This window comes from [Enterobacter] lignolyticus SCF1, assembly GCF_000164865.1.
Lineage (GTDB): Bacteria > Pseudomonadota > Gammaproteobacteria > Enterobacterales > Enterobacteriaceae > Enterobacter_B > Enterobacter_B lignolyticus.
This window is the reverse complement of the sequence record NC_014618.1, coordinates 2,286,402-2,342,956: the sequence shown is the minus strand read 5'-3', so window position 1 is coordinate 2,342,956 and position 56,555 is coordinate 2,286,402. Positions and strand designations below refer to the sequence as shown.

57 protein-coding genes and 3 tRNA genes (2 of these 60 cut by a window edge) are annotated in these 56,555 nt (G+C 56.8%); 39 read left to right on the top strand and 21 right to left on the bottom strand.

The window, feature by feature from the left end; all coding sequences use genetic code 11:
* Positions 1-197, bottom strand: the 5' end (the start) of a protein-coding gene (gene fumA / locus ENTCL_RS11050) for a class I fumarate hydratase FumA (RefSeq protein WP_013366203.1). The gene continues 1,450 nt to the left of window position 1, outside the view; 197 of the gene's 1,647 nt are visible here — the first part of the coding sequence; it begins with the start codon at positions 195-197; its stop codon lies off the left edge, out of view.
* A gap of 199 nt (positions 198-396) precedes the next feature.
* Here fumA and manA point away from each other — a divergent pair, with 199 nt between their 5' ends.
* Positions 397-1,572, top strand: coding sequence for a mannose-6-phosphate isomerase (gene manA / locus ENTCL_RS11045; protein WP_013366202.1), 1,176 nt, complete (start codon positions 397-399; stop codon positions 1,570-1,572).
* Between the two features lie 113 nt (positions 1,573-1,685).
* The gene (locus ENTCL_RS11040; protein WP_013366201.1) at positions 1,686-3,200 is read left to right on the top strand and encodes a YdgA family protein; all 1,515 of its coding nucleotides are present in this window, start codon (positions 1,686-1,688) and stop codon (positions 3,198-3,200) included.
* 27 nt (positions 3,201-3,227) lie between these two features.
* Here ENTCL_RS11040 and ENTCL_RS11035 read toward each other — a convergent pair whose 3' ends face one another.
* Entirely contained in the window at positions 3,228-4,256 is a 1,029-nt protein-coding gene (locus tag ENTCL_RS11035; RefSeq protein ID WP_013366200.1) for a Mal regulon transcriptional regulator MalI, read from the bottom strand.
* Positions 4,257-4,429: 173 nt separating this feature from the next.
* On the opposite strand from ENTCL_RS11035, the gene malX reads away from it, so the two are divergent.
* The 3 genes from malX (at position 4,430) to add (ending at position 8,364) form a co-directional block, all read left to right on the top strand.
* Positions 4,430-6,022, top strand: coding sequence for a maltose/glucose-specific PTS transporter subunit IIBC (malX, locus tag ENTCL_RS11030; RefSeq protein ID WP_013366199.1), 1,593 nt, complete (start codon positions 4,430-4,432; stop codon positions 6,020-6,022).
* A 69-nt stretch (positions 6,023-6,091) separates the two neighbouring features.
* Positions 6,092-7,264, top strand: coding sequence for a MalY/PatB family protein (locus ENTCL_RS11025; RefSeq protein ID WP_013366198.1), 1,173 nt, complete (start codon positions 6,092-6,094; stop codon positions 7,262-7,264).
* A gap of 98 nt (positions 7,265-7,362) precedes the next feature.
* Entirely contained in the window at positions 7,363-8,364 is a 1,002-nt protein-coding gene (add, locus tag ENTCL_RS11020; protein ID WP_013366197.1) for an adenosine deaminase, read from the top strand.
* 32 nt (positions 8,365-8,396) lie between these two features.
* On the opposite strand, the gene ENTCL_RS11015 is transcribed toward add, so the two are convergent.
* Positions 8,397-9,440, bottom strand: coding sequence for an oxidoreductase (locus ENTCL_RS11015; protein WP_013366196.1), 1,044 nt, complete (start codon positions 9,438-9,440; stop codon positions 8,397-8,399).
* A gap of 189 nt (positions 9,441-9,629) precedes the next feature.
* Between ENTCL_RS11015 and blr the strand changes: the two genes are divergently transcribed.
* The 12 genes from blr (at position 9,630) to gstA (ending at position 20,017) form a co-directional block, all read left to right on the top strand.
* On the top strand, positions 9,630-9,779 hold the full coding sequence (blr, locus tag ENTCL_RS22950) for a division septum protein Blr (protein WP_071841398.1): 150 nt from the start codon (positions 9,630-9,632) through the stop codon (positions 9,777-9,779).
* A gap of 375 nt (positions 9,780-10,154) precedes the next feature.
* A complete protein-coding gene (gene ydgT / locus ENTCL_RS11010) occupies positions 10,155-10,370 on the top strand; it encodes a transcription modulator YdgT (protein WP_013366195.1) in 216 nt (71 codons plus the stop codon).
* A gap of 81 nt (positions 10,371-10,451) precedes the next feature.
* A complete protein-coding gene (locus tag ENTCL_RS11005; protein ID WP_013366194.1) occupies positions 10,452-10,892 on the top strand; it encodes a DUF2569 domain-containing protein in 441 nt (146 codons plus the stop codon).
* Positions 10,893-10,971: 79 nt separating this feature from the next.
* Positions 10,972-11,553 (top strand): electron transport complex subunit RsxA, encoded by a 582-nt coding sequence (gene rsxA, locus ENTCL_RS11000; RefSeq protein WP_013366193.1) that lies wholly within the window; start codon positions 10,972-10,974, stop codon positions 11,551-11,553.
* Positions 11,553-12,128 carry an electron transport complex subunit RsxB gene (gene rsxB, locus ENTCL_RS10995; RefSeq protein ID WP_013366192.1) on the top strand — a complete coding sequence of 192 codons (576 nt, stop codon included), beginning with the start codon at positions 11,553-11,555 and terminating at the stop codon, positions 12,126-12,128. The genes rsxA and rsxB overlap by 1 nt, the downstream gene beginning before the upstream one ends.
* On the top strand, positions 12,121-14,160 hold the full coding sequence (gene rsxC, locus ENTCL_RS10990) for an electron transport complex subunit RsxC (protein WP_013366191.1): 2,040 nt from the start codon (positions 12,121-12,123) through the stop codon (positions 14,158-14,160). The genes rsxB and rsxC overlap by 8 nt, the downstream gene beginning before the upstream one ends.
* The gene (gene rsxD / locus ENTCL_RS10985) at positions 14,161-15,213 is read left to right on the top strand and encodes an electron transport complex subunit RsxD (protein WP_013366190.1); all 1,053 of its coding nucleotides are present in this window, start codon (positions 14,161-14,163) and stop codon (positions 15,211-15,213) included.
* 8 nt (positions 15,214-15,221) lie between these two features.
* Positions 15,222-15,842: an electron transport complex subunit RsxG gene (gene rsxG, locus ENTCL_RS10980; RefSeq protein WP_013366189.1), complete on the top strand. Its 621-nt coding sequence runs from the start codon at positions 15,222-15,224 to the stop codon at positions 15,840-15,842.
* 3 nt (positions 15,843-15,845) lie between these two features.
* A complete protein-coding gene (locus ENTCL_RS10975) occupies positions 15,846-16,547 on the top strand; it encodes an electron transport complex subunit E (protein WP_013366188.1) in 702 nt (233 codons plus the stop codon).
* The gene (gene nth / locus ENTCL_RS10970) at positions 16,544-17,179 is read left to right on the top strand and encodes an endonuclease III (protein WP_013366187.1); all 636 of its coding nucleotides are present in this window, start codon (positions 16,544-16,546) and stop codon (positions 17,177-17,179) included. Before ENTCL_RS10975 ends, nth begins: the two co-directional genes overlap by 4 nt.
* 585 nt (positions 17,180-17,764) lie before the next feature.
* Positions 17,765-19,270, top strand: coding sequence for a dipeptide/tripeptide permease DtpA (gene dtpA, locus ENTCL_RS10965; RefSeq protein WP_013366186.1), 1,506 nt, complete (start codon positions 17,765-17,767; stop codon positions 19,268-19,270).
* Positions 19,271-19,411: 141 nt separating this feature from the next.
* Positions 19,412-20,017: a glutathione transferase GstA gene (gstA, locus tag ENTCL_RS10960; protein WP_013366185.1), complete on the top strand. Its 606-nt coding sequence runs from the start codon at positions 19,412-19,414 to the stop codon at positions 20,015-20,017.
* 39 nt (positions 20,018-20,056) lie between these two features.
* Here the strand turns inward: gstA and pdxY are convergent, their stop codons facing one another.
* From pdxY to anmK, 5 genes are all read right to left on the bottom strand, one after another.
* The gene (gene pdxY / locus ENTCL_RS10955) at positions 20,057-20,917 is read right to left on the bottom strand and encodes a pyridoxal kinase PdxY (RefSeq protein WP_013366184.1); all 861 of its coding nucleotides are present in this window, start codon (positions 20,915-20,917) and stop codon (positions 20,057-20,059) included.
* A 60-nt stretch (positions 20,918-20,977) separates the two neighbouring features.
* Positions 20,978-22,252 carry a tyrosine--tRNA ligase gene (tyrS, locus tag ENTCL_RS10950; protein ID WP_013366183.1) on the bottom strand — a complete coding sequence of 425 codons (1,275 nt, stop codon included), beginning with the start codon at positions 22,250-22,252 and terminating at the stop codon, positions 20,978-20,980.
* A gap of 126 nt (positions 22,253-22,378) precedes the next feature.
* Positions 22,379-23,035 carry a pyridoxamine 5'-phosphate oxidase gene (pdxH, locus tag ENTCL_RS10945; protein WP_044612115.1) on the bottom strand — a complete coding sequence of 219 codons (657 nt, stop codon included), beginning with the start codon at positions 23,033-23,035 and terminating at the stop codon, positions 22,379-22,381.
* Between the two features lie 57 nt (positions 23,036-23,092).
* Entirely contained in the window at positions 23,093-23,422 is a 330-nt protein-coding gene (gene mliC / locus ENTCL_RS10940; RefSeq protein WP_013366181.1) for a C-type lysozyme inhibitor, read from the bottom strand.
* 83 nt (positions 23,423-23,505) lie between these two features.
* The gene (gene anmK, locus ENTCL_RS10935) at positions 23,506-24,633 is read right to left on the bottom strand and encodes an anhydro-N-acetylmuramic acid kinase (protein WP_013366180.1); all 1,128 of its coding nucleotides are present in this window, start codon (positions 24,631-24,633) and stop codon (positions 23,506-23,508) included.
* A 280-nt stretch (positions 24,634-24,913) separates the two neighbouring features.
* On the opposite strand from anmK, the gene slyB reads away from it, so the two are divergent.
* The 3 genes from slyB to ENTCL_RS10920 all read left to right on the top strand — a co-directional run bounded on the left by slyB (position 24,914) and on the right by ENTCL_RS10920 (position 28,777).
* Complete coding sequence (gene slyB / locus ENTCL_RS10930; RefSeq protein WP_013366179.1) at positions 24,914-25,381, top strand: outer membrane lipoprotein SlyB; 468 nt, start codon at positions 24,914-24,916, stop codon at positions 25,379-25,381.
* A 243-nt stretch (positions 25,382-25,624) separates the two neighbouring features.
* Positions 25,625-26,998, top strand: a complete 1,374-nt coding sequence (locus tag ENTCL_RS10925; RefSeq protein ID WP_013366178.1) for a sensor domain-containing diguanylate cyclase — start codon at positions 25,625-25,627, stop codon at positions 26,996-26,998.
* A gap of 348 nt (positions 26,999-27,346) precedes the next feature.
* Entirely contained in the window at positions 27,347-28,777 is a 1,431-nt protein-coding gene (locus ENTCL_RS10920) for a nucleobase:cation symporter-2 family protein (RefSeq protein WP_013366177.1), read from the top strand.
* Positions 28,778-28,860: 83 nt separating this feature from the next.
* On the opposite strand, the gene slyA is transcribed toward ENTCL_RS10920, so the two are convergent.
* Positions 28,861-29,301 carry a transcriptional regulator SlyA gene (slyA, locus tag ENTCL_RS10915; RefSeq protein WP_044611947.1) on the bottom strand — a complete coding sequence of 147 codons (441 nt, stop codon included), beginning with the start codon at positions 29,299-29,301 and terminating at the stop codon, positions 28,861-28,863.
* A 181-nt stretch (positions 29,302-29,482) separates the two neighbouring features.
* Between slyA and ENTCL_RS10910 the strand changes: the two genes are divergently transcribed.
* From ENTCL_RS10910 to ENTCL_RS10900, 3 genes are read left to right on the top strand one after another with little or no spacing between them, the layout of a single operon-like run.
* Entirely contained in the window at positions 29,483-29,719 is a 237-nt protein-coding gene (locus tag ENTCL_RS10910; RefSeq protein ID WP_013366175.1) for a DUF1656 domain-containing protein, read from the top strand.
* Between the two features lie 10 nt (positions 29,720-29,729).
* Positions 29,730-30,584 carry an efflux RND transporter periplasmic adaptor subunit gene (locus tag ENTCL_RS10905; protein WP_013366174.1) on the top strand — a complete coding sequence of 285 codons (855 nt, stop codon included), beginning with the start codon at positions 29,730-29,732 and terminating at the stop codon, positions 30,582-30,584.
* Positions 30,584-32,608 carry an FUSC family protein gene (locus tag ENTCL_RS10900; protein WP_013366173.1) on the top strand — a complete coding sequence of 675 codons (2,025 nt, stop codon included), beginning with the start codon at positions 30,584-30,586 and terminating at the stop codon, positions 32,606-32,608. The genes ENTCL_RS10905 and ENTCL_RS10900 overlap by 1 nt, the downstream gene beginning before the upstream one ends.
* 27 nt (positions 32,609-32,635) lie before the next feature.
* On the opposite strand, the gene ENTCL_RS10895 is transcribed toward ENTCL_RS10900, so the two are convergent.
* Both ENTCL_RS10895 and ENTCL_RS10890 read right to left on the bottom strand, forming a co-directional pair.
* Positions 32,636-33,532 carry an aldo/keto reductase gene (locus tag ENTCL_RS10895; protein ID WP_013366172.1) on the bottom strand — a complete coding sequence of 299 codons (897 nt, stop codon included), beginning with the start codon at positions 33,530-33,532 and terminating at the stop codon, positions 32,636-32,638.
* A 48-nt stretch (positions 33,533-33,580) separates the two neighbouring features.
* On the bottom strand, positions 33,581-33,820 hold the full coding sequence (locus tag ENTCL_RS10890; protein WP_013366171.1) for a DUF1289 domain-containing protein: 240 nt from the start codon (positions 33,818-33,820) through the stop codon (positions 33,581-33,583).
* A 108-nt stretch (positions 33,821-33,928) separates the two neighbouring features.
* Here ENTCL_RS10890 and ENTCL_RS10885 point away from each other — a divergent pair, with 108 nt between their 5' ends.
* The 4 genes from ENTCL_RS10885 to rnt all read left to right on the top strand — a co-directional run bounded on the left by ENTCL_RS10885 (position 33,929) and on the right by rnt (position 36,942).
* On the top strand, positions 33,929-34,528 hold the full coding sequence (locus ENTCL_RS10885; RefSeq protein ID WP_013366170.1) for a TetR/AcrR family transcriptional regulator: 600 nt from the start codon (positions 33,929-33,931) through the stop codon (positions 34,526-34,528).
* Between the two features lie 53 nt (positions 34,529-34,581).
* Positions 34,582-35,679 (top strand): alkene reductase, encoded by a 1,098-nt coding sequence (gene nemA / locus ENTCL_RS10880; RefSeq protein WP_013366169.1) that lies wholly within the window; start codon positions 34,582-34,584, stop codon positions 35,677-35,679.
* A 92-nt stretch (positions 35,680-35,771) separates the two neighbouring features.
* On the top strand, positions 35,772-36,179 hold the full coding sequence (gene gloA / locus ENTCL_RS10875; protein ID WP_013366168.1) for a lactoylglutathione lyase: 408 nt from the start codon (positions 35,772-35,774) through the stop codon (positions 36,177-36,179).
* 109 nt (positions 36,180-36,288) lie between these two features.
* Positions 36,289-36,942, top strand: coding sequence for a ribonuclease T (gene rnt, locus ENTCL_RS10870; protein WP_013366167.1), 654 nt, complete (start codon positions 36,289-36,291; stop codon positions 36,940-36,942).
* A 43-nt stretch (positions 36,943-36,985) separates the two neighbouring features.
* On the opposite strand, the gene ENTCL_RS10865 is transcribed toward rnt, so the two are convergent.
* Entirely contained in the window at positions 36,986-37,333 is a 348-nt protein-coding gene (locus ENTCL_RS10865) for a Grx4 family monothiol glutaredoxin (RefSeq protein WP_013366166.1), read from the bottom strand.
* Positions 37,334-37,675: 342 nt separating this feature from the next.
* Between ENTCL_RS10865 and ENTCL_RS10860 the strand changes: the two genes are divergently transcribed.
* Entirely contained in the window at positions 37,676-38,479 is an 804-nt protein-coding gene (locus tag ENTCL_RS10860) for a C40 family peptidase (protein WP_013366165.1), read from the top strand.
* Between the two features lie 137 nt (positions 38,480-38,616).
* Positions 38,617-39,198, top strand: a complete 582-nt coding sequence (sodB, locus tag ENTCL_RS10855) for a superoxide dismutase [Fe] (protein ID WP_013366164.1) — start codon at positions 38,617-38,619, stop codon at positions 39,196-39,198.
* A gap of 43 nt (positions 39,199-39,241) precedes the next feature.
* Here sodB and ENTCL_RS10850 read toward each other — a convergent pair whose 3' ends face one another.
* Entirely contained in the window at positions 39,242-40,408 is a 1,167-nt protein-coding gene (locus ENTCL_RS10850; RefSeq protein WP_013366163.1) for an MFS transporter, read from the bottom strand.
* 202 nt (positions 40,409-40,610) lie between these two features.
* Entirely contained in the window at positions 40,611-40,700 is a 90-nt protein-coding gene (gene cydH, locus ENTCL_RS23675) for a cytochrome bd-I accessory subunit CydH (RefSeq protein ID WP_125451972.1), read from the bottom strand.
* A gap of 294 nt (positions 40,701-40,994) precedes the next feature.
* Between cydH and purR the strand changes: the two genes are divergently transcribed.
* Positions 40,995-42,020, top strand: coding sequence for an HTH-type transcriptional repressor PurR (purR, locus tag ENTCL_RS10845; protein WP_013366162.1), 1,026 nt, complete (start codon positions 40,995-40,997; stop codon positions 42,018-42,020).
* Between the two features lie 16 nt (positions 42,021-42,036).
* Here purR and punR read toward each other — a convergent pair whose 3' ends face one another.
* The gene (gene punR / locus ENTCL_RS10840; protein ID WP_013366161.1) at positions 42,037-42,948 is read right to left on the bottom strand and encodes a DNA-binding transcriptional activator PunR; all 912 of its coding nucleotides are present in this window, start codon (positions 42,946-42,948) and stop codon (positions 42,037-42,039) included.
* Positions 42,949-43,067: 119 nt separating this feature from the next.
* On the opposite strand from punR, the gene punC reads away from it, so the two are divergent.
* Together punC and cfa are read left to right on the top strand one after the other, a co-directional pair.
* Positions 43,068-44,261, top strand: a complete 1,194-nt coding sequence (gene punC / locus ENTCL_RS10835) for a purine nucleoside transporter PunC (protein ID WP_044611946.1) — start codon at positions 43,068-43,070, stop codon at positions 44,259-44,261.
* A gap of 309 nt (positions 44,262-44,570) precedes the next feature.
* Positions 44,571-45,719 carry a cyclopropane fatty acyl phospholipid synthase gene (gene cfa / locus ENTCL_RS10830; RefSeq protein ID WP_013366159.1) on the top strand — a complete coding sequence of 383 codons (1,149 nt, stop codon included), beginning with the start codon at positions 44,571-44,573 and terminating at the stop codon, positions 45,717-45,719.
* 48 nt (positions 45,720-45,767) lie between these two features.
* On the opposite strand, the gene ENTCL_RS10825 is transcribed toward cfa, so the two are convergent.
* Positions 45,768-46,412 carry a riboflavin synthase gene (locus tag ENTCL_RS10825; RefSeq protein ID WP_013366158.1) on the bottom strand — a complete coding sequence of 215 codons (645 nt, stop codon included), beginning with the start codon at positions 46,410-46,412 and terminating at the stop codon, positions 45,768-45,770.
* 234 nt (positions 46,413-46,646) lie between these two features.
* Here ENTCL_RS10825 and mdtK point away from each other — a divergent pair, with 234 nt between their 5' ends.
* Positions 46,647-48,020: an MdtK family multidrug efflux MATE transporter gene (mdtK, locus tag ENTCL_RS10820; RefSeq protein WP_013366157.1), complete on the top strand. Its 1,374-nt coding sequence runs from the start codon at positions 46,647-46,649 to the stop codon at positions 48,018-48,020.
* Positions 48,021-48,068: 48 nt separating this feature from the next.
* On the opposite strand, the gene ENTCL_RS10815 is transcribed toward mdtK, so the two are convergent.
* Entirely contained in the window at positions 48,069-48,677 is a 609-nt protein-coding gene (locus ENTCL_RS10815) for a sugar O-acetyltransferase (RefSeq protein ID WP_013366156.1), read from the bottom strand.
* A 348-nt stretch (positions 48,678-49,025) separates the two neighbouring features.
* Here ENTCL_RS10815 and ENTCL_RS10810 point away from each other — a divergent pair.
* From ENTCL_RS10810 to ENTCL_RS10795, 4 genes are all read left to right on the top strand, one after another.
* A tRNA-Val gene (locus ENTCL_RS10810) sits at positions 49,026-49,102 on the top strand.
* A 2-nt stretch (positions 49,103-49,104) separates the two neighbouring features.
* Positions 49,105-49,181: transfer RNA gene (locus ENTCL_RS10805), tRNA-Val, on the top strand.
* A gap of 4 nt (positions 49,182-49,185) precedes the next feature.
* A tRNA-Val gene (locus ENTCL_RS10800) sits at positions 49,186-49,262 on the top strand.
* Between the two features lie 322 nt (positions 49,263-49,584).
* A complete protein-coding gene (locus tag ENTCL_RS10795) occupies positions 49,585-50,928 on the top strand; it encodes a cation:dicarboxylate symporter family transporter (protein ID WP_013366154.1) in 1,344 nt (447 codons plus the stop codon).
* 77 nt (positions 50,929-51,005) lie between these two features.
* On the opposite strand, the gene fabV is transcribed toward ENTCL_RS10795, so the two are convergent.
* Complete coding sequence (gene fabV, locus ENTCL_RS10790; RefSeq protein WP_013366153.1) at positions 51,006-52,199, bottom strand: enoyl-ACP reductase FabV; 1,194 nt, start codon at positions 52,197-52,199, stop codon at positions 51,006-51,008.
* Between the two features lie 603 nt (positions 52,200-52,802).
* Between fabV and ENTCL_RS10785 the strand changes: the two genes are divergently transcribed.
* A complete protein-coding gene (locus ENTCL_RS10785) occupies positions 52,803-54,515 on the top strand; it encodes a putative bifunctional diguanylate cyclase/phosphodiesterase (RefSeq protein ID WP_013366152.1) in 1,713 nt (570 codons plus the stop codon).
* Between the two features lie 167 nt (positions 54,516-54,682).
* Positions 54,683-55,243: a thioredoxin fold domain-containing protein gene (locus tag ENTCL_RS10780; RefSeq protein WP_013366151.1), complete on the top strand. Its 561-nt coding sequence runs from the start codon at positions 54,683-54,685 to the stop codon at positions 55,241-55,243.
* Here the strand turns inward: ENTCL_RS10780 and ENTCL_RS10775 are convergent.
* The 3 genes in view from ENTCL_RS10775 to ENTCL_RS10765 are tightly spaced (at most 48 nt apart) and all read right to left on the bottom strand, a layout consistent with a single transcriptional unit that may run on beyond the window.
* On the bottom strand, positions 55,224-55,853 hold the full coding sequence (locus ENTCL_RS10775) for a helix-turn-helix transcriptional regulator (protein ID WP_013366150.1): 630 nt from the start codon (positions 55,851-55,853) through the stop codon (positions 55,224-55,226). The two genes, ENTCL_RS10780 and ENTCL_RS10775, sit on opposite strands and share 20 nt — an antisense overlap.
* A 48-nt stretch (positions 55,854-55,901) precedes the next feature.
* Positions 55,902-56,420 carry a fimbrial protein gene (locus ENTCL_RS10770; RefSeq protein WP_013366149.1) on the bottom strand — a complete coding sequence of 173 codons (519 nt, stop codon included), beginning with the start codon at positions 56,418-56,420 and terminating at the stop codon, positions 55,902-55,904.
* A 13-nt stretch (positions 56,421-56,433) separates the two neighbouring features.
* Positions 56,434-56,555, bottom strand: partial view of a fimbrial protein gene (locus ENTCL_RS10765; protein ID WP_013366148.1) — the 3' portion only. It continues 814 nt past the right edge of the window; only the last 122 of its 936 coding nucleotides appear in the window; its start codon lies off the right edge, out of view — the gene reads right to left on this strand; it ends in the stop codon at positions 56,434-56,436.

The window sequence follows — 56,555 nt, the reverse complement described above, 5'->3', positions numbered from 1 at the left end:
TGCGCCGGACGCAGCATAAACGAGGCATCATGGAACGCGTGCTTCGCCAGCAGCGTCAGCGCCTGTGGGTCAACTTTGAGGATTTCCTGGCCTTCGAATTCGGCGACGGAGACGTGGTCTTTACTGAGGAGATAGTATTCAGTGTCATCCTTTTTCAGCGGAAAAGGATCCTGATAAACAAAAGGTTTGTTCGACATTGTTCTCTCACTTACGGCGTAGGCTGATTTTTAGTCAGGCACATTTTCCATGTGCCCTCTGAAAAGCGAGTTGCCCTATCCTACACAATTTTTTAACAAAAACTGAGACAAGGACGACTTTTTACATTCGCAGGTTACTTCTGCCCGCTTTATTGGTTTAATAACGAAAGATAAATTCCCATGATTACAGGGCTTGATAATGCAAAAACTCATCAACTCAGTGCAAAACTATGCCTGGGGCAGCAAAACTGCGTTAACCGACCTCTATGGTATCGCAAATCCGGACCACCTGCCGATGGCGGAGCTCTGGATGGGCGCCCACCCGAAAAGCAGCTCAAAAGTCACCGACGCCAGCGGTCAGGTACGCTCGCTGCGCGATGCGATCGATGCCGATATGGCGTCGCTGCTGGGCGACGCCGTCGCCGCGCGTTTCGGCGAACTGCCGTTCCTGTTTAAAGTGCTGTGCGCCGACCAGCCGCTGTCTATTCAGGTCCACCCGAACAAGAAAGCCTCCGAAGCGGGTTTTGCCAAAGAGAACGCCGCCGGTATCCCGCTGGATGCCGCTGAACGTAACTACAAAGATCCGAACCATAAGCCGGAGCTGGTTTTTGCCCTGACGCCGTTCCTCGCAATGAACGCTTTCCGCGAGTTTTCCGAGATTGCCGCCCTGCTGCAACCTGTTGCTGGCGCTCACGCCGCCATCGCCCATTTTCTGCAAACCCCCAATGCCCAGACGCTAAGCGACCTGTTCGCCAGCCTGCTCAACATGCAGGGCGAAGAGAAATCGCGCGCGCTTGATATTCTGCGCGCCGCGCTGGACAGCCAGCAGGGCGAACCCTGGGACACCATCCGCTTTATCGCCCGCTTCTACCCGGACGACAGCGGCCTGTTTTCCCCACTGCTGCTGAACGTGGTGAAGCTGAACCCGGGTGAGGCGATGTTCCTGTTTGCCGAAACGCCGCACGCCTATCTGAACGGCGTGGCGCTGGAGGTGATGGCGAACTCCGATAACGTGCTGCGTGCGGGGCTGACGCCGAAATATATCGATATTCCGGAGCTGGTGGCGAACGTCAAATTCACCGCCAAACCGGCGGCAGAACTGCTGACAACGCCGGTGGTTCACGGCGCCGAGCTGGATTTCCCTATCCCGGTGGACGATTTTGCCTTCTCGCTGCACGAACTCAGCGCCGCAGGCAGCGAGCTTGCCCAGCAGAGCGCGGCTATCGTGTTCTGCGTTGAGGGCGAGGCCGTGCTGCGTAAAAACGGTCAGTCGCTGGCGCTGAAACCCGGTGAATCCGCGTTTGTGGCGGCGAACGAATCCCCGGTGAGCCTCAGCGGCACCGGCCGCGTGGCGCGGGTATTCAACAAGCTTTAAGCGCGGAACGCTTAAGTTACTGAACTTTTGGGTGAGTCTTGCTAAGCTTGAACTCAGCCTAACGACACGACAGGCGGACACTTCCGCCTGTTTTTATTTTATGGACAAAACCTATGAAAAAATCGCTGGTCGCCGCAGGAATTATTATTGCTCTGGGAGTGGTGTGGACAGGGGGATCCTGGTACACCGGTAAACAGCTGGAAACCCGTATTGCCGATATGGTCGCGCAGGCCAATGCGCAGCTCGCCCGCACCGCGCCGGAAGCCGGCCTGACGCTTGCGTATCAGGACTACCAGCGCGGCGTCTTCAGCAGCCATCTGCAGCTGGTGGTAAAACCGGCCGATGGCGCTAAAAACAGCTGGTTGAAGGCGGGACAAACCGTGGTGCTGGATGAGAAAGTCTCCCACGGCCCCTTCCCGCTGGCGTCGCTGAAATCCTTTAACCTCGCCCCGGCGATGGCCACCGTTAACACGGTGCTGGTGAATAATGAGGCCAGCAAACCGCTGTTTGACCTTGCCAAAGGCCAGTCGCCGTTTGAGATAAGCACCCGCATCAGCTACAACGGCGATACGCGCTCAGGCATCACGCTTAAGCCGTTAAACTTTGAAGACGGCACCGACAAAGTGACCTTCAGCGGCGGGCAGTTCGAAGTCGATGCCGATCAGCAGGGCAACGTGTTCTCTGTCTCCGGCGAGGCGCAAAGCGGCCAGATCAACGCCGTCAATGAGTACAACCAGAAGGTACAGCTGACCTTCAGCAACCTCAAAACCGAAGGTTCAAGCCAGCTTACCCACTTCGAAGAACGCATCGGCAACCAGAAAATCACCCTCGATAAACTGGCGATCGGCGTGGAAGGTAAAGAGCTGGCGGTACTCGACGGCACCGCGCTCGAAGGGAAAACCGAGCTGGCGAAAGACGGTAAAAGCGTCAATAGCCAGCTGAACTACACCCTCAATAGCCTGAAGCTGCAGGGACAGGATATAGGCAGCGGTAAGCTCTCTCTGAAGGTCGATCAGATTGACGGTCAGGCCTGGCACCAGTTCAGCCAGCAGTACAATGGCCGGGTGCAGGCGCTGATGGGCCAGCCGGACATTATGCAAAACCCGGAGCTGTACCAGCAGAAAGTCGCTGAAGCGCTGTTCGATACCCTGCCGATCCTGCTCAAAGGCGAGCCGGTTATCACCGTGGCCCCGCTCAGCTGGAAGAACAGCAAAGGCGAAGCCACCTTCAACCTGTCGCTGCTGTTAAGGGATCCGGCCAACGCCACCGGCGAGCCGAAAACGCTGGCGCAGAGCGTGGATCGCACCGTGAAATCGCTGGACGGCAAGCTGACTATCCCGATGGACATGGCGACAGAGCTGATGACCCAGGTGGCACGTCTGGAAGGCTACCAGCAGAGCGATGCCGAGAAGCTGGCGAGCCAGCAGATTCAGGGACTGGCGGCGATGGGACAGATGTTCCGCATCACCACCCTGGAAAATAACGCCATTTCCAGCAGCCTGCAGTACGCCGATGGTCAGGTGACGCTGAACGGCCAGAAAATGTCGCTCGACGATTTTGTCGGCATGTTCGGCGCACCGGATTTAGGCATTCCGGCGCCGCAGGATGCCGCGCCGGCGCAGCCATAACCGCAACATCCCCGGCTCCGGCCGGGGCTATTTCGTGCTGACCAGCCGCGGCGGCATTATCTGGTTCTTCACCACGTTCTTTCCGCTGTCGATGCGCTCCAGCATTCGCGCCGCCACGCTTTGCCCCATCTCCCGCGCGGGGGTGATCGCCCAGCTCATCGGCGCATCCTCCAGCGCGCTTTCCGGCACTTCGGCAAACGCCGCCAGCGCGACGCGCTGCTCATAATAGCTTTCAAGACTTTCATCCCCGCTCTGCCAGCCCGAACGCAGCATACCGAGCCAGGCGCCCATCGCCACCACGTTGTTGTAGCACACCACCGCGGTGATCGTCGGGTTATGGCGCAGCAGATGGGAGAACGCCTCGGCGGCCTGACGCTGGCTGGTTTCGCATTCCACCACCCATTCGCTGTGAAACGGCAGGCCGTATTTAAGCAGCGTCGCGCAGTAGCCGCCGACGCGTTCCGCGCGGGTGAGCGACGTGCTCTGGCCGCCGAGCCAGGCGATGCGCTGGTGCCCGCGGCGAATAAGATGTTCGGTCAGCATTTGCGCCGCCTGCATATTGTCCGGGCGGATCAGGTCGACATCCTCGAGATAGCTGGCCCGGGAGGCGAAAACCAGCGGCACCCCGCTATCTTCAGCCTTATCGCGCAGCTCAGACGCCCGATCAACCGCCCCGGCGATCACCACGCCGTCAACGCCCTGTGACACCAGCGTATCGAAGCGCTGCAGCATATGTTCGCCCTTGCGCCCGCCCTGGGTGAGAAACACCATTTTGCCCTGTGACTCCAGCGACTCAATCACTCCGGCCGCCAGCTCGGCGTAAAACGGCGAGCTTAAATCACCGACGATAAGCCCGATGACCCCGGTCTGGGCGCCGCGCAGCGAGGCGGCCTGACGGTTACGCACAAATCCCAGCGCTTCAATGGCCTGATTCACCCGCTCGCCGGTTGCCATGGAGATCCGCCCTTTGCCGCTGAGCACCAGCGACACCGTGGCCACGGAAACTCCGGCCGCATGGGCGACGTCATTGATGGTGACCTTTTTTGCGATAGCCATTAACCGCACTTGCTCCTTTGCAGTAGATAAAACGTTTTATCAATGTGTTGTCTTTATAAACGTTATTATCACTTGGTTATGTGATTTTACTCGCACTAAAATTTGATAAAACGTTTTATCTTTCCGCAGCGCTCCAGAAAACAACAATCTCAATCAGTACAAGGAGTCGTTTTATGACGACGAAAGCAGCACCAAAAATTACACTGTGGGAGTTTTTCCAGCAGCTGGGCAAAACGTTCATGCTGCCTGTGGCACTGCTCTCCTTTTGCGGGATCATGTTAGGGATCGGCAGCTCGCTGAGCAGCCATGACGTCACCACCCTGCTGCCGTGGCTTGATACGCCGCTGCTGCAGGCCATTTTTATCTGGATGAGCAAAGTCGGCTCCTTCGCCTTTAGCTTCCTGCCGGTTATGTTCTGTATCGCCATCCCGCTGGGACTGGCGCGTGAAAACAAGGGCGTCGCCGCCTTCGCCGGTTTTGTCGGCTATGCGGTAATGAACCTCGCGGTCAACTTCTGGCTGACGGCGAAAGGTATTCTGCCGACCACCGACGCCGCGATTCTGAAAGCCAACAACATCCAGAATATCCTGGGGATTCAGTCGATCGACACCGGGATCCTCGGCGCCGTTATCGCCGGTATCGTGGTATGGATGCTGCATGAACGCTTCCACACGATCCGCCTGCCGGATGCGCTGGCGTTTTTCGGCGGCACCCGTTTTGTGCCGATCGTCACCACCGTGGTGATGGGGCTTGTCGGCCTGGCAATCCCGCTGGTGTGGCCGTTCTTCGCCAAAGGCATCAACGCGCTGGGGTACGCTATCAACAGCGCTGGCGACTTTGGTCCGATGATTTTCGGCACCGGCGAACGTTTACTGCTGCCGTTCGGCCTGCATCACATACTGGTCGCCCTGATCCGCTTTACCGAAGCGGGCGGCACCATGGACGTCTGCGGCCACAGCGTCAGCGGCGCGCTGACCATCTTCCAGGCGCAGCTCAGCTGCCCGGATACGCACGGCTTCTCGGAAAGCGCGACCCGCTTCCTGTCGCAGGGCAAAATGCCGGCCTTCCTCGGCGGCCTGCCTGGCGCTGCGCTGGCGATGTACCACTGCGCCCGTCCGGAAAACCGCCACAAGATTAAAGGGCTGCTGATTTCCGGCGTTATCGCCTGCGTCGTGGGCGGAACGACCGAACCGCTGGAGTTCCTGTTCCTGTTCGTCGCCCCGGTGCTGTACCTCATTCACGCCCTGCTGACCGGCCTTGGCTTTACCATCATGGCGGTCCTTGGCGTCACCATCGGCAACACCGACGGCAACGTTATCGACTTCGTGGTCTTCGGGATCCTGCACGGCCTGTCCACCAAGTGGTATCTGGTGCCGGTCGTGGCGGCGGTCTGGTTCGCGGCGTACTACGCCATCTTCCGCTTCGCCATCACCCGCTTTAACATCAAAACGCCGGGACGCGATATTGAAACCGCCTCCGGCGCTGAAAAAGCGGCTGCGGGCGCCACCGGCAAATCCGGCTATAACGTACCGGCTATTCTGGCCGCGCTGGGCGGAGCGGAGAACATCACCACGCTTGATAACTGCATCACCCGTCTGCGCCTGTCGGTCAACGACATGAGCAAGGTCGACGTTAACGCGCTGAAAGCCAACCGCGCCATCGGGGTGGTACAGCTGAACCAGCACAACCTGCAGGTGGTCATTGGCCCACAGGTTCAGTCGGTTAAAGACGAAATGGCCTCGCTGATGAACACCGTTCAGGCATAATGCCCGCATTCCCCCTTCGCCCTGAAGGGGGAAAATGGATCTCCCCCGTTTCCTGATAAGGACGCTGCCATGTTTGACTTCTCGACGGTCGTCGACCGCCACGGCACCTGGTGTACGCAATGGGATTACGTTGCGGACCGTTTTGGCGCGCCGGATCTGCTGCCCTTCACCATCTCCGATATGGATTTTGCCACCGCGCCGTGCGTGCTCGACGCGCTCACCCGGCGGCTCGCCCACGGTGTGTTCGGCTACAGCCGCTGGAAGAACGATGAATTCCTCGGCGCTATCCGTCACTGGTTCAGCCGACGCTTTAACAGCGTGATTGACGCCGAGAGCGTGGTGTACGGCCCCTCGGTTATCTACATGGTTTCAGAGATGATTCGCCAGTGGTCTTCGCCCGGCGACGGCGTGGTCGTGCATACGCCAGCCTATGACGCTTTCTTCAACGCTATTGAGGGCAATCAGCGGCGGGTCGCCGCCGTGCCGCTGCATCAGACGCCGGAAGGATGGATGTGCGACATGGACGCGCTGGAACGCGTGCTGTCCGATGCGCAAAACACCGTTCTGCTGCTGTGCAGCCCGCATAACCCGACCGGAAAAGTGTGGACCCGCGATGAGCTCAGCACCATGGCGGCGCTGTGTGAAAAGCACGGCGTGAGGGTCATCAGCGATGAAATCCATATGGATATGGTCTGGGGCGCTCACCGGCATACGCCGTGGTGCGAGGTCGCGCGCGGCGACTGGGCGCTGTTCACCTCCGGCTCGAAGAGCTTCAATATTCCGGCGCTGACCGGCGCCTGGGGGCTGATTGGCGCTGCCGATGCGCGCAGCGACTACCTTCACGCGCTGAAAGGCCGCGACGGTCTGTCGTCGCCGTCGGTCCCCGCGCTGGTCGCCCATATCGCCGCCTACCAGCAGGGAGAGCCCTGGCTGGACGCCCTGCGCGACTATCTGCAAGAGAATATGCACTACATCGCCACGGCGCTGAACCACGCGTTTCCTGAGCTGCGCTGGCAGCCGCCGCAGTCGACCTACCTTGCCTGGATAGATCTTCGCCCGCTAAATATTGACGACCGCCTGCTGCAAAAAGTGCTGATTGAGCAGCAAAAAGTCGCCATCATGCCGGGATATACCTATGGCGAAGAGGGCAACGGTTTTGTTCGCCTCAACGCCGGTTGCCCGCGCAGCAAGCTGGAGCGCGGCGTGCAGGGGCTGATCAACGCCATTCACGCTCTGCGCTGACGATAATTGCGCAACGCCTATTTGCGTTGCGCAATAGCTTTTTACCCCGTTTTATTTTTATAATAGGCCGCACTTTAACAATAATTCAGAGTGCGACCATGATTGATACCAACCTGCCTTTAACTGACATTCACCGCCACCTTGATGGCAATATCCGCGCACAAACGATCCTGGATCTTGGCCGCCAGCATAACATCGCGTTACCCGCCTCGTCGCTGGACGCCCTGCTGCCGCATGTTCAGGTCACCAGCAGCGAACCGGATCTGGTCAGCTTCCTCAGCAAACTGGACTGGGGCGTGAAGGTGCTCGCCACGCTCGACGCCTGCCGTCGCGTCGCCCGCGAAAACATCGAGGATGCCGCGCGCAACGGCCTGCACTACGTCGAACTGCGCTTTTCACCGGGCTATATGGCGATGACGCACCACCTGCCGGTCGCGGGCGTGGTTGAAGCCGTCATTGCCGGGGTTCGTGAAGGCTGCCGTGAATTCGGCGTTGAAGCGCGTCTTATCGGCATTATGAGCCGCACCTTCGGCGAAGCGGCATGCACCCAGGAGCTGGAGGCGCTGCTCGCGCACCGCGACAGCATCACCGCGCTGGACCTCGCGGGTGACGAGCTCGGTTTCCCCGGCGGCCTGTTCCTGAACCACTTTAACCGCGCGCGCGACGCTGGCTGGCATATCACGGTCCATGCCGGTGAAGCGGCGGGTCCGGAAAGCATCTGGCAGGCCATCCGCGAGCTCGGCGCCGAACGCATCGGCCACGGCGTGAAAGCGGTTGAAGATCGCGCGCTGATGGACTTCCTGGCCGAACAGCGTATCGGTATCGAGTCCTGCCTGACCTCCAACATTCAGACCAGCACCGTCGCCTCACTGGCGCAGCATCCGCTGAAGACCTTCCTTGAGCACGGCGTGCTGGCTAGCATCAACACCGACGATCCGGCCGTTCAGGGCATCGATATTATTCACGAGTACACCGTTGCGGCCCCTGCCGCAGGGCTTTCCCGCGAGCAGATCCGCCAGGCGCAGATCAATGGTCTGGAGATTGCCTTCCTGACGCCGCAGGAGAAGCAGGTGCTGATTGCCCGGGTCCAGCAAGGGTAATAACGAGAAAGCCGCTCAGTGAGCGGCTTTCTTTAGCGGGTGAGACACTGCGTGGCGCGAAGCTTCGCCGATTCGAGGCCCAGCTCAATCAGCTCCATTATCTGAATCGCCTGGCTGGCGGGCACCGGGTTCTCCGCGTGGCCGTTTAGCGCATCACGGATCCCCGCATAATAGGCAGGATAATTTCCCGGCACCGTAAGCCACGTCTCTTCCACGCGGTCTTCCCCCTCTACGCGGGTCACCACCCCGTCACGCATGTCGTAGCCCCAGTCCTCCAGCGGCGGGCGCTCCCCGCTTTTCAGCCGGTCCTCCTGCGGATCGAGACCATATTTTACGTAGCTCGCCCGGGAGCCGTGCACGATGTAGCGCGCGCTCTCCGCGGCAGCCAGCAGCGTGGCGTGCAGCACGACGCGACGCAGCGGGTAGGCCAGCACCGCATGAAAATAATCCGTCGACTGCGCCCCGGGCCGCAGTTGCGCCAGATCCACCGTCAGGCTGACCGGCAGGCCGAACAGCGACACCGCCTGATCGAGCAGATGCGGTCCCAAATCGTACCAGATACCGCTGCCCGGGCCGCCCTGCTCGCGCCAGCGGTTGCGCACCTGCGGACGGTAGCGGTCAAAATGTGATTCGAAATACGTGATTTCGCCCAGCGCACCTTCCGCGATCAGCGCCTTGATGGTCAGAAAGTCGCTGTCCCAGCGGCGGTTATGAAACACCGACAGCAGCCGCCCGACGCCGTGCGCCAGGCTGTCGAGCTCCCTGGCCTGTGACAGTGTCACGGTGAACGGTTTATCGACCACCACGTGCTTGCCGGCCTCCAGCGCCGCTTTCGCCAGCGGATAGTGCGTGTCATTGGGCGTCGGAATGACAATAAGGTCGATGTCGGGATCGTTGAACAGGTGTCTGGGGTCAGACACCACCGCCACGGCGGGCCAGTCAGCCTTTACTTTGGCCGCATCGCTGCTGGACACCGCCGCGAGCGTCATCCCTGACGTCCCGCTGATTAGCGGGGCATGGAATGTTTTACTCGCATAGCCGTAGCCGATTAATCCAACGCGGATCGTGTCACTCATGTGCATCCTCTCCTCGAAGTCAGCGTTACAGGGGTATTTACAGCCGTTTAGAGACAGTATACGCCCCGGATTCAGAGGCAGGCGCCGTTTCCTGTAACAATAATGCGGCAACAGCGCAATCAACGCTTGCGTTACGCCAGGTGCCTGGTAACATTTAGCCCCTGATTATTTTTACTTTATTTTTAAACTATGGCTCTCGTATTGACCCGGATTGTCGAACTGGTAGGTTGGGTGGTTCTTGGTGTTTCCGTGCTTTTATTGATCGTGGCGCACCATATTGATAATTACCAGCCTCCCGAACCAACGGCAGCCGTACAAAAAACCACCCCGGCATCGTAATAATGATGCGGATACCCCGGACATCACCGGCTTAGCTGCCGGTGATGTCCGCGGGGGGGCACCAGACTATTCCCCTTTCTGCCAGTTTAATTCGAAAATGTTTTTTTGGTCGCAATTCGTGATTGCCAGCCACAACGAACAGCGTTAACCTTCTCCTCAGGCGCCGACTGGCGTCCGACTTTCACATTAGAAAATTCCTATTTTGAATTTTATGTTAACGGAAGGCATTTCCGTTGTTGTATTTGGTTTTTATACCCGAAATAATTTACGGGTACCCAAGACCTTTCCATTTCCGAAACATCGCTCTGAATCATTCATTCTGGTCAGAGAGATATTGACTTCAAATATCACATTATAAAATGGATACACGCTAAGATGACCGTTCAGGATTATTTACTCAAATTCCGCAAAATCAGCACTCTTGAAAGTCTGGAAAAGCTGTTTGACCATCTAAACTACTCGCTGACCAACACCGAAGAGATAGTCAATATGTATCGCGCTGCCGATCATCGCCGCGCCGAACTCGTTTCCGGTGGTCGTCTGTATGACGTGGGCCAGGTACCAAAATCCGTTTGGCATTACGTGCAATAAGGCTGTTATCCCGGGCGTCAGTTGCTTATACTTCTCCTCCATTTTTAACGCATTGACTGGCGCCCATTTTCAGGAGAAGTCATGTCCGAAAATTCTGCAGAACGTATCGGCGGATGGCTGATCGCCCCGCTGGCCTGGCTACTGGTCGCGCTGCTGAGCGCAACGCTGGCGGTCTTCTTATACGCCGGCTCGCTCATCTCTCCCCAGACGTTGCCCGCGCTGCGCGCCCTGAGCAGCGGCAATATGATCCTCTGGGGGCTCTCATTCTTATTCGCCGCGGCAATGTGGTATTATACGTTCTGGTTAACTGTCGCTTTTTTCAAGCGCCGCGCCCTGGTGCCAAAGCACTACATAATCTGGCTGCTGATTTCGGTGCTGCTGGCAGTGAAAGCCTTCGCGTTTTCTCCGGTATCCGATGCGCTGGCGCTGCGCCAGCTGCTGTTTCCGCTATTGGCGGCGGCCCTGCTGGTGCCCTATTTCAAACGCTCGGCGCGCGTGAAACGCACCTTCGTTAACCCGTAAATAACCCCACAGATAATCTGTTGTCGCCTGTTGCGGTTTGACCGATAATAGGCGGCTTTTTTTGGTTTCAGGTCGAATAATGACTGATTATTTACTGCTCTTTATTGGCACGGTTCTCGTCAATAACTTCGTATTAGTGAAGTTCCTTGGACTGTGCCCGTTTATGGGTGTTTCCAAAAAACTGGAAACCGCCATGGGAATGGGACTGGCCACCACCTTTGTGATGACGCTGGCGTCTATCTGCGCCTGGCTGATTGACACCTGGATCCTGATCCCGCTCAACCTCGTCTATCTGCGGACGATGGCCTTTATTCTGGTCATTGCCGTCGTGGTGCAATTTACCGAAATGGTGGTGCGCAAAACCAGCCCGGCGCTGTATCGCCTGCTGGGTATTTTCCTGCCGCTGATTACCACCAACTGCGCGGTGCTCGGCGTCGCCCTGCTGAACATCAACCTTGGCCATAACTTTATGCAATCGGCGCTGTACGGCTTCTCCGCGGCGGTCGGTTTCTCACTGGTCATGGTGCTGTTTGCCGCTATCCGCGAACGGCTGGTGGTCGCCGATGTTCCTGCGCCGTTTCGCGGCAACGCCATTGCGCTGATTACTGCCGGTCTGATGTCTCTGGCCTTTATGGGCTTTAGCGGTCTGGTGAAACTGTAATGAGCGCAGTGTGGATAGCGGTTATCGCCATTAGCCTTCTCGGCCTGATTTTCGGCGGCATTCTCGGATATGCCTCGCGTCGCTTTGCCGTTGAGGACGATCCGGTCGTTGAAAAAATTGATGAACTGTTGCCGCAAAGCCAGTGCGGACAGTGCGGATATCCGGGCTGTCGCCCGTACGCGGAAGCCGTGGGCTGCCAGGGCGAGAAGATCAACCGCTGCGCGCCCGGCGGCGAGGCGGTGATGCTGAAGATTGCGGCGCTGCTAAACGTCGACCCTCAGCCCGCCGACGACGAGGCAAGCCAGGAGCCCGTACGCATGCTGGCGGTCATCGACGAACCGAACTGTATTGGCTGCACCAAGTGCATCCAGGCCTGCCCGGTAGATGCTATTGTCGGCGCGACGCGCGCGATGCATACCGTTGTCAGCGATTTATGCACCGGCTGCAATCTCTGCGTTGCGCCTTGTCCGACGCAATGCATCACCCTGCTGCCGGTCAAGACCACCACGGAGACCTGGAAGTGGGATCTGCAAACCATTCCGGTCCGTATTATTCCTGTGGAACATCATGCTTAAGTTATTTTCTGCGTTTAAAAAGGACAGAATCTGGGACTTTGACGGCGGGATCCATCCACCTGAAATGAAAACCCAGTCAAATGGCACGCCGTTACGCCAGGTCCCGCTGGCGCAGCGCTATGTCATTCCGCTAAAACAGCACATTGGCGCTGAAGGCGAGCTGTGCGTCAGCGTTTGCGACAGCGTGTTGCGCGGTCAGCCGCTGACCCGCGGCTGGGGGCGTATGCTGCCGGTTCACGCGCCGACATCCGGCACCGTCGCCGCGATTGCGCCCCACTCCACCGCGCATCCATCCGCGCTGGAAGAGCTCAGCGTCATTATTGAAGCGGACGGTCACGACACGTGGTTTGAGCGCGACGGCTGGAGCGACTGGCAGAGCAAAACCCGCGATACGCTTATTGAACGTATCCATCAGTTTGGCGTCGCCGGGCTCGGCGGCGCGGGCTTCCCCACCGGCACCAAACTGCGGGGCGGCGGCGATAAGATAGACACCCTGATCATTAATGCCGCCGAGTGCGAACCCTATATCACCGCGGATGACCGTCTGATGCAGGACTGCGCGGCACAAATCGTGGAAGGGGTCCGCATTCTTGCACACATTCTGCAGCCCAGACAGGTGCTGATCGGCATTGAGGATAACAAGCCGCAGGCCATCTCCATGATGCGCGCCGTGCTGGCGGATGCCCATGGCATCAGCCTGCGGGTGATTCCTACGAAATACCCTTCCGGCGGCGCGAAGCAGCTAACGCAAATTCTTACCGGCAAGCAGGTACCGCACGGCGGGCGCTCATCCGATATTGGCGTATTGATGCAAAACGTCGGTACGGCGTTTGCGGTCAAGCGCGCGATCGTTGACGGCGAACCGCTGACCGAGCGCGTGGTCACCCTGACCGGCGAATCGGTCGGACGGCCGGGCAACGTCTGGGCCCGGCTGGGAACGCCGGTACAGCACCTGCTCGCCGATGCCGGATTCTGCCCGTCGGCCGAACAGCTGGTCATTATGGGGGGGCCGCTGATGGGCTTTACCCTGCCCTGGCTGGATGTGCCGGTGGTAAAAATTACCAACTGCCTGCTGGCGCCGTCGCCGTCGGAAATGGGCGAACCGCAGGATGAGAAAGGCTGTATCCGCTGCAGCGCCTGTGCGGACGCCTGCCCGGCAGACCTGCTGCCGCAGCAGCTTTACTGGTTCAGCAAGGGTCAACAGCACGACAAAGCGCAGACGCATAACCTGTCCGACTGCATTGAGTGCGGCGCCTGCGCCTGGGTCTGCCCAAGCAATATCCCGCTGGTGCAGTACTTCCGTCAGGAAAAAGCCGAGATTGCCGCTATCCGCCAGGAAGAACAGCGCGCCGCGGAGGCCAAAGCGCGCTTTGAAGCCCGGCAGGCGCGACTGGAACGCGAGAAAGCCGCCCGCCTTGAGCGTCATAAACAGGCGGCCGTGCAGCCCGCGGCGCAGGATCAGGATGCCATAAACGCAGCGCTTGCCCGCATCCGGGAGAAAAAACAGCACGCGGCGCAGCCGATTGTTGTCCTGGCGGGAGAAAAGCCGGATAACAGCGCCGTTATCGCCGCGCGTGAGGCGCGTAAAGCGCTGGCGCGAGCTAATCAGGAGAGCAAAGGCCAGCCGGGCGAATCGGCTGAAGCGACGGATCCCGCCGCCCAGGCCGATCCGCGTAAAGCCGCCGTCGAAGCCGCCATTGCCCGCGCCAAAGCGCGCAAGGCCGGGCAGCCGCCAGCTCCGGCGCCTGAGGCGGAACCGGTCGACCCGCGCAAAGCCGCCGTCGAAGCCGCCATTGCCCGCGCCAAAGCGCGCAAGGCCGGGCAGCCGCCAGCCCCGGCGCCTGAAGCGGAACCGGTCGACCCGCGCAAAGCTGCCGTCGAGGCCGCCATTGCCCGCGCGAAGGCGCGTAAAGCAGAACAACAAGAAGCAGCGGCTGCCGCCAATGACGATCCGCGCAAAGCCGCGGTTGCCGCGGCGATTGCCCGCGTGCAGGCAAAGAAGGCAGCGCAACAGGCCGTCAACGAGGAATAAATGGTTTTTAAAATCGCAAGCTCCCCATACACCCATAACCAGCGCCAGACGTCGCGTATTATGCTGCTGGTTATCCTGGCCGCTGTGCCGGGAATTGCCGTGCAAACCTGGTTTTTTGGTTGGGGTACTCTGCTGCAGCTTATCCTTGCTGCCGCCACCGCCTGGACGGCTGAAGCCCTGGTGCTTCGCCTGCGCAAACAGCGTGTCGGCCAGACGCTGGGCGATAACTCCGCCCTGCTGACCGGCCTGCTGCTGGCGGTCAGTATTCCGCCGTCGGCGCCGTGGTGGATGATCGTGCTCGGCACGGCCTTTGCCGTCATTATCGCCAAGCAGCTGTACGGCGGCCTGGGGCATAACCCCTTTAACCCGGCAATGATCGGTTACGTGGTGCTGCTGATTTCGTTTCCGGTACAGATGACCTCCTGGCTGCCGCCGCATGACATTGCCGTCTCCGCGCCAGGTCTGTGGGACAGCGTGCAGATAATCCTCTTTGGGCATACCTCTGCGGGCGCCGATATCAACTCGCTGCGCATGGGCATTGACGGTATTAGCCAGGCCACGCCGCTGGATACCTTCAAAACCTCGCTACACGCAGGCCATAGCGTCAACGACATTCTTCAGCTCCCTGTCTACCGCGGCGCGCTGGCGGGCGTCGGCTGGCAGTGGGTCAACATTGCCTGGCTTGTCGGCGGGCTGTTCCTGCTGTGGAAAGGCGCCATTCGCTGGCATATTCCGCTGAGTTTTCTGTTGAGCCTGGCGATATGCAGTACGCTTGGCTGGATAGCGTCGCCGGAAAGTATGGCGTCGCCGCAGATACACCTGCTGTCCGGCGCGACGATGATTGGCGCATTCTTTATTCTGACGGATCCCGTCACCGCATCGACGACCAATCGCGGACGTCTGATTTTCGGCGCGCTGGCGGGCCTGCTGGTATGGCTGATCCGCAGCTTCGGCGGCTATCCGGACGGCGTGGCGTTCGCCACCCTGCTGGCCAATATCACCGTGCCGTTGATTGATTACTACACCCGTCCACGCGTTTACGGCCATCGCTGAGGAACACCATGCTGAACACCATACGTAAACACGGGGTAACGCTGGCGCTGTTTGCCGCAGGCGCCACCGGGTTGACCGCCGCTATCAATCTGTTAACAAAGAGCACTATCGACGTGCAGGCGGAAAAGCAGCAAATGGCGCTGTTCTCTCAGGTATTGCCGCAGGATCGGTATAATAATAACCTGTTAAAAAGCTGCTATGTGCTTAACGCACCGGCCCTGGGCAAAGGCAGCCACAAGGTGTATATCGCCATGATGGACAGCGCGCCGGTCGCGGCCGTCATGGAGGCCACGGCCCCTGACGGCTACTCCGGCAATATTCAGCTGCTGGTCGGCGCGGATTTCAAAGGTACGGTGCTGGGCTCCCGGGTGACGGAGCATCATGAAACGCCAGGGCTTGGCGATAAAATCGAGCTTCGCCATTCAGACTGGATCACCCATTTTGCCGACAAAGTGATTAACGGCGCGAACGACAGCCGCTGGGCGGTGAAGAAGGACGGCGGTGATTTCGACCAGTTTACCGGTGCGACCATTACGCCGCGGGCGGTGGTCAACGCGGTTAAACGCGCGGGGCTGTTCGCCGAAACGCTGCCGTCGCAACTCAATACCCTGTCACCCTGCGAAGAGTAAATCATGAGCGAAATTAAAGACATTATCGTCCAGGGACTGTGGAAAAATAACTCATCGCTGGTGCAGCTGCTGGGGATGTGCCCGCTGCTGGCGGTGACCTCAACGGCAACGAATGCCCTTGGGCTCGGACTGGCCACCACGCTGGTGCTGACGTTAACCAACCTGACGATTTCCCTGCTGCGCCGCTGGACGCCGTCGGAAATTCGTATCCCCATTTACGTCATGATCATCGCCTCGGTGGTGAGCGTGGTGCAAATGCTGATCAACGCCTACGCCTTCGGCCTGTACCAGTCATTGGGCATCTTTATTCCGCTGATCGTGACCAACTGCATCGTCGTCGGCCGCGCGGAAGCGTTCGCGGCGAAAAAAGGCCCGGCGCTTTCAGCGCTTGATGGGTTCTCCATCGGAATGGGCGCCACCTGCGCGATGTTTGTCCTCGGGTCGCTGCGCGAAATTATCGGCAACGGTACGCTCTTTGACGGGGCGGACGGCCTGCTGGGAAGCTGGGCGAAGGTCCTGCGCATCGAGGTGTTCCATACCGATACGCCGTTCCTGCTGGCGATGCTGCCCCCTGGCGCCTTTATTGGCCTTGGCATGCTGCTCGCCGTAAAATACCTGATTGATGAACGCGCGAAGCGTCGCGCCAGCGCACGTCGGCAAAGCGTCGACGTTACCGTAGACACCACCCCAGGGAAGGCATCATGAATAAAGAGAAGCGGCTCGAAATTCTGACCCGGCTACGCGATAACAACCCACATCCGACGACGGAGCTGAACTTCACCAGCCCTTTCGAGCTGCTGATCGCGGTGCTGCTGTCCGCACAGGCAACGGACGTCAGCGTCAACAAAGCCACGGCGAAGCTTTATCCGGTGGCCAACACGCCGCAGGCCATGCTCGGGCTGGGGGTTGACGGCGTAAAGGAATACATCAAAACCATCGGTTTATTTAACAGTAAGGCCGAGAACGTGATTAAAACCTGCCGCATCCTGCTGGAGCAGCACGGCGGGAATGTACCGGAAGATCGCGCCGCGCTGGAGGCGCTGCCGGGCGTTGGGCGTAAGACCGCGAACGTGGTGCTGAATACCGCCTTTGGCTGGCCGACGATTGCCGTAGACACCCATATCTTTCGCGTCTGCAACCGCACGAACTTCGCCCCCGGCAAAAACGTTGAGCAGGTTGAGGAGAAGCTTCTCAAAGTCGTTCCGGCGGAGTTTAAAGTCGACTGTCACCACTGGCTGATACTGCACGGCCGCTATACCTGCATCGCCAGAAAACCGCGCTGCGGCTCATGCCTGATTGAAGATCTCTGCGAATTCAAAGAGAAGGTCGAACTCTAGTCGCGATGTATTCGATCGCCGCACTCCCCCGCGGCGATCTTCCCCCGCTATCTGACCATATTTTCCCAATACCGACGTATGATTCTCTGCCTCTTAACCGCTCTCGCAGGTTAATCGTTTATTTATCAGAAAAAAATTCTATATAAATGTGATGTGGATCACCTCGATAACATAACGTTACAAACATGTTATGCAAAGCGTCGAAATGCATTGCCGGAACAAGGGTTAACCATTTTTTAACCAGACATAACACCAGTATTATTCCTAATATTGGTCCATATAACTGCAATCACGGCAAAATAGCAGAACATATCGCCACGCTCCGGGTTTCACCCCTTAAAAGTAGTGAAAAAAACCAGAAGAAACGAAACGGAAAGATTTAACGCTGAATAACATTTGTATGTCCGGGAGATTATAACGCATCTGATATGTGTAACAGAATATTACAAACCCCTTGCCTGATCCGCCAGGATAGTGAACATTACCTGCCGTTTTCCCCTCCAAGAATAACTATAAGGCGGATGTCCATATGAGCATCACGCCCAGAACCCCCCGTTAAAATGGGATGTAAAAAAAGAGGTATATGTGTCTACTGCAAACAATAAACCAGCAGAAAGCGTGAGTCTGAACGCTTTCAAACAGCCGAAAGCGTTCTATCTCATCTTCTCTATCGAACTTTGGGAACGTTTCGGTTATTACGGCCTGCAAGGGATCATGGCCGTTTACCTGGTGAAACAACTGGGTATGTCTGAAGCGGATTCTATTACGCTGTTTTCGTCCTTTAGTGCTCTGGTGTACGGTCTGGTTGCTATCGGCGGCTGGCTGGGTGACAAAGTTCTGGGTACCAAACGCGTTATTATGCTGGGCGCCATCGTGCTGGCGATCGGCTATGCGCTGGTAGCATGGTCCGGCCATGACGCAGCTGTCGTCTACATGGGTATGGCGACTATCGCCGTGGGTAACGGTCTTTTCAAAGCTAACCCGTCCTCCCTGCTCTCTACCTGCTATGCGAAAGATGACCCGCGTCTGGACGGTGCATTCACCATGTACTACATGTCCGTGAACATCGGTTCTTTCTTCTCTATGCTGGCAACGCCGTGGCTCGCCGCCAAATTTGGCTGGAGCGTCGCGTTTTCACTGAGCGTGGTCGGTATGCTGATCACCGTAGTGAACTTTGCTTTCTGCAAAAAATGGGTTAAGCAGTACGGTTCCAAACCGGACTTCGAACCGGTACACATTGGCAAACTGCTGGCGACCATCGTGGGCGTTGTGATCCTCGCCGCTATCGCGACCTGGCTGCTGCATAACCAGGGCGTTGCACGCGCTGTTCTGGGTGTGGTTGCTCTGGGCATCATCTGCATCTTCGCGAAAGAAGCCTTCGCAATGCAGGGTGCCGCTCGTCGTAAGATGATCGTGGCCTTTATCCTGATGCTGGAAGCCGTTATCTTCTTCGTGCTGTACAGCCAGATGCCGACCTCGCTGAACTTCTTCGCGATTCGTAACGTTGAGCACTCTATTCTGGGCATCGCGTTCGAACCGGAGCAGTATCAGGCGCTGAACCCGTTCTGGATCATGATTGGTAGCCCGATTCTGGCCGCTATCTACAACAAAATGGGCGACCGTCTGCCGATGCCGCACAAATTCGCTATCGGTATGGTGCTGTGCTCCGGCGCATTCCTGGTACTGCCGCTGGGCGCCAAATTCGCCAGCGACGCCGGTATCGTCTCCGTTAACTGGCTGATCCTGAGCTACGCGCTGCAGTCCATCGGCGAACTGATGATTTCCGGCCTGGGTCTGGCAATGGTGGCGCAGCTGGTGCCGCAGCGTCTGATGGGCTTCATCATGGGTAGCTGGTTCCTGACCACCGCGGGCGCCGCGATTATCGCGGGTAAAATCGCCAACCTGATGGCGGTACCGGAAAACGTCACCGACCCGCTGATGTCTCTGGACGTATATGGCCGCGTGTTCATGCAGATCGGTATCGCGACCGCCGTCATTGCCATCCTGATGCTGCTGACTGCGCCGAAGCTGAACCGCATGACGCAGGATGACAGCGCCTCTGCGAAATCGAGCGAAACCGCTACCGCGTAACGCTCTTCGGGAAACGATTTTTTGCAAACCGCTGGGTTCGTCTCAGCGGTTTTTTTTTGCTTACGACATCACGAAAGAATCTTGTTTTTTCCTGAACTGCGCCGCAGGATAGAGAGACATCTCTGTCAAAAGGAATGAGTCATGAAATTGTTCTACAAACCCGGCGCGTGCTCTCTTGCTTCCCATATCACCCTGCGTGAGAGCGGGCTCGACTTCTCACTTACCGGTGTTGATCTTGCCAAAAAACAGCTGGAAAACGGCGACGATTTCCTGAAAGTAAACCCGAAAGGCCAGGTTCCCGCCCTGCTTCTGGACGACAATACGCTGCTGACCGAAGGCGTCGCCATCATGCAGTATATCGCCGACACGAAAGCGGACCGTCAGCTGCTGGCGCCCACGGGCAGCATCGCGCGCTACAGAACCCTGGAGTGGCTGAACTACGTGGCCACCGAGCTGCATAAAGGCTTCACCCCGCTGTTCCGTCCGGACACCCCGGAAGATTACAAGCCGACCGCGCGGGCGCTGCTGGAAAAGAAACTGCAGTACGTGAATGAATCCCTGCAGAATGTGGAATGGGTAAGCGGCCCGCGGTTTACTATCGCCGACGCCTATCTTTTCACCGTGCTGCGCTGGGCTCGCGCCGTGAAGCTGGATATGAGCGCGCTGAAAAATATTGAAGCCTACATGGCGCGCGTAGCGGCGCGTCCGGCCGTGAAGGCGGCGCTTGCCGCGGAAGGTCTGAACTAATCCTGAAACCAGCCCGGAGGACGCTCCGGGCTGTCGTCATTACAGCGCCGTTGCGCTGAAGGCATACTCCGGCTGCGCAATTCTGTCCTGCGCAGCAACCACCTGAAGCTCGTATTCACCCATCCGGTGCGTCGCCTCCATAATTTCATAAACCGCCGCGGTGACGTGCTCCAGCGCATCACGCAGCGATGCCCCCTGCAGCAGCTTAACCAGCAGCAGTCCACTGGTAACGTCACCGACGCCAACCGGCTGACGCACGCCAAAATCAACCAGCGGGCGGCTGATATGCCACGCTTCGCGGGCAGTCACCAGCAGCATTTCAAAGCGCTGCGCGCTGCGTCCGGCGCGGGCCAGATGCTTAACCAGCACGATTTCCGGCCCCTGGGCGATAAGCTCGCGGGCCGCAGCCACCGCCTCTTCCACGCTGTTCACCGCATGGCCGCAGAGGATCTCAAGCTCAATCAGGTTCGGCACGATAATGTCGCTCGCCGGCAGCGCATGACGGACGTGAAACTCCGCAACGCCCGGCGCCACGATGCAGCCTTTTTCAGGGTGTCCCATCACCGGGTCACAGAAATATTTCGCCTGCGGATTCGCCGCTTTCACCTGACGAACGATGCCAAGAATATGTTCGCCCTGCTCGGCAGATCCCAGATAGCCGCTCAGTACGGCATCGCAGCTTTTCAGCTTATCGATATCCGCAATCCCCTGAACAATTTCGGTCAGATGCGCCGGAGGCATCACGCAGCCGGTCCATTTGCCATACTGCGTGTGGTTGGAAAACTGAACGGTGTTCAGCGGCCAGACGTTAGCGCCCAGGCGGCGCATCGGAAACTCCGCGGCGCTGTTGCCGGCATGGCCAAAAACAACATGAGACTGGATAGCGAGGATGTTCTTCATTTTATTATCCACACATAAAAGAAAGGGCGTGGTTTCCCACGCCCTGTTATTCCTGAAAGATTACTTCCAGCAGATGAGGCAGTAGTTTTTCTTACCGCGGCGCAGCAGCGTATAGCGGCCATACAGACGATCGCCGTCAACGAAGGCGTATTCCGGATCGGACTGCTTTTCACCGTTAATGGTGATGGCGTTAGACGCAATGGTTTTGCGCGCCTGACCGCGGGAAGGCTGCAGCTCGGAATCGACCAGCGCCTGCATCAGGTCAGCGCCCTTTTCCATCTCGACCATCGGTACGCCGTCCTGCGCCAGCTGCTCAAAGTCAGCTTCGCTGAGCGAGCTCAGGGTGCCGTTGAACAGGCTTTCAGTGATGCGTTTCGCCGCCGCCAGGCCTTCTTCGCCGTGAACCAGACGGGTAACCTGATCGGCCAGCACGTACTGCGCGCGCGGCGCTTTACCGCTGTTTTTGTCCTCTTCTTCCAGCGCATTGATCTCTTCAATGTCCATGAAGGTAAAGAACTTCAGGAAGCGGTACACATCGGCATCCGCGGTGTTGATCCAGAACTGGTAGAACTTGTACGGACTGGTCTTTTTCGGATCCAGCCATACCGCGCCGCCTTCGGTCTTACCGAATTTGGTGCCGTCCGCTTTCGTGATCAGCGGCACGGTCAGACCGAAGACCTGGTTCTGGTGCAGACGACGGGTCAGGTCGATACCGGAGGTAATATTCCCCCACTGATCGGAGCCGCCAATCTGCAGCGCGACGCCGTGCAGCTTGTTCAGGCAGGCGAAATCGTAGCCCTGCAGCAGGTTGTAGGAGAATTCGGTAAACGAGATGCCCTGGTCGTCGCGGTTCAGACGCTGCTTCACCGCTTCTTTGTTGATCATCTGGTTAACGGAAAAATGTTTACCGATATCGCGCAGGAAGGTTAGCACGTTCATGCCGCCAAACCAGTCGTAGTTGTTCGCCGCAATGGCGGAGTTATCACCGCAGTCGAAATCGAGGAACGGCGCCACCTGTTTGCGAATTTTATCTACCCATTCCTGGACGGTATCTTCGGTGTTCAGCTTACGCTCCGCGGCCTTAAAGCTTGGGTCGCCAATCAGACCGGTCGCGCCGCCTACCAGCGCTACAGGCTTATGGCCTGCCTGCTGGAAGCGTTTGAGGCATAACAAGGGAACAAGATGCCCCAAATGCAAGCTGTCAGCGGTGGGATCGAAGCCGCAATAGAGCGCGATCGGGCCTTGCGCCAGTCGCTCTGCTAACGCTTCCTCGTCCGTCACCTGAGCCACGAGGCCCCGCTCTTGCAATTGTTTAATCAAGTTACTGCTTGCCATCAAAATCTCCATGTATAAAACAGGCTGCACCTTTGCCGGTACACGACGTTTCGCCAGATGCGAAGGGTTCATAGCATAAAGCGCCAGCCAGGTTTGTGCCAACGCTTAAAACAACAAATTACGCAATTAAGGCGCGAGTCGATCGATTTTCCACGCGCCGTTGTCGCGCTGGTATAAAAATCGATCGTGCAGGCGGTGTTCGCCCCCCTGCCAGAACTCCATCTGCTCGATAGTGATGCGAAAACCGCCCCAAAAGCTCGGCAGCGGAACTTCGCCCTGCTGGAATTTCTGTTTCAGTTCGAGGAATTTGCTCTCAAGGATCCCGCGGGCGGAGATACGGCTTGATTGCTTTGAAACCCATGCGGCTATCTGGCTGTCGCGGGGGCGACTACGGATGTATTTGACCTCTTCCAGCGTGGACAAGCGCTCGGCTTTGCCGACCACCATGACCTGTCGCTCCAGCATATGCCAGGGGAAAAGCAGGCTAACATGCGGGTTTTTCTCGATCTGGTGCGCCTTGCGGCTACCAAGGTTGGTGAAAAAAACCAGGCCTTTTTCATCATATTGCTTGAGCAACACAATGCGCTGCCAGGGTTGTCCGTTTTCGTCGACAGTCGCTACGACCATCGCGGTTGGATCGGGAAGTTTTGCCTCGCAGGCCTGACCCAACCAGCGTTCAAACAGAGCCAGAGGTTCAGCGGGAAGATCGCGGCGGCGAAGACCGCCACGGGTATATTCACGGCGCAGATGCGCGATTTGCTGCAGATCGTCGTTATCAGACATAGCGTTCAGGATATCAATCATTCGGTGACGCTATTGTGCGCCGCCGGGCTGAAAATCTCAACGCTTCGGGGTTTGTAACTGGCAGTTATTCAGGACGATACGGTCACGCTTGTACACCGTCGCTTCGTTGCCTTTCGACCAGAAGACGTAGATGCCGTCGGTATAACGCGTTCCGGAGGCGGAGATCCCCTGGGTCAGGTTCAGGAGCTTGTTATCGTAAATGAAACTCACCTGCTGGCGCGTATTGTTGAGATTAACGGTCAGCGGTTTTTCATCGCACTGGTATTCCAGCTTATTGGTTTGCATCCGCTCGACAAACTGGTTGTAGTAGCTACACCCGGCGAGCATAAAGGGGACAACAGCGAGAAGTAATTTTTTCATTAGCATGCCTTACGACTTTCCTGGTCACGGAGGGCGCTGGCGCCCTCCTGGTATAATTCCATTGTAATCGCTGCGATTGTTCGGCTCTGTCAGTTAATTCCTGGTCTTTGTCCGTTGGCGGGAAAAATAGCGCCAAGTACCGTCGCGTCGCTGGCGCCGGTCACCGAAGGGAGATTTCCCGGCAGTCCGGCGAGCGTCCGCCAGGCAAGCCAGGCAAACGCCAGCGCTTCCATATCGTCGCCGCTGACGCCCCAGGCATCGGTGGTTGCCACTTCGGTGCCGGCAAGCTGCCCCGCCAGGCGCGCCATCAGCAGCGGATTGCGGCTCCCGCCGCCGCAGACCAGCAGCCGTTCGCAGCCGCCGCTGAGCAGCACCTGCTCGCTGATGGTCACCGCGGTTAATTCCACCAGCGTCGCCATAACATCATGCGGCGCCAGCCCTGGATAGTGCGCCAGATGACGCTCCAGCCAGCCGTAATTGAAATATTCTCGCCCGGTGCTTTTGGGCGCGGGCAGCGAAAACCAAGGGTCGCTGAGCATTGACTGCAGCAGCGGCAGGATCACCTTGCCGGAGCTGCCCCATTCCGCATCTTTATCATACGGTTTACCGCACTGCCGCCAGATCCAGGCGTCCATCAGCATATTGCCGGGGCCGGTATCGTGTCCTCGCACCGGCTGCCCGGGAAACAACAGCGACAGGTTGGCGATGCCGCCAATATTCAGCACCACCCGACGCTCCGTCGGATGCGCCAGCAGCGCGTGATGGAAGGCGGGTACCAGCGGCGCGCCCTGGCCGCCCAGCGCGATATCGCGGCGGCGAAAATCGCCGACGACCGTAATACCGGTACGGGCCGCAATGACGTTGTTGTCGCCGATTTGCATCGTATGCGGCGCCTCGCCGGTGGGCTCATGCCAGACGGTTTGCCCATGACAACCCACTGCGATCACGTCGTGGGCGGCAAGACGCTCCTGCGCCATCAGCGCCAGCACGGCATCGGCAAACAGGCGTCCCAGTCGGGTATCGAGCTGCCCCAGCTGCGATAATGTCAGCTGCTGGCCCTGGCAGATCGCCAGAATCGCTTCTTTTATGGCTATCGGAATCGGAAATGACAGGCTGGCCTGCTGCGCCACCATCGTGTCATCGATCGCCGCGAGAACCACATCCACCCCGTCAAGGCTGGTGCCTGACATGACGCCAATATAACGACCCGACTTCATACGCCTTCCTTAGTTCTTTGACATAAGGGTAACAATGAATCATAAAGTGGTATGTAATGCCATGATCCAATAATAAATTTTAACAAACGCCGCGGAAATTATACGCAACGGCGGGGGCAAACCACTGGCACACCGCCGCCGTTTATCCCTGGTTAAGCGGTGAGCGCTTAGAATTTTACCTCAGAATACGCAGAACAAATGACCTGCGGCAGACAAATACCATATAATTGCCGGGAAGGATGCTCTCAAGAGCGTTTCTTGGTGAACAGGAGATTCATAAATGATGTTACGTGTATTGGCCGTCTCAATGATTGGTTTAAGCCTCGCAGGCTGTGTCAGCAGCAGCGGCTTGTCCGGGGATGTGTATTCCGCCTCCGAAGCGAAACAGGTCCAGAATGTCGCCTACGGCACAATCGTCCATGTACGTCCGGTACAAATTCAGGGTGGTGATAACTCTAACGTTGTCGGCGCCATTGGCGGCGCAGTTCTTGGCGGTTTCCTGGGCAATACGATCGGCGGCGGCACAGGTCGTGATTTAGCGACAGCCGCGGGCGCCGTTGCTGGCGGCGTCGCCGGCCAGGGCGTACAGAGCGCAATGAACAAAACGCAGGGTGTTGAGCTGGAAATTCGTAAAGATGACGGCAACACCATTATGGTTGTGCAGAAACAGGGGGATACCCAGTTCTCCGTAGGTCAACGCGTTGTGATGGCCAGCAACGGTAGCCAGGTAACGGTTTCTCCGCGCTAATGAATCAATGTGTGGCCTTCACGGCCGCACATTTATTTTTTTAATGAATATAATATGCGATTCACAGCCGGTTCAGACCATTAAATATTCACGGCGTGAATATATTATTTCTATATCAACCATTATAATAATTGTTCCTGCGCAATATTCATTTTATTTTCTGCCAATATACTGACTTTCAGGCCGATTGCTTTTACTGTCGTATCGACCATGACGCTGATGTATCGTCACCAGGATATGCTTATGCCCGTACCTACTTTAATTCCGCTGCGCCGATTATTCTTTTTCTTGTGTATCTGTGCTGTATCTATCATCGCGCTGTACTCGGTTTCTCATGTCATCGTTTATCATATCCCACTGACAACCACCGTATTATTTCCGGTAATGACCATTTTTTTGATGGTTTTTCACCTCATGATCGCCGGGTTTATGGTGATGAAATATTTGTGTGATAAAAGCCGTCTGTACCATATCGCTATTGCCTGCGCCTTCTCCGGCGCTACGTTGTTCATGCTGGGGACCCTGAGCAGCTACCCCGACTGGCTGACCTGCTCGCCAGCCGCGCGAATTAACTATAACGATGCGTTGATCTATTACTTTTTTCGCAACGTTCTGATGGCAGTTCTGTTTTTAGCTGCCGTTATATTATTTAAGTATCGTAAGCATAATATGCATACGCGCAGTAATCATATTATTATATTATCCGTCATCGTTAGCTTTACGCTGGCTATGCTCGTGCTGTCCTGGTTTGTCTCCAGCCACTATGAGGGCATCAACGTAGCCTTTATCGATAATATGACGCTGGCATTTACTCCATTATGGCAAAAGGCCACCGGCGGCCTGCTGATTACAATGTGGCTGGTAACGCTTATCGCCATGCTGATAATAACCCGGTTGCGTAATATATTCTGGTTCAGCGGCTGCTTCTTCTGCGTGTTCTATATTTTTACTTTAACCATCCTGCTGCTGTCGCCTGTCGGCGAAAGCAATAACTGGTATCAGGCGCGAATGTTTGAAACTATCGCCACCCTGTTCCTGATTTTTGTGCTGCTGGGCGATGTCTTTACGCTCTATAAAGACTCAAACAACAAATATCAAAACTCGTATCAAAACTCGATTCGCGACCCGATGACCCAACTCTATAATCGCAGCTACTTCTATGACTCGCTGACCCAGACTATTGCCAGGGTCACGCCCCAGCAGCCTGCTTCGGTGATTGTCTGCGATCTGGACCACTTCAAGCGGATCAACGACAGCTACGGCCACCTGCAGGGTGACAAAGTTATCCAGTTTGTCGCCAGCATATTGCAAGACTCCGTTCGCGAAAACGATCTTGCGGCGCGTATCGGCGGGGAGGAGTTCGCGCTGCTGCTGGTTAATACATCATCGGAAGAGGCATACCGCGTTGCCGAGCGGATTCGGCTTATCATCAGCGAACACGACGCACAAAGCAGCAGCGGCAGCTTCCCGGAAAAAATCACCATCAGTATGGGGGTTTTTACGACCACCAGCGCCGGGCTGGGTGTCGAGGTCTGCGTGCAGCGCGCCGACGAAGCGATGTATCAGGCAAAGGAAAACGGACGCAACCGGGTTGTCACCTGGCAGCCTGAGCGCTAGCGCGTCAGTACGGAATATACCCCTGAAATAAATCTGTTCAGGGGTATTTCGGTCATTCGCCCCTCATCAGACAATTCTCATGATGAGACGCGTTGAGGTTCCGCTATCAAATTGATTTCCCCATCCCACCGCGGAGCTGTCTTCGCATAAATACCCTTCTCTCTTCTCATCGCGCGACGCCCTCGTTTATGTGACAAACCGCGCAAATAAGCAGTATCAAAAGATGAGTAATTGGACCATGGCATCCTTTTTGCTGGTGTTCAGCATCGTTAAATACCGTGTCTAAAATACGTGAAAATTTATTTTTAACCGTTTTGTGTTCTCCGCCATAGCAGAGGGAGTAATTGGATGTCCGATTTAAAAAACACAAATAGCGACCTTATTTTCGAATTAGAAGACAAGCCGCCCTTTCACCATGCGATCGTTGCGGCGATCACCCACTTACTGGCTATTTTTGTACCGATGATCACCCCCGCATTAATCGTCGGCGCCTCATTACAATTATCGACCGAAACGATAACGTATCTGGTCTCAATGGTTATGATTGCCTCGGGCATAGGTACCTGGCTGCAGGTCAACCGCTATGGCTGCGTGGGTTCCGGCCTGCTGTCGATTCAGTCGGTGAATTTTTCTTTTGTCACCGTGATGATCGCCATCGGCAGTAGTATGAGGCAGGATGGCATTGATGAAGATCTTATATTGTCATCACTGCTGGGCGTTTCATTTGTCGGCGCCTTTTTAGTGGTTGGATCGTCGTTCATTTTACCCTACCTGCGGCGCATCGTAACGCCGACGGTCACCGGCGTGGTCGTGCTGATGATCGGTCTGAGTTTGATTAAGGTTGGTATTATTGATTTTGGCGGCGGGATGGCCGCCAAAAGCAGCGGTACGTTCGGCAATTACGAAAATATCGGCTTAGGCCTGTTAGTGCTGATCGTCGTTATTGGCTTTAACTGCTGTCGCAATCCGCTTCTGCGAATGGGCGGCATCGCTATCGGGTTAATGGTCGGTTATATCACCGCGCTATTTCTCGGCATGGTGGATTTCAGCAAACTGCAAAACGTCCCGCTGGTGACGATTCCGGCGCCGTTTAAATACGGTTTCTCCTTCAGCTTTCACAACTTTTTAGTGGTCGGGACCATCTATCTTCTGAGCGTCCTGGAGTCCGTCGGCAACATCACCGCGACGGCCATGGTCTCGAACCGGCCAATTGAGGGCGAAGAGTACCAGTCGCGGCTAAAGGGCGGCGTGCTGGCGGACGGTATTGTGTCGGTTATCGCCTCGGCGCTCGGCTCGCTTCCCCTCACCAACTTCGCGCAGAACAACGGCGTCATCCAGATGACCGGCGTTGCATCACGCCATGTCGGACGGGTTATCGCCGTTATTCTGGTGATTCTTGGCTTATTCCCGGCGATAGGCCGCTTTTTTACCACCATCCCGTCTCCGGTACTGGGCGGCGCGATGACGCTGATGTTCTCCATGATCGCTATTGCGGGAATTCGCATCATCATCTCTAACGGATTTCGTCGCCGTGAGACCCTCATTGTCGCAACGTCCCTTGGGCTGGGTCTTGGGGTCTCCTACTCGCCGGAGATCTTTCAGGTGCTGCCGCCATCGCTGTACGTGCTGGTGGAAAACCCCATCTGCGCGGGGGGATTAACCGCCATCATAATGAGTATTCTGCTGCCGCAGGACTACCGACAAGAAGAGCTTCTGCGCGCTTCATTTAATGACACGGAGCAGGTTGACGCCCCCATGATTCAGCCACACCACGAATAGATTGCTGAGCGCCCGCTCATTAGCAAAACGCCCAAAAGAAAAAGGCCTTGTATTTACAAGGCCTTCGTTTATTCCACTATTTATCAGTCTTTGGACTGCAGTTCGATGATATTTTGCTCCAGTTTGCGGATTAACCCGAGCAACATCTCCAGTTCTTCTGCAGAAATCCCGGACAGAATTTCCCCCCGGGTTTTTCGAATAACCAGTTCCATCTCATCAATGAGCGGTTCTGCTTTCTCGGTCAGCTTAATGCGTTTGGCGCGGCGGTCATTTGCGCACGTCTGTCGAGAAATAAGCCCCTTTTCTTCCAGCTGATCGAGCGTGCGTACCAGTGACGGCTGCTCGATGCCAATCGCTTTAGCCAGTTGAATTTGCGACTGTTCGGGCGGCAGCTGATGAATATTATGCAGCGTGACCCAGTGCGTCTGCGTTAACTCCAGAGGTTTCAGGCGATGGTCAATCAGAGCACGCCAAATGCGCACTAACCGTGCCAGATCAGAACCTAATGGCGATTCCAATTTCATCTCCTTATAATTAGCTTGCTAAGTTATTATACTGATTTTAGAATAGTGTGCAGCATTTAAATTACCAAAACAAATGGAATGCCTCATCTCAGTTGGCCATCACCATGATTTATACTTATAAATATTTAAGCCCGTCACATCTCTCAACCCACAATGCTGCTTTTGCAAAGGATTCTTGCTCGTGAAGCTGATGCTAACTACCTCTGGATTGCCCCTTCAGGATCTGATCGTCGGTGCGTCTATTTATTTTCCGCCCTTGTTTAAAGCGGTGATGCTGGGTTTTCTCCTCTGGCTTATGGTTCACCGTGCGCTGCGTGACTGGATGTATGCCGGCGATATCTGGCACCCCATGCTGATGGATTTGTCTCTGTTTGCGCTGTCTGTTTGCCTGTCTCTGGTTCTGATTGTCGAGTGGTAAAGATAATAAGATGAAAAAACTAAAATATTTCTCGACGCTGCTGGTCGCGGCCCTCGCCATTATCGCCGTCTGGCTGGTCTGGAACTACTACATGCAATCGCCGTGGACCCGTGACGGTAAGGTGCGCGCTGAGCAGGTGAGCGTCACGCCGCAGGTTTCCGGCAGCATTGTTGAGCTCAATGTCCGCGACAACCAGCGGGTCAGCGCGGGGGACGTGCTGTTTCGCCTTGATGACACGCCGTACCGCATTGCGGTGATGACCGCCCAGGCCCAGCTGGCCAAGGCGCAAACGGAGCTGGCGAAAGCCCGGCATGAGGCCGATCGCCGCCAGGGGCTGCCAAAAAACTTTATTTCCGCCGAGGACCTCGACACGGTCAATATTGCGCTGCAGGCAGCCAAAGCGAATGTGGAAGCGGCGAATGCGGCGCTGGAGCATGCCCGCTGGCAGCAGGAGCAGACGGTCGTGAAAGCGCCGGTCGACGGCTGGGTCACGAATATGTCGACCCGACCGGGAGACTACGCCGCCGTCGGTCATCCAGTATTTGCGCTCGTCGATAGCCATTCGTTTTACGTGGTCGGCTACTTTGAAGAGACCAAACTGCGGCATATCGGCCCCGGCGATAAGGCGACCATTGTGCTCTACAGTAACAACCAAACGTTACAGGGTCACGTATCCAGCATCGGTCGCGCCATCAACGATCAGAGTGTCGCCAGCGACAGTAATCTGGTTGCCGATATTAAGCCGACGATCCCCTGGGTACGCCTGGCGCAGCGCGTGCCGGTGCGCATTGAGTTCGAGACCCTGCCCGCCGACCTGACGCTGGTTTCCGGCACCACCTGCACCGTTGCCATCGGCGGCAAATAATGAATCTGCAAAGCCTGTCCTGGCGCGCGCTCCCCTGGATAAAGGCAACGAGGCCGCAGTGGCGCTATGCGCTGCGCAACGGTATTGCGATGTGCCTGGCGCTGAGCTTTGCCTATTACCTCAATCTTGATGAGCCCTACTGGGCGATGACTTCCGCCGCCGTGGTCAGCTTTCCGACCGTCGGCGGGGTGATCAGTAAAAGCATTGGCCGTATCGCCGGCAGCCTGCTTGGCGCCGTTGCCGCGCTGGTCATCGCCGGCCACACGCTGACCGACCCGTGGTTTTTCCTGTTCAGCATGTCGGCGTGGCTGGCCTTCTGTACCTGGGCGTGCGCGATGTTTATGAATAACGCCGCCTATGCCTTCCAGCTTGCCGGGTACACCTGCGCGATAATCGCCTTCCCGATTATCAACATCGTCGACGCCACGCAGCTGTGGGAAATCGCCCAGGCCCGGGTATGCGAAGTCATCGTCGGATTATTATGCGGGGCGCTGATGATGATGATCATGCCCAGCACCTCGGACGGCAATGCGCTGCTCACCGCGCTCAAGAATATGCACGCCCGTATCCTTGAGCATGCCAGCCTGCTCTGGCAGCCCGAAACCACCGATGCGATTCGCACTGCGCATGAAAGCGTCATCGGCCAGATCCTGACCATGAACCTGCTGCGCATTCAGGCGTTCTGGAGCCACTATCGCTTTCGGCGTCAGAACCGGCTGCTCAACTACTTACTCCACCAACAGCTGCGCTTAACCAGCGTGATTTCCAGCCTGCGACGCATGCTGCTGAGCTGGCCGAACCCACCGGAAAATACCCGCGAGGTGATTGAGGCGCTGCTAAAGGCGCTGGCGCGGCCGGATGTGGATGTTTACACCATCGCCAAAATTATCGCTCCGCTGGCGCCAGTCGACCCGCAGGATTACCGACACCAGGCCTTCTGGCAGCGGTTGCGCTACTTCTGCCGCCTCTATTTGCGCGCAAGCCAGTGGCTCTATAGGCTGGAAAACGCGTCGGCGATATCTGAGTTCAACGTCCCTGAAGCCCCTGCGCTGACCCGCAACACCGATCACGCGGAAGCGCTATGGAACGGAATCCGCACCTTCTGCGCGCTGGTGCTGGTCGGCGCCTGGAGCATCAGCGCCCAGTGGTCATCCGGTCCGGCGGCGCTGACGCTTGCCGCCATCTGCTGCGTGCTCTATTCGGCTTCGCCGTCGCCGTTTAACTCCCTGACGCTGCTGCTACGCACGCTGTTGCTGCTCTCGGCGTTCAGCTTTGTGGTGAAGTTCGGCCTGATGGTGCAGATCAGCGACCTCTGGCAGTTCCTGCTGTTTTTGTTTCCGCTGCTGACCACCATGCAGCTGCTCAAACTGCAGATGCCGAAGTTTGCCGGGCTGTGGGGACAGCTCATCGTGTTTATGGGCTCGTTCATAGCGGTCACCAATCCGCCAACCTACGACTTCGGCGCATTTCTTAACGATAATCTGGCTAAAATCCTCGGCGTGGGGCTGGCGTGGCTGGCGTTTGCCGTACTGAAGCCCGGCTCAGACGCCCGCAAAAGCCGTCGCCACATCCGTGCGTTACGGCGTCACTTCGTCGATCAGCTCAGCCGTCGTCCCCAGCAGAGCGAGCATGAGTTTGAATCGCTGGTCTACCACCGCATCAGCCAGCTCAGCAACAGCCAGGATGCGCTGGCGCGGCGCTGGCTGCTGCGCTGGGGCGTTGTGCTGCTGAACTGTACCCATGTCGTGTGGCAGCTTCGCGACTGGCAAACGCGCTCCGACCCGCTGGTGCAGGTACGCGATATCTGTATTGGTCTGCTGCGTGACGTGATGAGCGAACGCGGGGTTCAGCAGCGGCCGCTGGCCTCCGCGCTGAACGAGCTGCAGCGCATTTGCGACGCGCTTTCGCATCACCATCAGCCTGCCGCGCGGGAGCTGGCGGCAATTATCTGGCGGCTGCACTGCTCGCTGTCGCAGCTGGAACAGGCGCCGATAGAGGGAACGATAACGGAACGGACGGCCTGAGCCGTCCGTTGCATAGGGCGTTGACGCTTAAGGCACGTCGTAGCCCAGCGCCGCTTTGCGGATCCGGAACCACTGCTGACGGGTCATATGCAGCGCCTGCGCGGCAACCGCCGTGCGCACGCGCTCAATTTTACCGGAACCGATAATCGGTAGCGGTTTCGACGGCAGACGCAGCACCCACGCATACACCACCTCCTCAATGCTCGCCGCGTTCATCTCGTGCGCCACCATCGCCAGCTCGTCGCGCAGCGGCTGGAAGGCCTCATCATTAAACAGACGGCCGCCGCCCAGGCATGACCACGCCATCGGATGAATGCGCAGCTGCTGCAGCTGATCCAGCGTGCCGTCAAGCAGCAGCGGCTGATGCACCGGGGAAATTTCCACCTGGTTGGTGGCAAGCGTAAACGGCAGGCGCGATTGCAGCAGAGAGAACTGCGACGGCGTAAAGTTGGAGACGCCGAAGTGGCGCACCTTTCCGCTCTGATGCAGCGTCTGGAAGGCTTCGGCCACTTCATCAGCGTCCATCAGCGGATCGGGACGATGAATAAGCAGCAGGTCCAGATGGTCAGTCGCCAGATGCTTCAGCGACTGCTCCGCGCTGTGGATGATGTGATCGCGATCGGTAATATAGTGGCCGATAGCATTTTCCGCCCGGGCGGTGGTGGCAATCCCGCACTTGCTGACGATCTCCATCCTTGCCCGCAGGTGCGGCGCCAGCTTCATCGCTTCGCCAAACGCCGCCTCACACTGATAACCGCCATAAATATCAGCATGGTCAACGGTGGTCACCCCAAGGTCAAGATGCTCTTCAATAAAGCCGACCAGCTGGCGCGGGGACATATTCCAGTCCATCAGGCGCCAGTAGCCCATCACAAAACGGGAAAATTCCGGGCCCTGAGGCGCGAGAGTAATACGCTGAACCATAAAGCTTCCTCAACAGAAAAATTTCATCGAGTATACGCAAACCTGCGGTTAAAACAGTGAGGGTTGATCAGGATCTTCTGCTGAAATAGCTTTGTTTGCGCGGATTTTGCGCAGCAGGCGCTGGCGGCAAAGGCGAAGCACCTCCTGCTTTTGCGCATCGCTCATGTTTTGCCAGTGAAAACGCTCGTCCCGGCTGCGCATACAGCCGCGGCAATAGCCCCGATCATCCGACTGGCAAATGCCCCGGCACGGGCTTTGTACCGGGAAAAACTCAAGCTGCTCCGCCACCGTTCCCCCTTTGTTTGTTCTTTCATTGAAGCCTGTTAATGCGCGTCCCGCAAGCCAGAATCTTTTTTTCACTTGCATTAGACCAATCGGTCTACTACAGTGAGCCGCATGAACAGACACACTGAACATGACACGCGTGAACATATCCTCGCCACCGGCGAGCAGCTGTGCATGCATCGCGGCTTCACCGGGATGGGGCTGAGCGAACTGTTAAAAACGGCGGAAGTGCCGAAAGGCTCTTTTTATCACTATTTCCGCTCAAAAGAAGCGTTTGGCGTCGCGATGCTGGAGCGCCACTATGCGGACTACCATTGCCGCCTGGCGGAACATTTCGCCAACGGCGCAGGCAACTATCGCGATCGCCTGATGGCCTGGTATCAGCAGACGCTAAACCAGTTTTGCCAGCAGGGGAGCATCACCGGCTGTCTGACGGTCAAACTGTCCGCTGAAGTGTGCGATCTGTCGGAAGTGATGCGGGAAGCCATGAACACCGGCGCCAGTCAGATTATTACGCTGCTGGCGCAGGCGCTGGAGAAAGGGCATCAGGAAGGCAGCCTGATGCTTCACGGCGATGCCCATAGCCAGGCACAGGTGCTCTACTCGCTGTGGCTTGGGGCAAACCTGCAGGCCAAAATTTCACGTAGCGCAACGCCGCTGGAAAGCGCCCTTGCCCACGCGAATACCGTGATTGCAGCGCCAGTCCGTTAACGGGCGCTTTTATTTAACTCATTACTAGTCGACCGGTCTACTCAGGAGACATCATGTCAGAACAAAAACTGTTTACCCCGCTCAAGGTGGGCGCTATTACCGTCCCGAACCGCGTCTTGATGGCTCCGTTGACGCGCCTGCGCAGCATTGAACCTGGCGATATTCCGACGCCGCTGATGGGCGAATACTATCGTCAGCGCACCAGCGCCGGGCTGATCATCACTGAAGCGACGCAGATTTCCGCCCAGGCGAAAGGCTATGCCGGCGCCCCGGGCCTGCACAGCGCCGAGCAGATGGCGGCGTGGAAAAAAATCACCGACGGCGTGCATGCGGAAAACGGCCACATTGCCGTGCAGCTGTGGCATACCGGGCGTATTTCGCATAACAGCATCCAGCCTGGCGGCCAGGCGCCCGTTGCGCCGTCCGCGCTGAGCGCCGGTACCCGCACCTCCCTGCGCGATGAAAACGGCCATGCTATCCGCGTTGATACGTCGGTACCGCGCGCGCTGGAAACCAGGGAGATCCCGGGCATCGTGAACGACTTCCGTCAGGCGGTCATCAACGCCCGTGAGGCCGGTTTCGATCTGGTGGAGCTGCACTCCGCCCACGGCTACCTGCTGCACCAGTTCCTGTCCCCTTCCGCTAACCACCGTACCGACCAGTACGGCGGCAGCATCGAAAACCGCGCCCGCCTGGTGCTGGAAGTGGTTGATGCGGTCAGCGAAGCATGGGGCGCAGACCGCATCGGCATTCGCGTCTCGCCGATCGGTTCTTTCCAGAATACCGACAACGGCCCGAACGAAGAAGCCGACGCGCTGTACCTGATTGAGGAGCTTGGCAAGCGCGGTATCGCATACCTGCATATGTCCGAACCGGACTGGGCCGGCGGCGAACCGTATACCGACGCGTTCCGCCGTAAAGTGCGCGAGCGTTTCCACGGCGCTATCATCGGCGCAGGCGCCTATACGCTGGAGAAAGCCGAAGACCTTATCGGCAAAGGGCTGATTGACGCCGTCGCCTTTGGCCGCGCCTGGATAGCTAACCCGGACCTGGTCGCCCGTCTGAAACACAACGCAGAGCTGAACCCTCAGCGCCCGGAAAGCTTCTACGGCGGCGGCGCGGAAGGCTATACCGATTACCCAACGCTCTAATCCCTTCATTGATAGCGGCGGGCTTCCGCCGCTATACTCATCATCTTTATCTGCCATGATTCCATGACATACAACACGTTAAGGGGAAGAGAATGCGTTTACTTCACACCATGCTGCGTGTGGGCGATCTGCAACGCTCCATCGATTTTTACACCAACGTTCTGGGCATGAGCCTGCTGCGCACCAGCGAAAACCCGGAGTACAAATACTCCCTCGCCTTTGTGGGCTACGGCCCGGAAAGCGAAGAAGCCGTTATTGAGCTCACCTATAACTGGGGCGTTGATCGCTACGAGCTGGGCAGCGCGTATGGCCATATCGCCCTGAGCGTCGAGAATGCCGCAGAGGCCTGCGAGCGTATTCGCCAGAACGGCGGCAACGTCACTCGTGAAGCGGGTCCGGTGAAAGGCGGCACAACCGTTATCGCCTTTGTAGAAGACCCGGACGGTTACAAAATCGAGCTGATCGAAGAGAAAGACGCTGGCAAAGGTCTTGGCAACTGATTTTCCCGGGTGCTCAGGCACCCGTTTTTATACCCCCTGCCTTCTTACTGCAACATCAGGCAAAATTTGCCATAATGCGCGCTACTTTTTTAAGTTCTAAGAGATTCAGATGTCCGACAACGCTCAACGTAATGCTCTGTGCGACCGCTTCCGTGGTTTTTATCCTGTAGTCATTGATGTCGAAACCGCCGGCTTTAACGCCAAAACGGATGCCCTGCTTGAGGTCGCCGCCATCACGTTAAAAATGGACGAGCAAGGCTGGCTGATGCCGGATACCACACTGCATTTTCACGTCGAGCCTTTCGAAGGCGCCAACCTGATGCCGGAGGCGCTGGCCTTCAACGGCATCGACCCGTCCAACCCGCTGCGCGGCGCGGTGAGCGAATACGACGCCCTGCACGCCATTTTTAAAGCGGTACGTAAAGGGATTAAGGATCAAAACTGCAATCGCGCGATCATGGTGGCGCACAACGCCACCTTCGACCACAGCTTTGTGATGGCCGCCGCCGAACGCGCGGGGCTGAAACGCAATCCGTTCCACCCGTTTGTCACCTTTGATACCGCCGCCCTGAGCGGACTGGCGCTGGGACAAACCGTGCTGTCGAAAGCCTGCATCGCGGCCGGGATGGCCTTTGACGGCGCCCAGGCCCATTCGGCGCTGTACGACACCGAACAGACGGCGCAGCTGTTCTGCGAAATTGTTAACCGCTGGAAACGCCTCGGCGGGTGGCCGTTACCGGCCATTGACGGCGAAGAAGAGTAAAAAAAAGCGACCGGGAGGTCGCTTTTTTTTGGAGGAGAGAGGCTTACTCAGCCGCCGGAGCGTCGTCTTTATGCTTCGCCGCGGTCTCTTTAATCAGCTGCTGCAGCTCGCCGCGCTGGTACATCTCAATCATGATGTCGCAGCCGCCAACCAGCTCGCCGTCAACCCACAGCTGCGGGAAAGTCGGCCAGTTTGCGTATTTTGGCAGTTCGGCGCGAATATCCGGGTTTTGCAGAATATCCACGTAGGCAAAACGTTCGCCGCAGGCAGACAGAGCCTGGACCGCCTGAGCAGAAAAACCGCAGCTCGGCAGTTTCGGGGAACCTTTCATGTACAGCAGGATGGGGTTTTCAGCGATCTGGCGCTGAATTTTCTCAAGGGTCGTACTCATTGTCTTGCTTCCTTAAACTTCTTTTACGGCAGTAGTCAGTGATTGTAACGCCTCTGGCGACTGACGGAAAATAACATTTTGTTCACTCAAATGCATTCTACCCTTCACCGTCATAAGTTGCCTTAAAAATGTGTCTTTATCGGCCGCCGCGGCGAAAACATGAGCATTTTTTAACCTGCCCGCGCTCATTCTGATGCATTTTTTTGCAGTCGCTAACGAAACACTATTTTAGATACAAAAAGACTATTAACATTCGAGGTTTTTATGCATTAGAATCGGTGGCGTTTTTGTCAATCATACCCAGGCATGATGTATTGCCTGAATTTTACAGAGGACTGCTCAGTGGCGCGGATAAATAAAATCTCGATCACGCTCTGTGCTTTACTGTTTACATCGTTGTCTTTTACGCCATTGTCGCATGCATCAGAGCAGGCGCGCTCGTCTGCATCGCAAAAATCGCACCAGGGCAAAAGCGCAGACCGAAAAAAGAAAACCAAAACCACCGCCAAAACCAGCACCAAAAAGAAAACCAGCACTCTGAAGCAAAAAGCCCCTGCCAAAAGCAGCAAGCTCAAAACCTCCTCCAGCAAGACCACCGCTTCTCGCCACGCCCACAGCAGCGCCCTGAAAACCGCCGCGGTAAAGACGGTCCAGAAATGTACCGTGCATAAAGGCCGCAAGAAGTGCGTGACCGAGGAAGTGAAGCCATTGACGCTGGCGGACGCCCATAAGGGCCGCGTGCAGAAAGCGCAGAAAACCGCGATGAACAAACTGATGAACCAGATAGGCAAACCGTATCGCTGGGGCGGCACATCGCCACGTACCGGTTTTGACTGCAGCGGTCTGGTCTATTACGCCTATAAGGATCTGGTGAAGTTCCATATCCCGCGTACGGCTAACGAGATGTACCACCTGCGCGACGCGCGCTCCATCGATCGCAGCGAGCTGGAAAGCGGCGATTTGGTCTTCTTCCGCACCCGCGGTCGCGGTACGGCTGACCACGTTGGCGTTTATGTCGGTAACGGCAAGTTTATCCAGTCGCCGCGCTCCGGCCAGGATATCCAGATAACGTCGCTCAGCGAAGATTACTGGATTCGCCACTACGTTGGCGCCCGCCGCGTGATGACGCCTAAAACGATCCGCTGATCCCTGCCCTGTCGAATTAACGACAGGGTAACTTCTTCTTTTGCCACTCCTGTTAATTTGTTACCCTAACACTACTTAATACAAGGTTTTTTCATACAACCTCATTAAGGTTATTAACAATAAAAAGGAGTGAAGCAATGTCATTTGAATTACCTGCATTACCGTATGCAAAAGACGCCCTGGCACCGCATATTTCTGCCGAGACGCTGGAGTATCACTACGGTAAGCACCATCAGACCTACGTCACTAACCTGAACAACCTGGTAAAAGGCACCGCGTTCGAAGGTAAAACCCTGGAAGAGATCGTGCGTACCTCCGAGGGTGGCGTATTCAACAACGCCGCGCAGGTGTGGAACCACACCTTCTACTGGCACTGCCTGGCGCCAAACGCCGGCGGCGAACCGACCGGCGCTGTTGCTGCCGCAATCGACGCCGCTTTCGGCAGCTTTGCTGAGTTCAAAGCGAAATTTACCGACGCCGCTATCAAAAACTTCGGCTCTGGCTGGACCTGGCTGGTAAAAGGCGCGGACGGCAAACTGGCTATCGTATCGACCTCTAACGCGGGCACTCCGCTGACGACCGATGCAAAACCGCTGCTGACCGTTGATGTGTGGGAACACGCTTACTACATTGACTACCGTAACGCCCGCCCGAACTACCTCGAGCACTTCTGGGCGCTGGTAAACTGGGAATTTGTCGCGAAAAACCTGGCGGCCTAATTTCTGTGCCCGGCAGCCAGGCTGCCGGGCAGATTTGCGAAGGTTACTGACTGACGCAGACCTCTTCCGGCTGGCGACGCCCGCCGAGCAGCACAACCACCAGCGCCAGAGCGGCAATTATCGCCCCCATCACCGGGACAAAGCTGTAGCCGAGCCCGCCTGAAATCACCGCACCACCGGCAGCCGCCCCCAGCGCATTGCCAAGGTTAAACGCGCCGATGTTCACCGATGAAGACAGCCCCGGGGCTTCGCTTGCAACGCGCATCACCCGCATCTGCAGCGGCGGTACAACCGCAAACGTCGCCGCGCCCCAGATAACCATGCTGACGGCTGCGCCGATTTCGCTACGCGCCAGCCACGGAATCGCCACCATGATAACCATCAACAGCAGCAGGAACCCTTTCAGCGTCGCGGTGACGGAGCGGTCGGCCAGTTTGCCGCCAAGATAGTTGCCAAGCGAGAAGCCCACGCCGATCAGCACCAGCATCGCGGTCACGAAGAGCGATGACGCCGAGGTTATGGTATGCAGCACCGGCGCAATATAGGTATACAGCGTAAACATCGCTCCGGCGCCCAGCACGGTGGTCAGCAGCGCGGAAAGCACCTGCGGGCGCACCAGAACCGAAAGCTCACGCTTCACGTCCGGGCGTTCGCCGCTTGCGCCTTTCGGCAGCGACAGCCACAGGCTCAGCATCGACACCAGCCCAAGACCGGCGGTGGCAAGGAACGACATACGCCAGCCGATGGCCTCGCCCAGCCAGGTTGCCGCCGGAACCCCGCCGATATTGGCGATGGTCAACCCCATAAACATAGTGGCGACGGCGCTGGCCTGTTTGTGCTTCGGCACCACGCTTGCCGCAACCACCGAGCCGAGCCCGAAGAAGGCGCCGTGGTTAAGGCTGGTGATAATGCGCGAAATCATCAGCGTCGTGTAATCCGGCGCCAGCGAAGAGAGCACGTTGCCAAGGGTAAAAATACCCATCAGAAAGATCAGCGCATTGCGGCGCGCGCGGTGGGAAAGCAGCAGCGTCATCAGCGGCGCGCCGACCATGACGCCGATTGCGTAGGCGCTGATGAGCATCCCGGCGGCAGGGATAGAAACATCCACGCCTTTCGCGATCACCGGCAGCAGCCCCATCGGCGAAAACTCAGTGGTGCCGATACCAAACGCGCCTATCGCGAGGGCCAGCAGGGGGAAATTGATTTTCATTGAATGACTCCACCAGGCCATCATGTATTGATGGCGCGACTTCAGAAGGCCAAAGCATGACATCAATCACAAAAAAACAGAAGTGAACGAAATGACAAAAGATTTTTGCAAAATTGTTAATAATGACGGGTCGAATTTTGTTGCGCAAACAGCGGGAGGAGTGGCCAGAATAATGAGGGAGATGGCTCTCCCTCACCGTTAATCAATGCAGGGCAGCCGTCAGACCGGTGGCAACAATAAGCCCCAGGACAATAATGGTCGTAACCAGCGAAAACTTCAGGTCGGTACTCATCAATTTTTCTCCTTATAATCCCCACACCAAAAGTGAGCTTGCTCATTTTTGCACAGTTATGCACAAAAATCTTCCTGGATTTAATCTGATAGCGATATTTCTCTTCCCCTTTGTCTCAGAATCAGACAAAATTCCACGCTAATTTAAAAGCGTACCGGCCATTGACCCCCTCCCGTCGTCCAGAGTCGTTTCCCCGGCGTACAGCAACCTGAAAATGTTGTGGGCAAGGTGTGTAAAGGCAAACGATTACGTGTCGATGATCAGGTGTCAGGAAAGGGTCTGGAGTGAGATCGAATGGCAACAATTAAAGATGTCGCGAAACGCGCAAACGTTTCCACTACAACTGTTTCACATGTAATTAACAAAACCCGTTTTGTGGCGGAAGAGACTCGCAACGCGGTCTGGGCGGCCATTAAAGAGCTGCACTACTCCCCCAGCGCCGTTGCTCGCAGTCTGAAGGTTAACCACACCAAATCTATCGGTCTGCTGGCCACCAGCAGCGAAGCGGCCTACTTCGCTGAAATTATTGAATCTGTTGAGAAAAGCTGCTTCCAGAAAGGCTATACCCTGATCCTCGGCAACGCCTGGAACAACCTGGAAAAACAGCGCGCCTATCTGTCGATGATGGCGCAAAAGCGCGTCGACGGCCTGCTGGTCATGTGCTCTGAATATCCACAGCCGGTGCTCGATATGCTCGAAGAGTATCGCCATATTCCAATGGTGGTGATGGACTGGGGCGAAGCGAAAGCAGACTTTACCGACTCGGTGGTTGATAACGCCTTCCAGGGCGGGTATCTGGCGGGCCGCTATCTGATTGAGCGCGGCCATCGCGAAATCGGCGCGATCCCGGGGCCGATGGAGCGCAACACCGGCGCCGGACGGCTTGCCGGCTTTATGAAATCCATGGAAGAAGCGCAGATCAAGGTGCCGGAGAACTGGATTGTGCAGGGCGATTTCGAGCCGGAATCCGGCTACCGCGCGATGCAGCAGATTCTCGGTCAGCCTCACCGCCCTACCGCCGTATTCTGCGGCGGCGATATTATGGCGATGGGCGCGCTTTGCGCAGCTGACGAGATGGGGCTGCGCGTACCGCAGGACATTTCCGTCATCGGCTACGACAACGTGCGCAACGCCCGCTACTTTACGCCGGCGTTGACCACTATCCACCAGCCGAAGGACTCGCTGGGCGAAGCGGCGTTTAATATGCTGCTCGACCGTATCGTCAACAAGCGTGAAGAGTCGCAGTCCATTGAGATGCACCCGCGCCTTATCGAGCGACGCTCGGTGGCGGACGGTCCGTTCCGCGACTATCGCCGTTAATCCCGCCGGGAGCCGGTTACTCCGGCTCCCGCAGCCACTCCCGATTCAGCGTTTCGCTGTCGCCCAGATAGTCCAGCAGCCAGGTCAGCGCCGGCGACATGTCGTTTTGTTGCCATGTCAGGCAGCATGCCGCATCCGGGAACGGGTTCTCCAGCGCCAGCGCGACCCACTCGCCGCTCGCCAGCCACGGACGCGCGAAATGCGACGGCACCATCCCAACACACAGCCCGGCAGAGATGCAGGTAGCGGACGACTCCCAGTCCGGCACCACCACCCGTTTCTGGTTATCAAGCAGCCAGGTAATGCGCTTGGGCAGCGAGCGCGAGGTATCTTCCCGCACCAGCGACGGCCAGTTGCGCAACACGTCGTCGCTGAGCGGCCCCGGCATGCCCGCCAGCGGATGATGGCTGGCAACCACGCAGTCCCAGCTCAGCATGCCCATATCGCGAAACGCATAGCGTCCGCCGACGGGGATGGCTTTTGTCGCGCCGATAGCCAGCTCCACGCGCCCATCCGACAGCGCGTCCCAGACGCCGTTAAAGACCTCCTGGGAAACGAGCAGCTCGACGTCGTTAAAATGGCGGTAGAAGTCGACAATCATCTGCCGGGTGCGCTCCGGGCGAACAATATTATCGACGGCGATAGCCAGCTGGCCGCGCCAGCCGTTGGCAATCTGCTGACACTGCTGGCGGGTGATCTGCATTTTTTTGATAACAGAGCGCCCTTCTTTTAAAAACCACGCCCCGGCGGGCGTCAGTTCGACGTCACGGTGACGACGTTCAAACAGCGGCACCGCCAGCCACTCCTCCAGCTGCCGCACCGTGTAGCTCACCGCCGAGGGTACCCGGTGCAGCTCCTGGGCGGCAGCGCTAAAGCTGCCGTTACGAGCAACCGCGTCAACCACTTCAAGCGAATATTCTGACCACATAATCTGCCTGCAAAATTTTTGAACCCATTCGACAAATATTAACGTTTCACAAGCCAGGATGCACTCCCTACACTCTGCGGCACTGAACTGAACACCTGCAACGAGAATGAGAAATGACGATGCAACCTGGTAAAGGATTTTTATGCTGGCTGGCAGGCTTAAGCGTGCTGGGTTTTTTAGCCACTGACATGTATCTCCCGGCGTTTGCCGCCATCCAGGCGGACCTGAACACGTCGGCCGCCGCCGTGAGCGCAAGCCTGAGCCTGTTCCTGGCGGGCTTTGCCTTTGCACAACTGCTCTGGGGGCCGCTGTCCGACCGCTATGGCCGTAAGCCGATTCTGCTGGCGGGCTTAGGGATTTTCGCCCTGGGGACGCTGGGTATGCTGTGGGTACACAACGCGACCGCCCTGCTGGCCCTGCGCTTTATTCAGGCCGTCGGCGTCTGCGCCGCAGCGGTCACCTGGCAGGCGATGGTGACGGACTACTATCCGGCGCACCGCACCAACCGCATTTTCGCCACCATTATGCCGCTGGTGGGGCTGTCACCGGCGCTGGCGCCGCTGCTCGGCAGCTGGCTGCTGCACCATTTTGACTGGCAGGCTATTTTCGCCACGCTGTTCGTCATCACCCTGGTGCTGATGATCCCCGCGCTGCGCCTGAAGCCGCCGGTAAAAAAACAGGAAAAAACGGAAAATCGCCTCACCTTTATGACGCTGCTGCGCTCCCGCGACTATCGCGGTAATGTGCTGATATACGCCGCCTGCTCCGCCAGCTTCTTCGCCTGGCTTACCGGCTCGCCGTTTATCCTCAACGCGATGGGCTATGGCCCAACGGTCATCGGCCTGAGCTATGTGCCGCAGACGATCGCTTTCCTTATCGGCGGTTACGGCTGCCGGGCCGCGCTGCAAAAATGGCAGGGACAGCAGCTGCTGCCGTGGCTGCTTGGCGCCTTCGCGGTCAGCGTCGCGGCGACCTTTGCCGTCGGTCTGACCAACGGACATTCGCTGACGGCGATCCTTATCCCGTTCTGCCTGATGGCGGTTGCCAACGGCGCTATCTACCCTATCGTCGTCGCTCAGGCCCTGCGCCCCTTCCCGCAGGCGACCGGCCGCGCCGCCGCGCTGCAGAACACGCTGCAGCTGGGGTTATGCTTCGTGGCAAGCCTGGTGGTATCAGCGCTGATCGCAACCCCGCTGCTTACCACCACCAGCGTCATGCTGGCGACCGTACTGCTGGCAGGCTGGGGCTACTGGATGCAGCATACCGCCAGGCAGGACGAGCCGCTGGCGGGCGCAGAATCCACTCGCGCATAATACCTGTCGCGACTATGCAATAAAAAAGTAATTAGCTTGCTAATATCTTTTTATTGAATCACGGATTTTTGCGTCCTATACTGAGTTACGTATCACATAAATACGATAATTTTTCGATATTAACGGGAGAAGGATGTCTCCCGTTTCACCACGGAAGGCCATTCGGCAAGGGTTATCTCCCTTCCTCTGTTCTACGCTGTTCTACGTCGGATAGTCGTCTCACGGTTTAACCGTGAGAGTTCTCACAAAACCGAAAAAGCGTCTACGCTGTTTTAAGGTTCTGATCACAAGCCCCGTGATGGAGAAGCTATGAGCACATCGTGTATAGAAGAAGTAAGCGTGCCAAATGATGATTGGTTTCGTATCGTCAGCGAACTGCTGGGCCGAGCAGGGATTGGCATTAATGGGGCTGCGCCCTTTGATATCAAAGTCACTAATCCCGGTTTTTTTAAGCGCGTGCTGCAGGAAGGCTCGCTGGGATTAGGCGAAAGCTACATGGACGGCTGGTGGGAGTGCGACCGGCTCGACATCTTTTTCAATAAGGTGTTGCGCGCCGGACTCGAAAACCAGCTCCCCCGCCATTTCAAAGACACGCTGCGTATCGCCAGCGCCCGTCTGCTAAATCTGCAAAGTAAAAAACGCGCGTGGATTGTCGGCAAAGAACATTACGATCTCGGTAACGATCTGTTCAGCCGCATGCTCGACCCGTTCATGCAGTATTCCTGTGCCTACTGGAAAGAGGCCGAAAGCCTTGAGCAGGCACAGGTTGCTAAACTGGACCTGATTTGTCAGAAACTTCAGCTTAAGCCCGGCATGCGCGTGCTGGATATCGGCTGCGGTTGGGGTGGTCTGGCCTGGTATATGGCGAAAAATTACAACGTCAGCGTCGTCGGCGTCACCATTTCGGCGGAACAGCAAAAGCTGGCGCAGGCGCGATGCGAAGGTCTGGACGTCAATATTTTGCTACAGGACTACCGCGACCTGAACGATCAGTTCGACCGCGTGGTTTCCGTCGGCATGTTCGAACACGTTGGTCCGAAAAATTACGCCACCTATTTCAACGTGGTTGACCGTAATCTGAAGCCGGACGGGCTTTTCCTGCTGCACACTATTGGTTCTAAAAGGACCGATAACAACGTTGACCCGTGGATCAACAAGTACATTTTCCCGAACGGCTGCCTGCCTTCGGTACGGCAGATAGCCAATGCCAGCGAGCCGCACTTTGTGATGGAAGACTGGCATAACTTCGGCGCAGACTACGACACCACGCTGATGGCCTGGCACCACCGCTTCCTCGCGAGCTGGCCGGAGATAGCCGACAACTACTCCGAACGCTTCAAACGCATGTTCACCTACTATCTGAACGCCTGCGCCGGCGCGTTTCGCGCCCGTGATATTCAGCTCTGGCAGGTGGTATTTTCCCGTGGAGCGGACGGCGGCCTGCGCATCGCGCGCTAAAAAAACAAAACCCCGGAATTCCGGGGTTTCTTTTTTCTGCCCGCGCGGCTATTCGTCGGCGCTGCTGCGCGGTACCGCCGCCGCTTCTTTTGCCGCCAGCACGCGCTCCACGGTATCGACCACGGCCTGGGTCTGCGGATCGATCTCGATATTCACCTTCTCACCGAGCTTTTTCTTGCCAAGCGTGGTGCGCTGCAGGGTCTCAGGGATCAGATGCACGCAGAAGCGGGTTGGCGTCACTTCGCCAACGGTCAGGCTGATACCGTCCACGCCGATGAATCCCTTATAGAGGATGTACTTCATCAGCGTCGGATCCTGGACCTTAAACCAGATCTGGCGATTGTTTTCCGACGTCAGAATTTTCGCCACCTCCGCGGTGGTCATGATGTGACCGGACATCAGATGACCGCCAATTTCATCACTGAACCGCGCCGCGCGCTCAACGTTCACGACATCGCCCTCGGTCAGCTCGCCAAGGTTGGTTATCCGCAGCGTCTCTTTCATCAGATCAAAGCTGATGCGATTGCCGTTAATCTCCGTCACCGTCAGACAACAGCCGTTGTGCGCCACCGATGCGCCCGTTTCGATTCCATCCAGCATGTCATCCGGCATTTCCACGACATGAGTACGGAAATTGGGTTTCTCATCAATGGACACGACTTTCGCCACGCCCTGAACGATTCCAGTAAACATACACTTAACTCCTGTAGGCTGCGATCGCGATAGCATTACCGCGTCAGATACACCGCACAATAACAGGTGGCACCATGGGTTGCCAGCCAGCCAGGGCCCACTGCTATTTTTTTGACTGGTTAAATAGTAAAACCTCGCTACAATATATTCGAAATTTCCCCTGTTCTTCTTCTTGCTGCCAGTAACGGCGGCTTTTTTAGTCTCTCAAATAACAACAATACAGTAGGTGTTCACGTGCAGAAGTACGTCATTGAAGCGCGTCAGTTGCTCGCACTGGCAATTCCGGTGATCTTTGCGCAGGTCGCCCAAACCGCCATGGGGTTTGTCGATACCGTCATGGCCGGTGGCTATAGCGCCACCGACATGGCGGCGGTCGCTATCGGCACCTCTATCTGGCTTCCGGCTATTCTTTTCGGCCACGGGCTGCTGCTGGCGCTGACGCCGGTCATTGCGCAGCTGAATGGCTCAGGCCGACGCGACCGTATCGCCCACCAGGTGCGCCAGGGGTTCTGGCTGGCTGGGGCGGTGTCCGTACTTATTATGATCGTACTGTGGAACGCCGGACATATCATCCGCGCGATGCACAATATCGACCCGCTGCTTGCGGATAAAGCCGTCGGCTATCTGCGCGCGCTGCTGTGGGGCGCGCCGGGCTACCTGTTCTTCCAGGTCGCCCGTAACCAGTGCGAAGGGCTCGCCAAAACCAAACCGGGGATGGTGATGGGCTTTCTCGGCCTGCTGGTCAACATTCCGGTGAACTACATCTTTATTTACGGCCATTTCGGCATGCCGGAGCTGGGCGGCGTGGGCTGCGGCGTGGCCACCGCGTCGGTCTACTGGGTAATGTTTATCGCCATGCTGTCGTACGTGAAGCGCGCCCGCTCTATGCGCGACATCCACAGCGACGCGCTGACGGAGAAGCCGGACCTTTCGGTGCTCAAGCGCCTGATCCAGCTCGGTCTGCCGATCGCGCTGGCGCTGTTTTTCGAGGTGACGCTGTTCGCCGTGGTGGCCCTGCTCGTCTCGCCGCTGGGGATTGTCAACGTCGCCGGGCACCAGATAGCGCTTAACTTCAGCTCGCTGATGTTCGTTCTGCCGATGTCGCTTGCCGCCGCCGTGACGATCCGCGTGGGGTTTCGTCTCGGCCAGGGATCGACGCTGGACGCGCAGACCGCGGCCTGGACCGGGCTTGGCGTGGGGGTATGTATGGCAGTCATGACGGCGATTTTCACCGTCTCGCTGCGCGAACATATCGCCCTGCTGTACAACGATAACCCGGAGGTCGTCACCCTGGCCGCACAGCTGATGCTGCTGGCGGCGATTTACCAGATTTCCGACTCCATCCAGGTTATCGGCAGCGGTATTCTGCGCGGATATAAAGATACGCGTTCTATTTTCTTTATTACCTTCACCGCGTACTGGGTGCTGGGCCTGCCGAGCGGCTATATCCTGGCGCTGACTGATATGGTCGTGCCGCGGATGGGCCCTGCCGGGTTCTGGATGGGCTTTATTATCGGACTGACCTCGGCCGCAATCCTGATGATGCTGCGCATGCGCTTTCTGCAGCGCCAGCCGTCAACACGGATCCTGCAGCGCGCCGCCCGCTAATCCACAGGCCGCCGCCTTCCACGGCGGCCTTCTAATCGCCTCGCGCGGTTACTCCTGGACGTCCAGCGGCTTATCTTTAAAGTAAAACTGCTTATCCTGCTCGCCAATCTCCCGCACCACCCGACAGGGAACGCCAAACGCCACCGCGTTTGCCGGGATATCCCTGGTCACGACGCTTCCGGCACCAATCACTGAATTGTCGCCGATAGTGACGCCCGGCAGGATTTGTACGCCAGAACCGATCCAGACGTTTTTGCCAATATGTACCGCAAACGCGTAGACATAGTTATGTTCGCGCAATATGGGCAGTATGGGATGGCCTGCGGTGGTGATCACCACGTTCGGCGCGATCATCGTGTTATCACCGATGTAGATCCCGGCATCATCGATAAAAGTGAGATTGGTATTACAAAACACCCCGCGGCCCAGATGCACGTTCCGGCAGCCCCAGTTGGAGCGCACCGGCGGTTCGACCTGGCAGCCTTCCCCTATTTCCGCAAACATCGCCTTAAGCAGCGTTTGCCGCTTTTCCTGCTCGCAGGGGCGCGTGGCATTAAAATCGTACAGCCTTTCGACGTACGCCTTCTGCTCATCAATGATCTCCGGATCGTCATAATGGTAGGGCAGGCCGCGCGCTTTTCTTTCTTTGTTCTTCATCGATAACCCCTGTATGGTGCATTTTCGGCGGCATGACCTCACCCGGCCGGTGTATGGCTAAAACCTACAGGTACATTTTATATTAACTTCCTCTTTTGCTCCATCAGGACAACCCCTTGACGGATAACGGTATTTAACCAATAGCGGTGCGATATTTCCCCTCGCGCCGGCGACTTCCGGCATCCGGACCGGGCCGCTGCTCAAAGAACAGACAGGTTCATCGTGCAATAAGGGAAAACTTGCGCAATAGTCGTTCAATCGCGTGAAATACGGAAGAAAAGTGACATTTCCCTCTTGCCACGCCCCGTGGCTGCCGCTAATATTCGTCCCCGTTGTCACCACAACGTTGCGTTCATAGCTCAGTTGGTTAGAGCACCACCTTGACATGGTGGGGGTCGTTGGTTCGAGTCCAATTGAACGCACCATTGCGTTTATAGCTCAGTTGGTTAGAGCACCACCTTGACATGGTGGGGGTCGTTGGTTCGAGTCCAATTAAACGCACCATTCTGCGTCCGTAGCTCAGTTGGTTAGAGCACCACCTTGACATGGTGGGGGTCGGTGGTTCGAGTCCACTCGGACGCACCATTTCACAGTTTCGTGATCTGGTGCTCGTTCTCTTCTCTTTATCTCAAACACCTATCCTTCTTACTTACTCTGCACGCTGCTAATGTAGTCTGTATTTACTTTGTCTTTGTTTTTATCCGCCTGTGTATTTTTCACTTCCCCATAACGATACGTAATACGCTCATCGATAATATGAAAAATACATACTGAATATGTGGTCATCTATCCTGCCTGTCCTTATAATCCCCACGGTCCTGTAATTGAGAAAAATTACAGATTTACTGACTAAAAACTAAACTCTTTCCGGCATTTCAGGTGCTGAATGGGGCAAGAGGCTTACACTATGTTCATTACGCTCGCCTATATCGTGCTGTTTCTGGTCTGTTCATGGGGAATATTCAGAATCGACCAAAAAAGCGCTTCTCTCTCTAAAAGTGTTTTTATTGCCATCTTTATTGGCGCAGTAATCGGGTTATCCCTGCATCTTATCCACGCAGACAGCAGTAAGACGGTGATTGACTGGTACAGTATTATTGGTAACGGTTATGTGAATTTACTGAAACTTGTTGCTATTCCGCTTATCTTTATTTCTATCCTTTCAGCTATTAATAAACTCGAAAACAGCGCCGGTATCGGCAAAATGTCGCTCACGATCGTTGGCTGTATGTTATTTCTGGTGATGACGGCTGGTTTCGTCGGGTTGCTGACGACGCAGGCGCTTGGGCTTGATGCCAGCGCATTTGGACATATGCAGTCCACCCTGACCGCGGATGATGTCACTAAAACCGCCAGCGTATCCTTGCCGCAGCTGCTTACGTCGCTAATCCCGACCAACCTCTTTCTTGACCTGACCGGCGCGCGCAGCGTTTCCGTCATCGGCATCGTGATTTTCACATTGCTGGCCGGCATCGCGCTGCTGAAAGTTAAAAAAGATGCGCCGGAAGAAGGCGCGAAATTAAGCGCGGCGATTAACGCCACGCAGGTGTGGGTCATGAAGATGGTGCGTATTGTTATCGCCCTCACCCCCTATGGGGTCATGGCGCTCATGGCGAAAGTCTTCTCATCCTATCAAATCGAGCAATTCGCCAGCCTGCTTGGTTTTATCGGCGCCTGCTATCTTGCCGTGCTAATGATGTTTATTGTACACGCGCTATTGCTTGCGCTTAGCGGGCACAACCCGGTGCAGTACTACAAAACCGTGTGGCCGGTGCTGACGTTTGCCTTTGTCTCCCGCAGCAGCGCGGCCGCCATACCGCTGGCTATCTCCGCTCAGGAAAGATTCGGCGTGCCCAATACCATTGCCAGTATTTCCGCATCATTTGGCTCCAGCATGGGGCAAAACGGCTGCGCCGGTATTTATCCGGCAGTGATGGTGGCGATGATTGCCCCGACGTTAGGCATCGATCCGCTGTCCATTTCGTTTCTGGCCGCGATGCTGCCCGCTATCGCGCTCGGCTCTATCGGCGTCGCCGGTGTTGGCGGCGGCGGTACGTTTGCCGCGCTGATCGTCCTGTCGACGCTCAATTTCCCGGTCGCGCTGGTCGGTATCTTCATTGCCATTGAACCCGTCGTCGATATGGCGAGAACTGCGCTGAACGTCAATGGCTCGATGATGTCCGGCGTGCTGGCAACCCGAATGCTCAATAAAAGTGCCGGTGAACCGCAGCGACAGACGACGCCAAACTGATCGGATACATGGCATCACCATTCGTGGATCAAAAAAAGGGGCTTTCGCCCCTTTTCACTTTCAGTCTGAACGCCGGATTACAGCGTAACGACGTCGAACTCCACTTCCGGGTTCACGTCAGCATCGTAATCCACTTCCGCAAAGCCGAAGCCAAACAGGTTCAGGAACTCCTGCTTGTAACCGGCATAGTCGGTTTCCTGGGCCAGGTTTTCGGTGGTGATCAGCGGCCACAGGTCGCGGCACGCCTGCTGGATATCTTCACGCAGCTCCCAGTCGTCCATACGGATACGCTGGTTGTCATCAAGCGCATTTTTCTCGCCGTACAGGCTGGTGGTCATCAGGCGGTTAATTTGCTCGATGCACCCTTCGTGAATCCCCTGCTCTTTCATCAGCTTGAAGACCATAGAGATATACAGCGGCATCACCGGGATAGCCGAAGAGGCCTGGGTCACCACGGATTTCAGCACCGCAACGTTTGCCGAGCCGTGCAGCGGCGCCAGCTGGCCACGCAGTGCGCTTGCCGCGCGGTCGAGGTCTTCTTTCGCTTTGCCCAGCGCGCCGTGCCAGTAGATAGGCCACGTCAGGTCGGTACCGATGTAGGAGTAGGCCACGGTTTTAACGCCGTCTGCCAGCACGTTGGCTTTGCTCAGCGCGTCGATCCACAGCTCCCAGTCTTCGCCGCCCATGACGGTAACGGTGTTCTGCACTTCTTCTTCGGTCGCCGGCTCAATGCTGGCGGTCGTGATTTGATCCTTGTTGGTATCAATCGCTTTTGAGGTGTAAACCTCGCCGATAGGCTTCAGCGCAGAGCGGACGATTTCACCGGTTTTCGGCATCTTGCGTACCGGAGAGGCCAGCGAGTAAACCACTAAATCAATCTGACCGAGGTCTTCTTTGATGAGTTTAATCACCTCATCGCGGCATTCGTCGGAGAACGCGTCACCGTTAATGCTTTTAGAATACAGCCCTTCCTTTTTGGCGGCTTCGTCAAACGCGGCTGAGTTATACCAGCCCGCGGAGCCCGGCTTAGACTCGATGCCCGGTTTTTCAAAAAACACGCCGATAGTCGCCGCGCCGCTGCCAAACGCCGCAGAGATGCGCGAAGCAAGCCCGTAACCGGTAGAGGCGCCAATAACCAGCACCCGGGCAGGACCTTTAGCCATCTGCCCGTTTTTCTTCACATAGTCGATTTGTCTGTTCACATTGGCCTTGCAGCCAGTGGGATGCGTTGTCGTACAGATGAATCCACGGATTTTTGGTTTGATTATCATATTGATTACTAATTAAGTTTGCTTTTTGGGATGACTCGTAGCGCAATGATACCGTCTTTTACGGCGCTGTAGAAATGATTAATGATCTGGCCGCACCTCTCCGTGTGCCCTGCGGCATCGCCAGCCGGTATTTTGCTGGCAGGAACCGGTAGCAAAACGGGTCGTTCGCGACTGTCCAGGGGTGAGGAAATCGTTATGGCCGCCGAACGCCCCGTAATTGGAACACCCGCCAGGAATATTTAACGGTCTACCGGAAAATAAGACACAACCGTTTTTCCGATGTATTCAGCCCGCCATTCACCGGCATATTGCTCAGCAATCCGGAATAATTCAGCATTTATAATCTCCGCCAGATGCGATGGTTCTGGCCATGCTAAAGCGGTTCATTATCAGTTTGTTATCTAAAAAACTTATGTTAAACTCAACTATTAACATTATAGCAATAATAAATTTCACATTTACGTAGCAAATACAAATGTGTATAAAAATAGACCAGATATTTGCATTATTACACTGTCGCGCATGCTATCGTATTACGATCTTCCGACACTGAATTGAAACCCGACAATAGCCTGTTCTCTGGCACTCAAAGGCACTTCTCCGTTGAACGCTACAGAAAAAGAAATTGCGGATTACATTTCCGCGCTGAATGCTCATGCCATCGTGGCCATCACCAACCAGAAGGGGGTGATTATCCAGGTCAACGATCGCTTTTGTGAGATCTCGCAATATTCGCGCGACGAGCTTTGCGGCAATACGCATAAGCTGATCAACTCCGGTTACCACCCGCCCCGCTTTTTTAAAGAATTCTGGAATACGATCGCCCACGGGCGCATCTGGCAGGGCGAAGTGTGCAATCGCGCGAAAGACGGTTCGATATACTGGGTCTACAGCACGATCGTTCCGTTTCTCGGCGATAACGGCAGACCGGACAAATATATCGCCATTCGCGCCGATATCACCAAACTCAAGCACGTCGAGCAGGAAGCCCAGCGCCTGAGCCGTCAGGACGACCTGACCGGTTTATATAACCGCCGGATGTTTGCCGAACGTTTTCTGGAAGCGCAGCGTGACTCCGCGCTGAGCGGGCAGTTCTGCGCCCTGATGTCCATCGATCTGGATGGTTTTAAAGGATTTAACGATCACTTCGGCCACGGACACGGCGACAAGCTGCTGATCGAACTGGCGCGGCGCTTAACGGAGTGCACCCGTAAGCGCGATACCGTCGCCCGTATGGGCGGCGATGAGTTTTTAATGATCCTCACCGATCTCGGCGATAACGCCGACACGGCCATTGAAAATGCGGCCAAAATCGGTAAGCGCATCCTGAAAGCGATGGCGGCGCCCTACTTTTTGCCCGACTCGGCGCACAGCCCCTCCCGCAAACAGAGCCGGCTGTCGATTTCAGGCAGCATCGGCGGACGCATATTTTTTGGCAACCACATCACCATGGATGAGCTGCTGGTGCAGGTCGACCAGGCGCTGTACCAGGCCAAAAACAACGGTAAAAACCAGCTGGTGTTCTACGAAACGGATCGGGCGCAGCACGAAGCCATTCGCAAAAACATCGCGCTGGAAATCTCGCTTCGCAGCGCGCTGGATCGCGGCGAGATGTTTATGCAGTACCAGCCCATTGTCGACCGGCAGCAGAATATTCTCGGCATGGAGGCCCTGTCGCGCTGGCGCTCCCCCGAGCACGGACTGATTTCTCCGGCGCAGTTTATCCCGCTGGCGGAGCGCGCGGGGCTGATTGGCAGCATCGGTATGTGGGCGCTGGAAACCGGCTGTAAGCAGCTCGCCGCCTGGACGCAGGATGCGGAAAAAGCGGCGTGGACGCTGAGCGTTAACGTCAGCGCGCTGCAGTTTAACGCGCCCTCGTTTTTTGACGACGTGCTCAATATCCTTACGCGCACCCGCATTCCGCCGCACAAGCTGATTCTCGAAGTGACGGAAAACATCTTCCTCAATGCGCAGGGCAGCCCGCTGCAGGAGGGTATTCGTCGGCTGATGGCGCACGGCGTCGGCATCGCGCTGGACGATTTCGGCACCGGCTACTCGTCGATGAACTACCTGCGCAATCTGCCCATCACGCGGATTAAAATCGATCGCACGTTTATCAGCGATATTGCGCACAGCAAAAAAGACCAGGGGATTGTCAGCGCGATGCTCACTCTCGCCAAGGCGCTGGATCTGCAGGTGGTCGCCGAAGGGGTTGAAACCACCGCGCAGTTTGACTATCTCAAAGAGGCTGGCTGCTGCGCCTTTCAGGGATATCTGTTTGCCAAACCGCAGGATATTTCGGCCTTTTCGTCGTAGCCGCAAAGCCGCCCCTCGCTTTGCGGCTACGCGTGGGCTGTACAAAAAGGTCTCCTTTCTTCAAAGCGTCAGGATCCTTTAAAGTCAGCCCCCGCCTTGCCGATGATGTAATATGCACCATCCGAAACCCTGTTGATGACCCTACGCATTGAGAAACGAGGTATTCCGTGAAAGTTGCTCCGCTGATTGCCCTGCCGCTAGTATGGGCGATGAGTTTTAACGTTTTTTCCGCCGCCGCTGCGGCAAACGTTGACGTTACCGCCGCCGACGCATTCAAGGATATCAACCGCACGCTGCCAGGGCTGACGCCCGTGACCTACCCGGCGGCCCATGAAAAGCACAAAGTGATCGTGTTTATCGATAACCAGTGCACCTTCTGCTCGCAGGTCGTCAAAAACGTCCAGCGCTACAATGACGCCGGGCTGACCATGTCGTTCCTGACCGTCGCCCCGCCGTCGATTCGCGATTCCGTGATTGAGGATATGGCCCGCGTATGGTGCTCGGCGGACCGGAAAAAAAGCCTGCAGAACGCGATGGCCGGATTTCTGCCGGGCAATAACGCCAGCGCAAGCTGTTCTGCAGAGATAGTCAAGCAGTCCGCGCTGGCCGAACGTCTGGGGATTACGCTTACGCCGACGATGATCGTGCTGGATAACCCGCCGCAGGTGATTCTGGGTAGCGTTAAGCCAGCGGAGATCCTGAATAAGCTCAGCGGCAAGCCCCTGTAAGCCGCGCCTGCAGCAGACGCAGAAACGACAGCAGCTCAAAATTGCTGCGTAAATTGAACTTGCTCATGATGAGATGCTTATGGGCGCAGACGGTTTTATCGCTGACGCCGAGCTCGCGGGCTATCGCATCCACAGAAGCGCCGCGATAAAGCAACGCCGCAATGCGGTGCTGCTGCTGCGACAGCCATCGGTGCGGGCAGCCATAGCAGTTAAGCAATCGCTGACGCGGCATCTCCCGCGCCCTTGCCGGTATTTCTCCCTGTATCAGGGACCAGCGATGGCTTATTTTCCGGCTGACGTCAGCCGTCGATTCCTGGCGATGAATAAAGAGAATATCGCTTAAGCACAGCGGTAATGGGGCGCCGGCGTCAGGCGCAGCCCGCTCTTCCAGACCCATAATGAGGCTATGTTTGCGATGGAATAATTCCGGGTGGCAAATAAGCGCCTCGCCGCTACGCAACGTCAGCACAATAATATCAGCCCCGGCGACCGTCGCCGTATTAACGTCAGGCCGCATCGTCACCTTTTGGTCAGGGAAAAGCGTCTGTAGCAGCAAAAAGAGGCCCTGACGAAACAAACGATCGTCATCGTTAATAATCACCTTCAGCATGACCGCACCTGCGAACATAATGAGTCGGGGCGCGCATCGCCCGTCTTTTTACTGCCATGAAAACGTGACCGTAACCACGCTGTTAATCGTCCCTGGCGTCACTCCGCCCTGCGCGCTGTAGGCCCGCGCCCGCAGGTGGTAGACATAGCCGCGGTTAGCGATAGCGCCGCTCAGGGTTTTGTTATTGCCCAGCGGCGCGCCCTCGGCGCTCTGCAGCTGCACAGCGATATTTCCGGCGCTGCCGGTATTGCGATAGCGATCGTCCGGCCCCGCGCTGTCGGCGTCGCCGGCGAAAAGCATCGTGGTGGTCGCCGTTCCGACAGGACAACGTTCAATCGTGACGTCAAAGGGCACCCAGTCGGTTGCCGAGCCGGGCGTCGACAGGGAGGAGGCGCGAACGCCTTGGGCGCCGGTGAGCGGCACGGTTTTCGCCACGCTATCGCTGCTAACCTGGCAGGGCGCCGCCACCACTTTTCCATTGATGCTGACGGCGACAGGGTCCCCGGCTACTGCCTCGCCGTACAGCAGCGCGGCTCCGGTAAGCAGGCAGCATAATTGTCGTTTCATCCTTCGCTCCGCCTTACTGGTAGGTAATATCCAGCGTCGCCGTGGCGTTCGCCTGGCCTGCCGTCACGACATCCCGGGTCTGGTAATAGCGGGCAACCAGCGGGAAGCTCTCCATACCGCCCGGCGAGCGCTTAA

Coding starts and splice junctions, on each gene's coding strand:
- ENTCL_RS10770 (WP_013366149.1), bottom strand. CDS start 56,420: ATGAAACGACAATTATGCTGCCTGCTTACCGGAGCCGCGCTGCTGTAC.
- add (WP_013366197.1), top strand. CDS start 7,363: ATGATTGATACCAACCTGCCTTTAACTGACATTCACCGCCACCTTGAT.
- ENTCL_RS11005 (WP_013366194.1), top strand. CDS start 10,452: ATGTCCGAAAATTCTGCAGAACGTATCGGCGGATGGCTGATCGCCCCG.
- fabV (WP_013366153.1), bottom strand. CDS start 52,199: ATGATAATCAAACCAAAAATCCGTGGATTCATCTGTACGACAACGCAT.
- nth (WP_013366187.1), top strand. CDS start 16,544: ATGAATAAAGAGAAGCGGCTCGAAATTCTGACCCGGCTACGCGATAAC.
- punC (WP_044611946.1), top strand. CDS start 43,068: ATGCAACCTGGTAAAGGATTTTTATGCTGGCTGGCAGGCTTAAGCGTG.
- ENTCL_RS10775 (WP_013366150.1), bottom strand. CDS start 55,853: ATGCTGAAGGTGATTATTAACGATGACGATCGTTTGTTTCGTCAGGGC.
- pdxY (WP_013366184.1), bottom strand. CDS start 20,917: ATGAAGAACATCCTCGCTATCCAGTCTCATGTTGTTTTTGGCCATGCC.
- ENTCL_RS10825 (WP_013366158.1), bottom strand. CDS start 46,412: ATGTTTACTGGAATCGTTCAGGGCGTGGCGAAAGTCGTGTCCATTGAT.
- ENTCL_RS10920 (WP_013366177.1), top strand. CDS start 27,347: ATGTCCGATTTAAAAAACACAAATAGCGACCTTATTTTCGAATTAGAA.
- rsxG (WP_013366189.1), top strand. CDS start 15,222: ATGCTGAACACCATACGTAAACACGGGGTAACGCTGGCGCTGTTTGCC.
- malX (WP_013366199.1), top strand. CDS start 4,430: ATGACGACGAAAGCAGCACCAAAAATTACACTGTGGGAGTTTTTCCAG.
- ENTCL_RS10975 (WP_013366188.1), top strand. CDS start 15,846: ATGAGCGAAATTAAAGACATTATCGTCCAGGGACTGTGGAAAAATAAC.
- rsxB (WP_013366192.1), top strand. CDS start 11,553: ATGAGCGCAGTGTGGATAGCGGTTATCGCCATTAGCCTTCTCGGCCTG.
- ENTCL_RS11015 (WP_013366196.1), bottom strand. CDS start 9,440: ATGAGTGACACGATCCGCGTTGGATTAATCGGCTACGGCTATGCGAGT.
- ENTCL_RS10865 (WP_013366166.1), bottom strand. CDS start 37,333: ATGAGTACGACCCTTGAGAAAATTCAGCGCCAGATCGCTGAAAACCCC.
- ENTCL_RS11035 (WP_013366200.1), bottom strand. CDS start 4,256: ATGGCTATCGCAAAAAAGGTCACCATCAATGACGTCGCCCATGCGGCC.
- blr (WP_071841398.1), top strand. CDS start 9,630: ATGGCTCTCGTATTGACCCGGATTGTCGAACTGGTAGGTTGGGTGGTT.
- purR (WP_013366162.1), top strand. CDS start 40,995: ATGGCAACAATTAAAGATGTCGCGAAACGCGCAAACGTTTCCACTACA.
- manA (WP_013366202.1), top strand. CDS start 397: ATGCAAAAACTCATCAACTCAGTGCAAAACTATGCCTGGGGCAGCAAA.
- ENTCL_RS10795 (WP_013366154.1), top strand. CDS start 49,585: ATGTTCATTACGCTCGCCTATATCGTGCTGTTTCTGGTCTGTTCATGG.
- ydgT (WP_013366195.1), top strand. CDS start 10,155: ATGACCGTTCAGGATTATTTACTCAAATTCCGCAAAATCAGCACTCTT.
- pdxH (WP_044612115.1), bottom strand. CDS start 23,035: ATGTCTGATAACGACGATCTGCAGCAAATCGCGCATCTGCGCCGTGAA.
- punR (WP_013366161.1), bottom strand. CDS start 42,948: ATGTGGTCAGAATATTCGCTTGAAGTGGTTGACGCGGTTGCTCGTAAC.
- ENTCL_RS10905 (WP_013366174.1), top strand. CDS start 29,730: ATGAAAAAACTAAAATATTTCTCGACGCTGCTGGTCGCGGCCCTCGCC.
- tyrS (WP_013366183.1), bottom strand. CDS start 22,252: ATGGCAAGCAGTAACTTGATTAAACAATTGCAAGAGCGGGGCCTCGTG.
- ENTCL_RS10925 (WP_013366178.1), top strand. CDS start 25,625: ATGCCCGTACCTACTTTAATTCCGCTGCGCCGATTATTCTTTTTCTTG.
- ENTCL_RS11025 (WP_013366198.1), top strand. CDS start 6,092: ATGTTTGACTTCTCGACGGTCGTCGACCGCCACGGCACCTGGTGTACG.
- rsxC (WP_013366191.1), top strand. CDS start 12,121: ATGCTTAAGTTATTTTCTGCGTTTAAAAAGGACAGAATCTGGGACTTT.
- ENTCL_RS11040 (WP_013366201.1), top strand. CDS start 1,686: ATGAAAAAATCGCTGGTCGCCGCAGGAATTATTATTGCTCTGGGAGTG.
- gloA (WP_013366168.1), top strand. CDS start 35,772: ATGCGTTTACTTCACACCATGCTGCGTGTGGGCGATCTGCAACGCTCC.
- slyB (WP_013366179.1), top strand. CDS start 24,914: ATGATGTTACGTGTATTGGCCGTCTCAATGATTGGTTTAAGCCTCGCA.
- gstA (WP_013366185.1), top strand. CDS start 19,412: ATGAAATTGTTCTACAAACCCGGCGCGTGCTCTCTTGCTTCCCATATC.
- ENTCL_RS10815 (WP_013366156.1), bottom strand. CDS start 48,677: ATGAAGAACAAAGAAAGAAAAGCGCGCGGCCTGCCCTACCATTATGAC.
- rsxD (WP_013366190.1), top strand. CDS start 14,161: ATGGTTTTTAAAATCGCAAGCTCCCCATACACCCATAACCAGCGCCAG.
- cfa (WP_013366159.1), top strand. CDS start 44,571: ATGAGCACATCGTGTATAGAAGAAGTAAGCGTGCCAAATGATGATTGG.
- ENTCL_RS10900 (WP_013366173.1), top strand. CDS start 30,584: ATGAATCTGCAAAGCCTGTCCTGGCGCGCGCTCCCCTGGATAAAGGCA.
- mliC (WP_013366181.1), bottom strand. CDS start 23,422: ATGCTAATGAAAAAATTACTTCTCGCTGTTGTCCCCTTTATGCTCGCC.
- rsxA (WP_013366193.1), top strand. CDS start 10,972: ATGACTGATTATTTACTGCTCTTTATTGGCACGGTTCTCGTCAATAAC.
- nemA (WP_013366169.1), top strand. CDS start 34,582: ATGTCAGAACAAAAACTGTTTACCCCGCTCAAGGTGGGCGCTATTACC.
- anmK (WP_013366180.1), bottom strand. CDS start 24,633: ATGAAGTCGGGTCGTTATATTGGCGTCATGTCAGGCACCAGCCTTGAC.
- rnt (WP_013366167.1), top strand. CDS start 36,289: ATGTCCGACAACGCTCAACGTAATGCTCTGTGCGACCGCTTCCGTGGT.
- ENTCL_RS10885 (WP_013366170.1), top strand. CDS start 33,929: ATGAACAGACACACTGAACATGACACGCGTGAACATATCCTCGCCACC.
- slyA (WP_044611947.1), bottom strand. CDS start 29,301: ATGAAATTGGAATCGCCATTAGGTTCTGATCTGGCACGGTTAGTGCGC.
- ENTCL_RS10850 (WP_013366163.1), bottom strand. CDS start 40,408: ATGAAAATCAATTTCCCCCTGCTGGCCCTCGCGATAGGCGCGTTTGGT.
- cydH (WP_125451972.1), bottom strand. CDS start 40,700: ATGAGTACCGACCTGAAGTTTTCGCTGGTTACGACCATTATTGTCCTG.
- ENTCL_RS10895 (WP_013366172.1), bottom strand. CDS start 33,532: ATGGTTCAGCGTATTACTCTCGCGCCTCAGGGCCCGGAATTTTCCCGT.
- sodB (WP_013366164.1), top strand. CDS start 38,617: ATGTCATTTGAATTACCTGCATTACCGTATGCAAAAGACGCCCTGGCA.